Source organism: Vreelandella glaciei (assembly GCF_013415125.1).
Classification (GTDB): Bacteria; Pseudomonadota; Gammaproteobacteria; order Pseudomonadales; family Halomonadaceae; genus Vreelandella; species Vreelandella glaciei.
The window spans coordinates 1-45,501 of sequence record NZ_JACCDE010000037.1; the positions used below are offsets into that span (position 1 = coordinate 1).

38 protein-coding genes and 4 pseudogenes are annotated in these 45,501 nt (G+C 53.2%); 17 read left to right on the forward strand and 25 right to left on the reverse strand.

What is annotated here, in order from left to right:
- Positions 1 to 93 precede the first annotated feature (93 nt).
- Together HZS80_RS19830 and HZS80_RS19835 are read right to left on the reverse strand one after the other, a co-directional pair.
- Positions 94 to 1,005: an aldehyde dehydrogenase family protein gene (locus HZS80_RS19830; protein ID WP_179917075.1), complete on the reverse strand. Its 912-nt coding sequence runs from the start codon at positions 1,003 to 1,005 to the stop codon at positions 94 to 96.
- Entirely contained in the window at positions 1,002 to 2,624 is a 1,623-nt protein-coding gene (locus HZS80_RS19835; protein WP_179917076.1) for a GMC family oxidoreductase, read from the reverse strand. Before HZS80_RS19835 ends, HZS80_RS19830 begins: the two co-directional genes overlap by 4 nt.
- Before the next feature lie 401 nt (positions 2,625 to 3,025).
- On the opposite strand from HZS80_RS19835, the gene HZS80_RS19840 reads away from it, so the two are divergent.
- The 3 genes and pseudogenes from HZS80_RS19840 to HZS80_RS23645 form a co-directional block, all read left to right on the forward strand.
- Complete coding sequence (locus HZS80_RS19840) at positions 3,026 to 3,769, forward strand: GntR family transcriptional regulator (RefSeq protein WP_179917077.1); 744 nt, start codon at positions 3,026 to 3,028, stop codon at positions 3,767 to 3,769.
- Positions 3,766 to 4,899, forward strand: a complete 1,134-nt coding sequence (locus tag HZS80_RS19845; RefSeq protein ID WP_179917078.1) for a mandelate racemase/muconate lactonizing enzyme family protein — start codon at positions 3,766 to 3,768, stop codon at positions 4,897 to 4,899. Before HZS80_RS19840 ends, HZS80_RS19845 begins: the two co-directional genes overlap by 4 nt.
- Positions 4,900 to 5,410: 511 nt before the next feature.
- Positions 5,411 to 5,847: pseudogene (locus HZS80_RS23645) on the forward strand (IS481 family transposase); the annotation flags it as partial.
- Between the two features lie 158 nt (positions 5,848 to 6,005).
- On the opposite strand, the gene argE reads toward HZS80_RS23645, so the two are convergent.
- The 3 genes from argE to HZS80_RS19865 are packed head-to-tail and all read right to left on the reverse strand — an operon-like array spanning position 6,006 to position 8,298.
- Positions 6,006 to 7,157, reverse strand: a complete 1,152-nt coding sequence (gene argE / locus HZS80_RS19855) for an acetylornithine deacetylase (protein WP_179917079.1) — start codon at positions 7,155 to 7,157, stop codon at positions 6,006 to 6,008.
- 38 nt (positions 7,158 to 7,195) lie between these two features.
- Positions 7,196 to 7,864, reverse strand: a complete 669-nt coding sequence (locus tag HZS80_RS19860; RefSeq protein WP_179917080.1) for a DUF1028 domain-containing protein — start codon at positions 7,862 to 7,864, stop codon at positions 7,196 to 7,198.
- Positions 7,861 to 8,298: a RidA family protein gene (locus HZS80_RS19865; protein WP_137094996.1), complete on the reverse strand. Its 438-nt coding sequence runs from the start codon at positions 8,296 to 8,298 to the stop codon at positions 7,861 to 7,863. Before HZS80_RS19865 ends, HZS80_RS19860 begins: the two co-directional genes overlap by 4 nt.
- A 273-nt stretch (positions 8,299 to 8,571) precedes the next feature.
- Between HZS80_RS19865 and HZS80_RS19870 the strand changes: the two genes are divergently transcribed.
- Genes HZS80_RS19870 through HZS80_RS19895 form a run of 6 tightly spaced genes read left to right on the forward strand, consistent with a single transcriptional unit; the run spans position 8,572 to position 13,196 of the window.
- Positions 8,572 to 9,729, forward strand: a complete 1,158-nt coding sequence (locus HZS80_RS19870) for an ABC transporter ATP-binding protein (RefSeq protein WP_179917081.1) — start codon at positions 8,572 to 8,574, stop codon at positions 9,727 to 9,729.
- Entirely contained in the window at positions 9,726 to 10,154 is a 429-nt protein-coding gene (locus HZS80_RS19875) for a GlcG/HbpS family heme-binding protein (RefSeq protein WP_179917082.1), read from the forward strand. Before HZS80_RS19870 ends, HZS80_RS19875 begins: the two co-directional genes overlap by 4 nt.
- Entirely contained in the window at positions 10,151 to 11,152 is a 1,002-nt protein-coding gene (locus tag HZS80_RS19880; RefSeq protein ID WP_218927796.1) for an NAD(P)H-quinone oxidoreductase, read from the forward strand. Before HZS80_RS19875 ends, HZS80_RS19880 begins: the two co-directional genes overlap by 4 nt.
- Positions 11,152 to 11,778, forward strand: a complete 627-nt coding sequence (locus tag HZS80_RS19885; RefSeq protein ID WP_218927797.1) for a glutathione S-transferase family protein — start codon at positions 11,152 to 11,154, stop codon at positions 11,776 to 11,778. The genes HZS80_RS19880 and HZS80_RS19885 overlap by 1 nt, the downstream gene beginning before the upstream one ends.
- 18 nt (positions 11,779 to 11,796) lie before the next feature.
- A complete protein-coding gene (locus HZS80_RS19890) occupies positions 11,797 to 12,261 on the forward strand; it encodes a type II 3-dehydroquinate dehydratase (protein WP_212715316.1) in 465 nt (154 codons plus the stop codon).
- A 2-nt stretch (positions 12,262 to 12,263) separates the two neighbouring features.
- Positions 12,264 to 13,196, forward strand: coding sequence for a 2-hydroxyacid dehydrogenase (locus HZS80_RS19895; protein WP_179917083.1), 933 nt, complete (start codon positions 12,264 to 12,266; stop codon positions 13,194 to 13,196).
- 85 nt (positions 13,197 to 13,281) lie between these two features.
- On the opposite strand, the pseudogene HZS80_RS19900 reads toward HZS80_RS19895, so the two are convergent.
- The 6 genes and pseudogenes from HZS80_RS19900 to HZS80_RS19925 form a co-directional block, all read right to left on the reverse strand.
- Positions 13,282 to 14,556, reverse strand: a pseudogene (locus HZS80_RS19900) (IS701 family transposase).
- A 165-nt stretch (positions 14,557 to 14,721) separates the two neighbouring features.
- Entirely contained in the window at positions 14,722 to 15,537 is an 816-nt protein-coding gene (locus HZS80_RS19905; protein WP_179917084.1) for an ABC transporter permease, read from the reverse strand.
- Positions 15,538 to 16,392 (reverse strand): ABC transporter permease subunit, encoded by an 855-nt coding sequence (locus HZS80_RS19910; RefSeq protein WP_179917085.1) that lies wholly within the window; start codon positions 16,390 to 16,392, stop codon positions 15,538 to 15,540.
- 60 nt (positions 16,393 to 16,452) lie between these two features.
- Positions 16,453 to 17,475, reverse strand: a complete 1,023-nt coding sequence (locus HZS80_RS19915) for an ABC transporter substrate-binding protein (RefSeq protein ID WP_179917086.1) — start codon at positions 17,473 to 17,475, stop codon at positions 16,453 to 16,455.
- A 51-nt stretch (positions 17,476 to 17,526) separates the two neighbouring features.
- Positions 17,527 to 17,715 (reverse strand): flavin reductase family protein, encoded by a 189-nt coding sequence (locus tag HZS80_RS24185; protein WP_350359638.1) that lies wholly within the window; start codon positions 17,713 to 17,715, stop codon positions 17,527 to 17,529.
- A gap of 69 nt (positions 17,716 to 17,784) precedes the next feature.
- Positions 17,785 to 17,934, reverse strand: a complete 150-nt coding sequence (locus HZS80_RS19925) for a 4-hydroxyphenylacetate 3-hydroxylase N-terminal domain-containing protein (RefSeq protein WP_179917088.1) — start codon at positions 17,932 to 17,934, stop codon at positions 17,785 to 17,787.
- Positions 17,935 to 18,288: 354 nt separating this feature from the next.
- Between HZS80_RS19925 and HZS80_RS19930 the strand changes: the two genes are divergently transcribed.
- The gene (locus tag HZS80_RS19930; RefSeq protein ID WP_179917089.1) at positions 18,289 to 19,269 is read left to right on the forward strand and encodes a LysR substrate-binding domain-containing protein; all 981 of its coding nucleotides are present in this window, start codon (positions 18,289 to 18,291) and stop codon (positions 19,267 to 19,269) included.
- Here the strand turns inward: HZS80_RS19930 and HZS80_RS19935 are convergent.
- Positions 19,221 to 20,126, reverse strand: a pseudogene (locus tag HZS80_RS19935) (DDE-type integrase/transposase/recombinase). The gene HZS80_RS19930 and the pseudogene HZS80_RS19935 sit on opposite strands and share 49 nt — an antisense overlap.
- Before the next feature lie 324 nt (positions 20,127 to 20,450).
- Here HZS80_RS19935 and HZS80_RS19940 point away from each other — a divergent pair.
- Complete coding sequence (locus HZS80_RS19940; RefSeq protein ID WP_179917090.1) at positions 20,451 to 21,707, forward strand: flavin-containing monooxygenase; 1,257 nt, start codon at positions 20,451 to 20,453, stop codon at positions 21,705 to 21,707.
- A gap of 12 nt (positions 21,708 to 21,719) precedes the next feature.
- Entirely contained in the window at positions 21,720 to 22,979 is a 1,260-nt protein-coding gene (locus HZS80_RS19945; protein ID WP_340162624.1) for an alpha-hydroxy acid oxidase, read from the forward strand.
- A 642-nt stretch (positions 22,980 to 23,621) separates the two neighbouring features.
- Here HZS80_RS19945 and HZS80_RS19950 read toward each other — a convergent pair.
- The 7 genes and pseudogenes from HZS80_RS19950 to HZS80_RS19980 all read right to left on the reverse strand — a co-directional run bounded on the left by HZS80_RS19950 (position 23,622) and on the right by HZS80_RS19980 (position 31,274).
- Positions 23,622 to 25,001: an MFS transporter gene (locus HZS80_RS19950; RefSeq protein WP_179917091.1), complete on the reverse strand. Its 1,380-nt coding sequence runs from the start codon at positions 24,999 to 25,001 to the stop codon at positions 23,622 to 23,624.
- Positions 25,002 to 25,055: 54 nt separating this feature from the next.
- Positions 25,056 to 25,994: a CDF family Co(II)/Ni(II) efflux transporter DmeF gene (gene dmeF, locus HZS80_RS19955; RefSeq protein ID WP_218927798.1), complete on the reverse strand. Its 939-nt coding sequence runs from the start codon at positions 25,992 to 25,994 to the stop codon at positions 25,056 to 25,058.
- 49 nt (positions 25,995 to 26,043) lie between these two features.
- Positions 26,044 to 27,324: a TRAP transporter large permease gene (locus tag HZS80_RS19960; RefSeq protein ID WP_179917092.1), complete on the reverse strand. Its 1,281-nt coding sequence runs from the start codon at positions 27,322 to 27,324 to the stop codon at positions 26,044 to 26,046.
- Between the two features lie 9 nt (positions 27,325 to 27,333).
- Positions 27,334 to 27,855 carry a TRAP transporter small permease gene (locus HZS80_RS19965; RefSeq protein ID WP_179917093.1) on the reverse strand — a complete coding sequence of 174 codons (522 nt, stop codon included), beginning with the start codon at positions 27,853 to 27,855 and terminating at the stop codon, positions 27,334 to 27,336.
- Positions 27,839 to 28,663, reverse strand: a complete 825-nt coding sequence (locus HZS80_RS19970) for a maleate cis-trans isomerase family protein (protein ID WP_218927799.1) — start codon at positions 28,661 to 28,663, stop codon at positions 27,839 to 27,841. The genes HZS80_RS19965 and HZS80_RS19970 overlap by 17 nt, the downstream gene beginning before the upstream one ends.
- Positions 28,660 to 29,769 (reverse strand): TRAP transporter substrate-binding protein, encoded by a 1,110-nt coding sequence (locus HZS80_RS19975; RefSeq protein ID WP_179917094.1) that lies wholly within the window; start codon positions 29,767 to 29,769, stop codon positions 28,660 to 28,662. The genes HZS80_RS19970 and HZS80_RS19975 overlap by 4 nt, the downstream gene beginning before the upstream one ends.
- A 392-nt stretch (positions 29,770 to 30,161) precedes the next feature.
- Positions 30,162 to 31,274, reverse strand: a pseudogene (locus tag HZS80_RS19980) (IS3 family transposase).
- 155 nt (positions 31,275 to 31,429) lie between these two features.
- On the opposite strand from HZS80_RS19980, the gene HZS80_RS19985 reads away from it, so the two are divergent.
- Positions 31,430 to 33,004, forward strand: a complete 1,575-nt coding sequence (locus HZS80_RS19985) for a transposase (protein ID WP_179917095.1) — start codon at positions 31,430 to 31,432, stop codon at positions 33,002 to 33,004.
- 77 nt (positions 33,005 to 33,081) lie between these two features.
- On the opposite strand, the gene HZS80_RS19990 is transcribed toward HZS80_RS19985, so the two are convergent.
- The 4 genes from HZS80_RS19990 to HZS80_RS20005 all read right to left on the reverse strand — a co-directional run bounded on the left by HZS80_RS19990 (position 33,082) and on the right by HZS80_RS20005 (position 36,554).
- The gene (locus tag HZS80_RS19990; protein ID WP_179917096.1) at positions 33,082 to 33,792 is read right to left on the reverse strand and encodes a site-specific integrase; all 711 of its coding nucleotides are present in this window, start codon (positions 33,790 to 33,792) and stop codon (positions 33,082 to 33,084) included.
- Between the two features lie 299 nt (positions 33,793 to 34,091).
- The gene (locus HZS80_RS19995; RefSeq protein ID WP_179917097.1) at positions 34,092 to 34,400 is read right to left on the reverse strand and encodes a hypothetical protein; all 309 of its coding nucleotides are present in this window, start codon (positions 34,398 to 34,400) and stop codon (positions 34,092 to 34,094) included.
- Positions 34,401 to 34,471: 71 nt separating this feature from the next.
- A complete protein-coding gene (locus tag HZS80_RS20000) occupies positions 34,472 to 35,101 on the reverse strand; it encodes a single-stranded DNA-binding protein (protein ID WP_179917098.1) in 630 nt (209 codons plus the stop codon).
- Positions 35,102 to 35,174: 73 nt separating this feature from the next.
- Positions 35,175 to 36,554: an MFS transporter gene (locus HZS80_RS20005; protein ID WP_179917099.1), complete on the reverse strand. Its 1,380-nt coding sequence runs from the start codon at positions 36,552 to 36,554 to the stop codon at positions 35,175 to 35,177.
- A 203-nt stretch (positions 36,555 to 36,757) separates the two neighbouring features.
- Here HZS80_RS20005 and uvrA point away from each other — a divergent pair, with 203 nt between their 5' ends.
- Both uvrA and HZS80_RS20015 read left to right on the forward strand, forming a co-directional pair.
- Positions 36,758 to 39,604 (forward strand): excinuclease ABC subunit UvrA, encoded by a 2,847-nt coding sequence (gene uvrA / locus HZS80_RS20010; protein ID WP_179917100.1) that lies wholly within the window; start codon positions 36,758 to 36,760, stop codon positions 39,602 to 39,604.
- Positions 39,605 to 39,764: 160 nt separating this feature from the next.
- Positions 39,765 to 40,508 (forward strand): Crp/Fnr family transcriptional regulator, encoded by a 744-nt coding sequence (locus HZS80_RS20015; protein ID WP_035563949.1) that lies wholly within the window; start codon positions 39,765 to 39,767, stop codon positions 40,506 to 40,508.
- Between the two features lie 84 nt (positions 40,509 to 40,592).
- On the opposite strand, the gene HZS80_RS20020 is transcribed toward HZS80_RS20015, so the two are convergent.
- Positions 40,593 to 41,378: a ribonucleoside-diphosphate reductase gene (locus HZS80_RS20020; RefSeq protein ID WP_179917101.1), complete on the reverse strand. Its 786-nt coding sequence runs from the start codon at positions 41,376 to 41,378 to the stop codon at positions 40,593 to 40,595.
- 75 nt (positions 41,379 to 41,453) lie between these two features.
- Complete coding sequence (locus tag HZS80_RS20025; RefSeq protein WP_035563943.1) at positions 41,454 to 43,565, reverse strand: adenosylcobalamin-dependent ribonucleoside-diphosphate reductase; 2,112 nt, start codon at positions 43,563 to 43,565, stop codon at positions 41,454 to 41,456.
- Between the two features lie 215 nt (positions 43,566 to 43,780).
- Here HZS80_RS20025 and HZS80_RS20030 point away from each other — a divergent pair, with 215 nt between their 5' ends.
- Positions 43,781 to 44,401 carry a hypothetical protein gene (locus tag HZS80_RS20030; protein ID WP_179917102.1) on the forward strand — a complete coding sequence of 207 codons (621 nt, stop codon included), beginning with the start codon at positions 43,781 to 43,783 and terminating at the stop codon, positions 44,399 to 44,401.
- Positions 44,402 to 44,624: 223 nt separating this feature from the next.
- The gene (locus HZS80_RS20035; protein ID WP_035563937.1) at positions 44,625 to 45,365 is read left to right on the forward strand and encodes an SDR family NAD(P)-dependent oxidoreductase; all 741 of its coding nucleotides are present in this window, start codon (positions 44,625 to 44,627) and stop codon (positions 45,363 to 45,365) included.
- The last annotated feature ends 136 nt before the right edge of the window (positions 45,366 to 45,501 follow it).

Sequence of the window (45,501 nt, forward strand, 5' to 3'; positions counted from 1 at the left end):
AGGTCAGCTTTTCAGGTACCATTTTGGAAGCGGCTGTTGGTGTTGGTTTTTGGTGTAAGGCCCTGAAACGTTAACACTTTCAGCCGCTTTCTTTTATACCCTGTGAGAAATCCGGGCTAGGCCCTCAATCACCGACTCATGTAGATCTCGTTTTACAATTACCCTGCTCAAGCTAGTACAGCGCTGCCCTCCGGTCTGAAAAGCGGCAGCGAATACCTGGTCCAAACAGCTCTCCAGATCTTGGCTATCGTTGATGATCACGCCATTTTTACCTCCCAATTCCAGCTGTGCAGGAATCAGGCTAGCAGCGGCGGCCTGAGCTACCTTCCTACCAATGGTCACTGAACCAGTAAAGCTCACACCGTCAAAGCGTCCGTCGGCAACCAGTTCACTGGCAAAAGCACCTCTACAGGGCATCACCTGTACCAAGCCAGCGGGAAAGTGCCGTTCAGATATTTCAGTCAGTAAGAAAGCCGCAGCTGGAGTAAACTGCGATGGCTTCACTACCAGTGAGTTACCAAAGGCAATAGCTGGGCATAACTTTCTCAGCGGAGTCATTACAGGGAAATTCCACGGACAAATCGCCAGCAAATTACCGCGAGGGCGTCGCAATATAAGATTTCTCACACGTGGGCGTGCGGCAGCAGTAGATTGAAGTTGCTGCCGAGAAGCTTCACCGGCCATGAACTTACCTTCCGCACATCCCTTGAGAATTTCGTTGCGCGCTTCCGCCAAGGGTTTCCCTTGTTCTAAGGTAATTGCTTCGGCGAGATATTCCACATTAGCTACTACGTCATCAAGGAAAGCTAAAAGCCGATCGCCTCGGGAAACAGCAGGCACATCAGCCCATTCTTTCTGAGCAAGGCTAGCCGAAGTGAGCATCGTATCCACTTCGGCAGCATCTCCTACTTCAGTGTAGGCGCCTACCGATTCAGCGGGACGCGCTGGATTATGCGTTTCGAAAACTTCGCCTATGCCGTGAGGATGTCGATAATCATATTTCATTGAGTATTCTCCTGTATTGATGAGGGGTTGAGTATAAGATCGGCACCTTTCTCCCCGATCATCAGTGAAGGGGCATTGGTATTAGCTGACGTTATTACGGGCATCACCGATGCATCTATCACCCGCAGCCCTTCTACACCGCGTACACGCAGCTGTGGATCGACTACTGCTTTGTCATCGCTGCCCATACGACATGTACCTACGCAGTGAAATACGGTACCTCCCTTGTGGCGCACTGCATTCCAGATAGCTTCATCACTGTCTACCTGGGAACCTGGTTCCATTTCTTCATCCCAGAGTTCATTAAAAGGCGGCTGTTTAGCGATATCACGGAGGATCTTCACCCCTTCTACGATTACCTTGCGATCATGTGGGACAGAAAAGTAATTTGGGTTGATAATTGGCGCGTCATTAGGATCGGCGGAAGCAATCCGAACAGAACCTCGCGAATGCGGATGGCATTGCCATACTGATGCCGTGAAACCTGGATAGTCATGCAGAGGTGTCCCGGGCTTATCCACGGACAGCGGCATTACGTTGAATTGAACATCAGGCCTGCCGTCCTCAGCATAGCGAGTACAGGCGCTGCCACCCACTTGACCAGCACCCACGGTAAGACTGCCTGAGGCTCGAAACAGCCAATCGAATCCCATACTCATGAGTTTGAGCGGATTGCGAATGTCGGTATTGAGCGAAATATTTTTCTTCAGGCGATAAACAACGCGCACTTGGTAATGATCCTGCAAGTTAGCCCCTACCTCGGGTGCTTCTTGGATTTTTTCAATTCCATGTTCGCGAAGGAGTTCTCCTGGCCCTATTCCAGATAATTGAAGCAGCTGTGGAGTTTGGATAGCACCGGCACAAAGTATTACTTCCTGAGTTGCGCGTGCCTGATGTCTTGCCCCCTCCTTCTTCCATTCCACGCCTACAGCTCGTTTGTTATCAAATAATACCCGGCTAGTGGGGGCTTCAGTTAAGATAGTGAGGTTTTCACGCCTCTTAACAGGTGTGAGGAAGGCCTTTGCAGAGCTACATCGCCAACGTCCTTTCAGACTCAATTGATAGTGCCCCACTCCGCGGGTACTGCTGCCGTTCATGTCAGGGTTGAAAGGCAAGCCGTACTCCTCAGCAGCACGAAGCCAAGCACTACAAGCCGGGTTATTAGTTCGAATATCGGATACGTGAAGCTCACCTTTGTCGCCCCGACACTCGCTTTGGCTGCCATTATTGCGTTCTAGCTTGCAGAAATAAGGCAACACCTCCTTGTAAGACCAACCTGCAGCGCCTTGTTCGGCCCAGCTATCAAAATCTTCGTTCTGGCCTCGGATGAAAATCAGCCCGTTTATAGAACTTGATCCACCGATCACTTTGCCCCTGGGCCAGACGATATTGCGTCCTCCGGTTCCCTCGTTGGGACAGGTATCGAATAACCGAGCGACCCGAGTGTCATAAATTGAACGGTAGTAGCCCACTGGAAAGTGCAACCAGATGTTGCGATCCCATCCCCCCGCCTCCAGAAGTAATACACGGTTCTTTCCGTCGGCAGAAAGTCGGTTGGCAACGATACAACCAGCAGAACCGGCGCCTACCACGATGTAATCGTATTCATTATCGGACACCCTTGACATCCTCTATATTGTTTTTGAAATCTTAAAGTCCTATTGTTAGGACTTTATTGAACATTAACTTTTCACATGATAGTCTCTCTGTCAATACTTTCTTGGAAATGGCTGTTTTGGAGGTGTCACTAAGCTCAGGACCAAAAAATGATGAGGTTTGTCCTCTCTGATATTCTGATAACTGATCAAGGGATAGAAGAAGACGCTCATGCCCTAAGAAGACAATAAGCTATGGGAGCCAAGCTGCGGAGTATCGGGATAAGGAGCTGATACTATATGTCAACAATAACATCAACTTAAGGGGAGTACGCAGCTAGAGTAGATATACAGATATCCTATCGCTCCACACGCATGCGGCAGGATTAGCGTTCATACTTTCACCTACGATGGCAAAGAAATTGATGGATCATCATAACGGTAGTAAAGAGGTGCTCTACTCGAGTCCGATTCCACTTTACGTGCAAATAGCGGACATTTTCCGCTATCGAATTGATCGCGGCGTCTGGCCAGAAGGTACTAAGATGCCTCCCATCAGTTTGTTAATGGAAGAATTCTCGGTTTCCCGGATCACGGTGCGTCAGGCGCTGCAACTACTGGCCAAATCAGGTTTGATAGTGATGAAGCGAGGAGTTGGAACACTCGTAACCAAGAGCCCTGAAGAAAGACGTCCAGTTAAGGTGACTACCACTCTAGATGCTTTGGTAGAGGCCTATCGGGACGATACGCCCGTGGTGACTAACATTTCTGACTTGAGTACCCCACTAATACTTAATAAAAATGAGGGAGTAGCAGCAGCTGATTACCATCACTTACGCCGCGTCCATGCAAGAGAGGGCGTTAAATACTGTGTGATTTCTATTTATTTAGAAAAACATTTATTTGAAAAAGCGGAGCAACGTTTCCGCAACGAAATTATCTTACCAGTACTCATGTCCTTGGAGGGCGTAACAGTAGCCCACGCCAAGCAGAGCATTACTATTTCCAAAGCTGACTTGGAGGTAGCTCATCTTCTCGATATCTCTCTTGGCGATCCTATCGCCAATGTACGTCGGGTCTTGGCGGATCCTAACAAAAATATTATCTATGTAGCGGAAGCGGTATACCGCGGCGACTACATTCATTTGGAGATGGATTTAAAACCATGAACAATACTATTTCTATCCGTGATATAGAGGCTTTTGTCTACCGTTGCCCATTGGAAAACCCAGTCGAAACCTCTTTTGGAATTATGAAAGACCGCCCCATGGTCTTAGTGAGAGTAATGGACGAGGAAGGCCGATGCGGCTGGGGAGAAATCTGGTGCAATTTCCCTATAGTTGGTGCCGAGCACCGCGCGAAACTAGTGGAAAGTGTATTTCGACCGTTAATGGCCGGAGCTTCATATAAATCCCCCACGCATGCTTTCTCTGTTCTTGAGGCTAAGACTCAGGTATTAGCCTTGCAATCTGCGGAACCAGGACCGTTCGCACAATGTCTTGCGGGTATTGATTTGGCTCTCTGGGACCTATCTGCGCGACAGGCGGAACTACCACTATGGCGTCATTTAGGTGGCACCTCGGATCGAATTCCCGTTTATGCTAGCGGGCTAAATCCCACCAACCCGGAGCGTCTAGCCACCGAAATGGCTGATAATGGCTATAACCGTTTCAAGCTTAAAATAGGTTTTGGCTTGAGTCGAGACTTGGATAACTTGTCTATCTTGCGCGAGAGTTTGGGTGAAAGTGCAGATCTCATGGTAGATGTGAACCAGGGCTGGACTTTGGAGCAAGCTCGAGAACAGTTACCGCTGATGGAGTCATTAGACCTCAAATGGATTGAAGAACCCCTGCTTTGTACAGCTTCTTGGCTAGAATGGCGTGAGCTCGCTAGTCTCACTGACATTCCGGTAGCAGCTGGAGAAAATTTGATGGGTATTGATCGTTTTCAGGCAGGAATTGATAGTGGTGCATTGTCCATTATTCAACCGGACGCAGCAAAATGGGGTGGTATTAGTCATTGCCTGCCTCTGGCAAAGTTGATCAACTATTCTGGGTTAAAGTATTTCCCGCATTACTTAGGAGGAGGAGTTGGCCTACTGGCCTCTGGACACTTACTTGCGGCTGTAGGTGGGGATGGTGCGTTGGAAGTAGACTCTAATCCTAATCCTCTCCGCAGCGAGCTATGCGATTTTTTAAATAATGTGGATCAAGGGTATACTAGTCTCGGGAACGAGTTCGGGATCGGTAGTATGGAAAAGTTGGAAAGAATAGAGCCTTACTTAGTTAGAAGTTTCTAACCAGCTTCTATAGCGAACAACCGAAGTTTCCCCTCTAAAACAAGGAAGTACGGGAATTATTGCACCACTACAGCATATCAGTGACTAGTTCTACCGGGTCACAAAATATCGTCATCGTTAATGCAAGATCGTCATAACCACATGGGCATTGAGTGGAAATGGAATCACTCCCTCCTATGCTCAAATAATAGGCTAGAAGTATCCGGAGAACACAGGGCAGTCCAGTGGAAGAAGCTTTCTGACGGGGCATTGAGTATCCCAACAATTTCCCTTACGACTCATGCTGCATCGATAACCATTTTGCGTCAGCAGCTGCTGGAAGTTGTCCGACGCATACTGGCTACCGCGGTTGCTATGAACCAATAATCCGGCATTAGGCCCTGAATTCAACTAATAAGTGCAGCGCCTGCAGTTGCTAGTTGTAAGAGGCCGGATGATCAAACGAGCTATAGGAGTTATCCTATGCTGACAGCAAGCGAGCTTCTATAGCAATTCATCCGGGAGCAGGTTCATAGACATCAAGCTAGACAAACAAGCCAACACAACACCGAAGGTTCGTGCCGAGATACAAGCAGCGCCCGCTATCATTAATGATAGTGCGTTGGCCAAGCAGTTCGGCGTGTCCGGCTCGACCATTCGCTGTTGGCGTTACCGTGAAAATATCCATGACTAGCCACGCACTTACCAAAACCTGCTGGTGCTGGCCACGCTCACATCCGAGTAGGAGAACGTACTGGTTGCAGTTCCTTCGGCTCGGCTCAGATGACCTTCTGGTCTTGGCGCGCATGTTTATGAGCCAGCCTGCAGCGCATGTTCAAGCGGCGAGAAGTGCCAAAGCTGATGGAGCTGGCTCGGCGGGATGTCGGCGATGACGAGAAGCCATGGCTCAGTCCTTTCAAGGACTATGATTCGGGGTGCATTCACATCGACATCAAGCACCTGCCCCAACCTGTGCCGCTATCGTCCACATCTCGGACTCCATTACTACGCTCGGAACTATGTATATTCCAGTCACTCCTAGCTACGGCGGCGAGCGACAGAAATCATTCGAAATTAGCCAAGGGCAAGGCTGAAAAATAATCGTGCGCATTTCGCCTCATGGATGCCTACCTTGCCCGAAGATACTCCGCCAAATTCGACATAACCGTATCGCACTCATCTAACTGGGCCGCTTCAATAAATTCATCGGGCTTATGCCCTTGATCCATGCATCCTGGACCGCACACAACAGTAGGGATTCCCGCCTGTTGAAAGAGGCCGCCTTCTGTACCAAAGGAGATTGTTCCGAACTCTTGAAGACCAGTGAGTGTTGCGATTAGTTTCGCCACCTCACTGTGTTTCTCCGTCGCAAGCCCCGGATAGGCGACAAGCGGTTGAAAATGGATATCGCACGCCGCGGATATCTCTCGCATGCGAGGCGTCAGAATGAGAGTGGCATACTCCGCCACCTCTTTAACTACTTGGTATGCATTTTGGCCAGGTAATGTACGCACTTCCCAATCGAAGCTGCACTCCGAAGGTACGATATTAAGTGCCTGCCCGCCTTTTATCACCCCTACTTGAAGGGTCGAGTGGGGCGGTTCGAAGCGAGCATCATGTAAGTCAGGCGCCTTGAGTCGCTCAGCCATTTCGTTGAGCTTTACGACGATATTGGCTGCGTATTCGATGGCGTTGACGCCGTCTGGCGTATAAGCGGAATGGCACGCCAAACCGCGTACCTCGCAACGTACGCCGAGTTTTCCCTTGTGTCCCAGTATCGGCTTAAGCTGAGTCGGTTCACCGATGATACATGCAATGGGCTTAGGTGAGCGGTGCTGCAAGACTTCGATTAGAGAACGCACGCCCAAGCAACCAACCTCTTCATCATAAGAGAGCGCAATATGCACGGGACGGCTAAGTGGCGAAGCGAGAAACGCAGGAACCGCCGAGAGTACGCAGGCGATAAACCCCTTCATGTCCGCAGTCCCCCGACCATAGAGCTTGCTATCACGCTGGGTCAGTTTGAAGGGTGGCACCGTCCATCGTTGGCCCTCGACCGGCACAACATCGGTATGCCCGGAAAGAATGACGCCCCCCTGGTCACGCGGACCGATGGTGGCCCAGAGATTTGCTTTGTGGCCATCGTCGCTGTAGATCAGTTCGCTCTCCACGCCGAGACCGGCCAAGTAGCTTCGTACGAACTCGATCAGTGCAAGGTTGGAGTCGCGACTGACAGTCTCGAACGCGATAAGTCTTTCCAACAGGGCCCGGCTATCCATCTTTTCTTCCTCGCGTTGTTGAGCCCCCCCTTCTGTCATCATTCGCCAGGTACGCCGTAGCTGGGCGCCGCATTCGGATTCTTTGCCCGCATAAGGTAATCTTCCATTTGCCCAGCGTACTGCTCCCAAAGCAAGCGTAACTCATTGATGGGGGCGTCCCGCCAGTCAATGCGCAAGTCGACAATCGGCCAGCCAAACCCAGGACGGGCGACTTTTACCCCGCTGGAATAGACTGGACCGGCCTCGCCCCCCGCAGCCAGCCCGGCCTCCATCGCCTTGATCAGACGCTCTGCAAGTGCCCCCTGTGAAGCTTCAAAGGCCGCCACCATCGCCTGAGGCACGTCGGGCTTCGCCAACAGGTTGCCGGCAGCAATGCAGTGTCCGCCCTTGGCCTTTCCGACTATACCCAATGCTTTGTCTCCATCAAACGCTGCCGTCCGTGCGTAGCGATCTACAATCAGTAATTGCCGCCACTGGGGGTAGGGCTCGTTCAGCAACAGGCGATCCAGTGCCTCCTGCGGCGTGAAGCCCTCTTGCAACAGGCGCAAAGCTTTAATACCTAGAGAGGGGTTGGTGACATTCTGGGTAAGCACCGCACCGCCATCGCCAACGAAAGCGCAACGGCTCGTTACGCAGATGCTCGACGAACTCACGGCACAGCCAGTCTCGCCGGTCTTCTCACAAACGGCTGCGATTGAAAAAGTCATGCGCGCTCCTCCGGAATCACGGCTATGACGTCGATCTCCATCAGCCATTCCGGCTGTGCGAGTCCTGATACCACCAGCCCAGTGGAGATGGGAAATACTCCTTTCAGCCACTTGCCAACCACACGGTAGACCGGCTCGCGGTAGCGAGGATCCGTAATATAGGTAGTGGTTTTCACAATATGCGAGAGTTCGCTGCCCGCTTCCGCAAGCAGCTGCTCGACATTCTTCATGGCCTGTTCAGCTTGAGCCGCCGGGTCACCCAGCCCGACCAAATTGCCTTCGAAGTTGGTGCCGACCTGGCCCCGTACATAAACGGTGTTTTCTGCTCGCACCGCCTGGCATAGATCGTTATCCAACGACTGGTTGGGGTAAGTCTCCTTGGTATTGAACATACGAATGCGTTCGTGCGTTATTTGTTTAGTTTTATCGTTCATATTCAGTCCTGTTCGCTGTCATGCCGTGAGGTTGTTGACGCTATTGCATATCCGTCTGCGAAGAAAATCATATTCTCTTTGTCAGTACTTAGATAAAACCGATGCAGCCTCTTGTCTGCTTACAAATTAAAACCAGAGAAAGAACCTTCTCCTCTTGAGTCTGCTTCCGCTTTTTCAAAGCCCAACTTCGAGAAGCATTAACTGCTTCATGAACCCAAGCGGGTATGCTGGGCTAATCTTTTTTTTGCCTGAGAGAACTCCAGAGGGAAGTGTATGACTGAAACCATAAAAGAAGAGGCCTCCTTGGAGGTGCAGCTCCCCCCCGCCAAACCCAAGATTGCAGTGCAGATCGATGGCGTCAGGAAACAGTTCGGTGACGCTACGGCTCTGCATGAAGTGTCACTGAAGGTTTATCAGGGCGAGTTCTTGACGCTGCTGGGACCTTCGGGCTGCGGAAAGACGACGCTCTTGAATTTGATGGCAGGTTTCGTAGAGGCCGACAATGGCGAAATCTTCATCGACGGTCTGCTTGTGACGGATACGCCTCCCTATCAACGCGATATCGGCATCGTATTCCAGAACTATGCTCTGTTTCCGCACATGAACGTAGCCGACAACATTGGTTATGGCTTACGCATGCGTCGTATACCTAAGGAGGAAATCCAAGAAAGAGTGAAGCAGATTCTCAAGCTGGTAAAGCTCGAAGCCTTCAGTCAGCGGCGCCCACGTGAGCTTTCCGGAGGGCAGCAGCAGCGTGTTGCTCTGGCGCGTGCACTGGTCATCCGCCCCAAAGTCCTTCTTCTGGACGAGCCCTTCTCGGCTCTCGACAAGAATCTACGCCTCGACATGCAGCAAGAGCTCAAGGAAATTCAGCGCAAGCTCGGCGTAACGACAGTATTCGTTACCCATGACCAAGGCGAGGCACTCGCCATGTCCGACCGAGTCGTGGTCATGTCGGCCGGGCATGTTCGTCAAGTCTCCCCACCCAGCGATATCTATCGCAATCCGCATGACCCGTTCGTGGCTTCCTTCGTCGGTGACGTCAATGTGCTTCCTGCGCGTTATACCAGCCATGACGGCAATATAGGGCACTTCGAATTGGGCAGTGCGCAGTTACGCCTGGGCATTGATCGTGTCCAGGCGTCCGTAGGCGAAGCCGTGGATATCTATATCCGCCCCGAAAATATTCACCTCGTGCCGTTACAGCCCAGCGCCTTGTTAACCGGCACCGTCGTCGGCCATGTTTTCCAAGGGGATCATGCCGACATGTTCGTAGACATACCCGACCTAGGCATCCCAAAGCCGATCACCGTGAGGGCGCTAGGCTTGCAAGCGATCGACGACTGGCCAACCGGCGCCGGAGTCGGCATCAACTTCATGGAGAAAGACGCGTCTGCCTTCACCAGAGCCACTAAAGAGGCCAATACATGAGCGAGTCCACGTTGGCTAAGCACAGCCTGAGCAATCGAGGTGTATTGCGTGTGTTTCAAGCCGACATGAACGTAGCGGAGTCCTTAAGCGTCGCACAAAATATCGCCATAACCGATGACGGTGGCAACCTTCTTACCTTTGTTCGTATGGAAGGCACCAAACTGCTGTCCAAGGAAACCGCAATATCCAAGGCCATGAGCACGACGTCCATCCGCAAATCCATGGCACAGCTCAACCCAACGTTGGAGCTCGAGCTAATCATTGCCGCTGGGGGACGCTTGATAAACATTGAGGGTGGTCAGGCGCTCATTGTAGCGAATTATTGCGTAGGCGGCACCGGTGTCGACTCGAGTACTGGACAACAGGGCATAGTGATCGCAAATGCCGAGGCCGCCGCTCTCATTTCCGAGGAGCCGGAACTATGAAAACTATGAGCGCCATCATCGCCGAGCGGGCAGGTCCGCCGGATGTCTTGCAGATCGTCGACCGTCCTATTCCCATCCCTAAAGCAGGTGAAATTCTCATAAAGGTCGCTGCAGCAGGGGTCAATCGCCCCGACCTGATGCAGCGCAGCGGCATGCCGCTGCCACCCGGAGCCCCCGACGTCTATGGGCTCGAAGCAGCTGGCGTCGTGGAAGCCGTGGGGGAAGATGTTACGGCATTCCAGCCGGGAGACCGCGTCATGGCGCTGCTCAACGGTGGCGGTTATGCCACTCACTGCTTGGCGCTCGCCGATCACTGCCTGCCCGTGCCACCTTGCCTTACTCTGGTTCAAGCCGCCGCACTGCCTGAGGCGCTGTTCACCATCTGGCACAACCTCTATGAACGTGGACGCCTTGCGCCAGGCGAAACGCTGCTGATCCATGGTGGAGCCAGCGGCCTAGGCACCTTGGCAGTGGCCTTGGCTACCGCTACCGGAGCCCGCGTCGTGGCTACTGCAGGCAGCGTCGAGAAAGTTAAAGCGTTACAAACGCTAGGTGCCGCGCTCGCCATACACTACCGCGAAGAGGACTTCGTTGCGGTTATCCGCGACCAGTGGGGCGAAAATGCTATCGATGTAGTTCTGGATACGGTAGGCGGAGATTATATTGCGCGGAATCTTGAAGTCATGGCACCCGATGGCCGTCATGTCAGCCTCTCTTTCTTCCAAGGCGCGGAGGTGACTCTAGACTTGCCCTCCCTGATGCGAAAAGGACTAACCATGACCTCCTCTACCTTGCGGCCCAAGAGCAGTCAGGAGAAGAGTCGTCTGGCCGCGTGTGTCGCTAAGTATTTGCTGCCACTCATTGCCAACGGACGCGTGCTGCCTACTCTGCATGCACAGTTTGATTTGCGCGATGCTGCCGAGGCCCACCGCACGCTTGAGGAGAACCGCAACATCGGTAAAGTCCTGTTGACCACCACCTTCACGGAGGAAACCTGATGAACGCTCAACCCGTGCTACAACTCTATTACGCCCCGACCTCGCCTTACATCCGCAAGGTTATGGCGGTAGCGCATGTGACCGGGCTAGTGAGTCGCATCGAGTGCTTGGAAAGCGCCGCACATCCCGTTCAGCGCGATGCACGCATCGCTACGTTCAACCCCCTAGGTAAGATCCCCGCCGCACGGACGGCAGCCGGCGAGCCCTTGTACGACAGCCGCGTGATCTGTGAATATCTTGACTCCTTGGGCCAAGGCAAGCTGTTCCCCACCGGCGAGCGGCGCTGGGCCAGCCTGACGCGCCAAGCCCTTGGCGACGGCATGCTGGACGCCGCCATGCTGGCTCGCTACGAAGGTCTCGTCCGCCACCCCAAGTTGCAGTCAGAAGCTTGGTATAAGGCCCAGCTAGAAAAAATCCATGCTGCGCTGGACGAGATCGAACGACAGGCAGACATATTAGAGGCTCTACCCTTGGAGATCGGCACCCTGACTTTGGGTTGCGCCCTCGGTTATCTCGATTTCCGTTTCCCGGAGCTCGACTGGCGTCGCGACCATCCGCAGGCCGAACGCTGGTTTGCCAAATTCGATCACCAGCCGGCCATGGCCGCAACCCGACCACACGTGTAACGACTCAACGAGCCCAACATGCCTACTTCAGATATAACCCCGCGAGTAATGTTTCTCAATGGTCCCAATGCCAACCTTTATGGTCTAGATCGTAACGGGACCTATGGTACGCAGAGCTTTGACAGTATTCGTCAGAGCTGCCAAACCCGCGCCGAATCACTCGGCATGCAGTTGGATTTACGCCAGAGCAACCATGAAGGTGTGCTGGTCGACTGGATACAGGAAGCACGCCTGAGCTATGACGCGATAATCATCAATGCTGCCGGGCTAAGCTACCGCTCTATCCCTCTCCTCGACGCCCTGCTGGCCTTCGAAGGGCCGATCGTCGAAGTCCATATGAGCAATATCTGGAAACGCGAACCGTTTCGACAGCATTCGATGATTTCTCAAGCCGCGACCGGCGTGATAGCGGGCTTAGGGGTCGTCGGCTATCTCCAAGCACTTGAGGCAGTACCTCAATTATTGGCCACGAAGGAGGCGTGACGATGCGGGATATCTTAGTTTTCTATAGCGATTTTGATAATTACAGCCAATGGAAGCAGCTGCTACAACGGGAACTTCCCGACCTCGATGTAAGGCGTGCCGAAGATATCGAGGACCCTTCCCAAGTGCGCTATGCTCTAGTTTGGAAACCTCCTATTCGCTTTTTCCATCGCTGGCCCAACCTTGAGCTAGTAATCAACTTAGGGGCCGGTGTCGACGCGCTGGTATCACGAGACGATCTGCCTGACGTGGCCGTGACCCGGCTGTCCGACCCCAACATGGCGCGTATGATGGCTGGCTACGTACTTTTCGCCGTGTTGCGTTACGCCCGTGAAATCCCTTTTTTCGAACGCATGCAGCGTGAAGCTCAATGGTGCTATCGCCATCCTCGCAGTCCCGAAACCTTACGTATCGGGGTGATGGGGCTGGGCGAGCTCGGCAAGCGTGCAGCAGAGGAGCTGGCCCGACAAGGCTTTAGTGTCGCGGGCTGGTCGCGTAGCCCCAAGCGACTGGAAGGAATCGAGTGCTATCACGGCCTAGACTCATTGAGCGCTTTTCTGACCGACTGCGAGATACTGGTTGTGATGCTGCCATCAACGCCCGACACCCGAGGTCTCCTGGATGCGGAGCGGTTGGCCGCACTGCCCCGTGGCGCAAGCCTGATTAACGTTTCGCGAGGCGATATCATCGATGAGACCGCCCTCATCGAACAGCTACAATCAGGCCACTTGGGGGCGGCTACACTGGATGTGTTCGCAAAAGAACCCCTTGAGGTCAGCAGCCCCTTGTGGGGAATGCAGCAGGTCTTGATTACGCCGCACTTGGCTTCAGTGGCTTTGCCCGACTCGGCTGCCGCCCAGATTGCCGAGAATATTCGACGCCTGCGTCAAGGCAAACCACCTCATCACCGTGTCGATCTTCAGCGCGGTTATTAGCTCTACTGTGTAATTAACGTCGTGATCTACTACACAGCGCCATCATGATGGCCTGATATAGCCCCAGCGTAGGGTAGCGCTGGAGTTACCCACGTGGCGTTGTGCGCGTTGCATGGCCCCGCGGCCAGTAACCTTCGGGTACAGTAACTGCTTGGCATAGCCTGATTTTTTGATCCCCGCAGCGTAGGCGTTCCATGAACAGAAAGCCGTAAGCGACCGTACAAAGGGTGGCACGGTGGTGCCCCCGCCAGTTGCGCCCTTCGTAGTGATTCAGCCCCAACTCCTGCTTGAGTGCCTGATAATCCCGCTCGATCCGCCAGCGTCCTTTCGCGATGGCTACCAGGGTGGCCAGTGACGTATCTTCCGGCAGATTACTTAAACAGTACTTCGCCGGAGCATCGTCACCTTGAGGGCATTCGATCACCAACCACGCCGGTTCGCGCTTCTGCTTGCCTCGCGCCACACGCACCTGGACAGCGGCAAATCCAGAGACCAACGGCTTGTTGGTACCTTCCCGCCAAGTAACGTTCTGATAGTCATTGGTATCCAGCGGCTCGACCAATGCCTGTGCCGAAACCGGGTGATGATCTGTGGCCTCTTCCACTGTGTCGGTGGTCGCCCCTTGCCGGACCACTGCGGGGGCAGAGGCTCGCTGCCGAGCACTGATACTCTCGGGCACGTCAACGCAATAATCCAGCCCCCTATTCCTCAAACTGTTCTCGCCGGGGAGGGCACCTTGTCATACTCCGCATCTGCTCTGCCCCACGATACTGGGCGTGATACTGGCATCCAGCGTCTCGCGCACCTGCTGGAGAGCGAACTACGGTTTAGTGGCAAAGTCGATCTCTTCCGGAATGCCAACGCGGCGGCAGCGCGCGGGATCGTCTGTCCAAGATGTCGGCAGATGGAGTCGCCATGTGACCGGAAAACTGGCCTGCTCGATGACTACTGATAAGTAACGGCGATCTGAAAATTGTCTTGTTTTCTATTCTCGCCACAGTATTAGTGACAAACGCCCACCGAGTCCCGTCATTTCTTGCGAATACCGGTGTCGCCGATAATTCAGAACGGGGTCTTTCGAGGGCCAGAAGGTAGGGGAGCACGCTGCGCTACGCCAGTGAGCATCTCGCGATCAGACCACCCGGCACGGGCACCAGGTGATGCAGCGACTGATGGCGGGCTTGAACGTTATTCGGATCGACACTGGCAGCAATGGGTTCGATACTCTTATGTTACAGCGGCAGCATCAAGCCGCGACCTTAATCCTGAAACCCTGCACCCGATCAGCATGTTTTAGTCGAGGTGACAGTTCGTCAAGACAGGTCTCGAAACGGTCGTGAAGTGCGTCGTTTGCCGTAATGCGAAATCAATATACAGATGACAAAATACGAATTGGTAACATGTCTATTTATGACACAGTAGTACTAACCTTGACTGCGTTTCTCCACAGCGGCTGGCTCCGATCACCGTTGGAAAAACTAATAACCCCACCGACCGTCTCGGCCGGTGGGATTCGTGTGCGACGTCACTTCTTCTCTACATTCAGGATCCCGCCCAGGCCCATAAAGCGATTGGCAACGATCATCAGCGTAGCCGTAATCACGATATAAATGACCGAAACAGCCGCTAAGGTCGGATCTGCATACTCACGTACATAGTTGTACATGGCCACCGGCAACGTCTGAGTAGACTGCGAGGTAACGAACAGCGAAGCGGTGAACTCATTGAACGACAGGATGGCCGCGAACAACCAGCCGCCGGCCAGACCGGGCAAGAGCTGAGGTAGCGTGATTGACGTCACGACCCGTAATGGGGTTGCACCCAGGCTCGCGGCCACCAGTTCGGTACGCAGGTCCAGGTTATGCAGCGACACATAAACGCTTCTGAGCACGAAGGGAAGCACCAACAGCACATGGCAGAACACGACCACTGCATAGCCTCGCGTAAGGTTAAATTGCGAAACCAGCATCAACAGCCCCAAGCCAACCATGAAATGCGGAATGAACAACGGAGATAGCAGCAAGCCTTCGAGAAACTGCTTACCCTGGAAATTGTAGCGCTTGATTATTATGGCCAGGGTCGTCCCGATTAACGTGGCCAACGTGGACGCCCACAGTGTTACAATCAAGCCATTCCATAGGCCCTGTTGAAAGTCACGATACGCTATAGCGTTTTGAAACCACTTCAATGAGTAGCCGCGTGGAGGAAAAGCGAGCACCGACGATGCATTGAACGAGGCGATTGTGACCACTATTGCGGGTAACATGACAAAGAGCAGAATCATCACGATACCAATCTGGCCGCAGCGTAACAGCAGTTGATCCGAGCGTGAGCGTTTCATTCAATTGACTCCTAACCGTTCTACGGCGTTAGTTACTCGCTTGGCTAGCCATAAGACGATAACGGTAAGCACTAGACCGGCTATGCTCAGGCTGGCCGCGAATGGAAAATTGAGAGAGGAAAAGCCCAACTGATACACCAGCGTCGAAATGGTATTCACTTGGCCGCCGCCGATCAACTGAGGCGTAGCAAACGCACTGAACGTCCAAGCGAAGGAGGTCATGGTGCCGGCGACAATGCCTGGCATCGATAGTGGCAGAGTGACGGTCAGGAAAGCGCGTACCGGGCCGGCACCCAAACTAATCGCCGCGCGTTCGTAGCTACGATCTATATGGGACAAGCCTGCAGCAAGCATGAGCACCATTATCGGCAAGGTCACGTGAACCAAGGCTATAACCACTCCAAGCTGGGTAAACATCAACCTTAAAGGACGCTCGATCAAGCCTACCCCCATCAACAAGCTGTTAATAAAACCAGTGCTTCCGAGGACAATGATCCATGAGTAGGTTCTCACCACCTCACCGAGAAATAATGGTGTTATCGAAATGATAAGTATCGTCGATCGACACCATGATTTACGCGCTCTTATCATTGCATATGCAAGCGGATACCCGATGATAAGGGTAAATATCGCCGTATACAGGCTAAGCAATACCGTTTCCAGAAATGCACTGGCATAAAGAGGCCTAAGCAGTGATATAAAGTTGTCGAAAGTGAACCCTCCTACTTCCAGCGACCCGGGAATATAACTTCTAACGCTGTACTGAAGGATAGCCAGCATAGCGACAATCAAGCCAAACGCGGTCAGTGTAGAGGGGAGTAGGAACCAATAAAAAAATCTGGGCTTTTTCTGCATGATGAGAGACCCATAAGAATTAGCGAAGCATCATCAGATGCTTCGCTGGAAAGGTTAAAATCAGTTCATAATATTTTCAGTAAACCACTGACGCCACTCACCCATTTTCTGGGCACGCAAGCGGGGGTCGACGTCGATCGTCTGCGCCCATTGCTCTGGGGTGGACAGCATGGCGGGGGAGTCAGCCAGATCATCAGAGATTTCGGCGTTATCCACCGTAGGGCTACCGTGCTTGACCTCGGCGATTCTGGCCTGGACCTCAGGAGACAGCGCAATATTGATAAACTGATGAGCCAGCTCCTGATTGCTCGACCCCTTGGTAACGCCTACCGTATCAACACCAAGCACCATCCCTTCTTTAGGCTGGGCCAACTCGATGGGTATGCCCTCGCTCATCATGTGGTGCGCATTCATGGTAAGCATGAGCTGTACCGGAGTCTCGCCGGTAGAGATCAGCTGCTGACTGTTAGCGTCATTAGTGTAAAAAGCCCTCAGGTTGGGTTTCAAACTTTCCAGCTTCTCCTGCCCATCCTCCCAATTCTCCGCATCGGAACCCGACAGTAACGCTGAGACAGCAATGATGTGGCTGGGGTCGAAATCAGGCAGGGCGATACTATCCTCAAGCTGGGGGTCCCATAAGTCTTCCCAGCTATCGAAAGCGATACCCTCCGGAATGAGATCGGGCCGATAGGCGATGGTGTAACCGTATCCCCATACACCCAAGTGGCTGGGGCTGATACGCGCCTGATCAACCAGATGCTCCGCGTTGGGAATTTTGGACATGTCCAGCTCTTCGAACAGCCCGTCATTAACGTACATCCAACCTACATGGGAGGTGGTGAAGGTAACATCGCTCTCGGCAGAACCCGCCAGTTTCGCTTTGTTCAGGCGATCTATGGTCCCCCCGGTGTTGTAGACAACCTCGACACCGGTCTCCTCCGTAAACTGCTGGGCAATCGCCTCGTCTATCAGATCACGGAAACTTCCACCCCACGTATCGACTACGAGCGTCTCCTGAGCCGAGACTGTAGCTGTGTAAAAACCCAGAGCGACTACGGTGGTTAAAAGGTTCTTCTTGAACATTTTCATCTCCAGATGTGGTTTATTGCTTTTTTCGTCGGGAGGCGAGGCTCCCTAGACGGTGATCAATGCTTCTGTACAATGAAGGGCACGGTCGAAGTAAATCAGCGGCGACTTTGCATTACTAACCAGCGCGACCACTTCACCCAAGCAGAATGCGGTGTGCACCGAATCCTTGTAATCGACCAACCGGCAGTCGAAGCTGCAGGTAGCATCCTTGAATATCGGCGCAGAGTTCTGCATCGGGGGCCGGTAGAAAATAAAATTCACCTGATCGCCGTTGCGATAGGTAATGACATCCGTGTGGCCGAGCTAGTGAGCCGTGTCAAAAATGCATGAGTTGAAGTCGATGATCGGCTTGAAAGCTGGATGTGTCGCCACGTTCTTGACCCGCTTTCCATCTATCCTGATATCTCGACCGTCTTTGATGCCTTCTCGATAGTGCTCAACCGTACGAATCATTCCGCAATCCTTGTTGTATAGGACTGCTTTCATTCTGGATGACGGATGCGCGCCAAGTAAAAATGCTTTTGCCTTTTTAGTAGCTCAGGATTCCTGAGGCATGAGCGATCGGCCATTGCACCGGAAAAGCCCGACACCTAAAACGAAATAACGTAATCTCTAAGGCACCGAGATGTATGTGCACATGAGTGTCTAGGCATAGGATAATGTCATATACGCAAAGCGCGTCAGGAACCATGTACTTCCTTACGGTCTAAAAGAAGGCGAACCTTTGTTTTCATAACGCGTCATGCCAAGCTTCACAAATGGGATAGAATGTTGGACGATGGGAAGTAAAGGCAAAGGAGCATGGCCATGCTAAGTCGCATTACACAGCGTCAACTTGAGTACTTTATAGCTTGTGGAGAGGCTGGCAGTATCGTAAAGGCATCCGAACAGATTCATGTTTCTTCTCCCTCCATCTCCGCTGCTATTTCTCATATCGAGTCAGAACTCGGCATACAACTGTTAATTCGCCATCATGCGCAAGGCATATCGTTGACAGTTATCGGCCAGAGAGTACTTCAAGAAGCCAAGTTGATCGTCGAACAAACAAGGAACTTGTACTCACTAGCCTCGGACTCGCTAAATACTATCCGAGGGCCGCTGCGTATAGGCTGCTTTGACTCCTTGGCTCCTATGATCTCGGCAGAATTGGTTTATGGTTTTGCGAGGGCCTTCCCTGGCGTAAAAATAACTCAGATCGAAGGTGACCACGAAGAATTACTAGAAGGCTTACGCCGTTCTCAACTAGACATCGCACTTACTTATGACCTTAACGACGTTGAAGATGTAGATTTTCTACCTTTAGCAGACCTGCCTCCCCATATCATCGTTGGGGAACAGCATCCTTTCGCTGAATTGTCAGCCGTTTCCATCTCAGATACCGAAGATTTTCCAATGGTGTTACTCGACCTCCCTTATAGCAGGGAGTACTTCATCAGTTTATTCATGAACGAGAGCGTTCGCCCCAATATTATGATGCGCTCAAGTCAGCTTGAGGTCGTCCGTTCAATGGTCGCAAATGGCCTAGGCTACTCCATTGCCAACGTTCGTCCCAAAGTCAACCGCTCTCAGGATGGTAAAAGAATTGTACGCGTGCGTTTAGCGGGCGATCATCGCCCTATGCGTTTGGGTTATGCCATGCTCAAGGAAGTCAACCAACCCCGAGTAGTTGAAGCGTTTGCCCACCGATGCCGTACCTTCATATCAAATCAGTATATTCCAGGCATGTCTGCACCTAGCTTCTACGATCCGCATATCATTGACACTGTAAAATTGTCGGATCCCGCGTGATTGGTTAACCGTTTGGTAAATAACTCAGTTCGTTTAGCCTGTCGCTCCTTCATCGCTGCAATCGGTGGTTGATGGTACAGCGGCTCATGCGAGATATGGTGATTTTCAGCCAACAATAGCGTTTGACTTGTTCCAAGTCCTCGCCTGACACATATAGCGCTGAGTGGTCAACACGCCGCTGATACGGCCGTTGAAGCATTCCAGCATGCCGTTCGTCTGTGGCCGACCCGGCTTGATCAGGCGCTGCCTGATGCCATGAGCTTGGCATTCCTGGTCGAAGAGGTGGCCGCCGCTTGGCTTGCGCTCACCGGCTCGGGTGAAGCGATCCGTGAAGGACTTGCCGTTGTCGGTCAGCACTGCCTGGATATTGAAGGAAGTCTTCTCTTCCACTCGCTTCATGAGCGCTCGCGTGTCCTTCGCGGACTAGCTGCTCCTGATTTTCAGATACAGCCAGCGCGTCGCTCGAATGAGGGCCATGTACAAGTAGCGTTTTTTTGCTGCTCTCCGGGTATTTGGGACAGGTGCTTTCGATGTGCCCGAATCCTGACACGTAGTCCTTGAAGGGCTTGTGCCCGGGGGAATCTTGTAACCGCTGGCATCCTGTCGGGCCAGCTCGCCAAACGTTGGCACCTCACGTCGCTTGAGCATGCGGTGCGGGTCGGAGCGTGACAAGCGACGATTCAAGAACTCGCGTGCCACGATCAGCAGATCATCAAGGTAACGCCAATGCGAATAGTCAAGTTGGATACGCCATACTGACGGACCAGTTCACTATCACTGATGCTGGCGGGCGCTGCCTGAATCTCGGCACGGACCTTCGATGTCGTGGTCGCCTGCTTATGCAATTTGATGTCCATAAATCTGCTCCTTGAAATACTGTAGAAGCTCCTCGGCTGCCAGCAGAGGATAACTCCTATAGCTCATTTGATTATCCTGAACTCTGCAGTAACCGAATAAACCAAGTTGGCAGCAACTTGCGTTAAAACAGGTTCGTCCTAAAACCCGGTATGTTTTTTCCTAAGCATTGGGTTCGAAAAGCGTGGTTTCCAAGCGATCGATGTTTGCTCAGACTTTATCCTGTCGATGAACGGTTTCTCTCGGGCTCCTGACTTCTTCGACACACAGTCGATGACCAAGCGCCAGCAAATTAAATCAGGGGCTATCACCTTTAGGATATTCAAATGTCAGTCGAAAAAATTAACACCTTAGTTATTGGTGCAGGTCAGGCGGGAATCGCCATGAGCGAGCATCTCTCACTCATGAAAGTGCCGCACCTTGTGCTGGAGCGAAATCGGATAGCAGAGCGCTGGCGTTCCGAACGCTGGGATTCACTAGTAGCTAATGGACCAGCCTGGCACGACCGTTTTCCGACACTAAAATTTGAAGGTGTCTCTCCAGAAGCCTTCCCCTCCAAAGAGCGCATAGTCGATTACTTCGAAGAGTACGTCAAAATGCTCGGCGCCCCCGTGCGCACCGGCGTTAATGTCATCAAGGTAGAGCACAACGAGGGCCGCCCGGGGTTCACCGTTACCACTTCTGAAGGCATCATCGAAGCCGACAATGTGGTCGCCGCCACGGGGCCGTTCCAACGCCCATCCTATCCGAATATCGTTCCAGAAGGCAGCAACATTCATCAGCTACACTCATCCGCCTATAAAAATCCCAGCCAACTGCCGAAAGGTGCGGTGCTGGTGGTCGGTGCCGGAGCCTCGGGCACACAGATTGCTGAAGAACTGCGCCAAGCAGGCAAAAAAGTCTACCTTTCTGTGGGCGAACATTACCGTCCGCCTCGCTCTTATCGCGGTCGCGATTACGTCTGGTGGCTGGGTGCCCTGGGCCTGTGGGACGAAGTAAAAATCAAACCTAAAAAACAGCATGTGGCCTTCGCCGTCAGCGGTTATGAAGGTGGCCGCACCGTAGATTTCCGTCGTCTGGCGCACATGGGGATCAATCTAGTCGGCATCACCAAAAGCTGGAAGGAAGGCGTGATCGAGTTTGAAGAGGGACTCGCCGAAAACATCGCTCAGGGTGACCAGGCCTATTTTGACGTGCTGCGTGATGCCGATGGATACATCGAGCGTAACGGCCTCCCCTTCCCGAAAGAACAGGAAGCCTGGGAACTGCTGCCGGACCCGGACTGCATCAAGCAGCCGACCCTCAGCCTGAATGCGGAAGAAGCCGGTATAACCACCGTGCTCTGGGCTACCGGCTTTAAATTCGATTTCAGCTGGCTGCAGGTCAACGCCTTCGATGAAAATGGCGAGCCGTTCCATAAACGCGGTATCAGTGCAGAAAGCGGAATCTACTTCCTCGGTCTGCCCAACCTCGTTAACCGCGCCTCATCGTTCATCTACGGTGTATGGCACGATGCGAAATATATCGCCGACCATATTGTTATACAGAATAGCTACATGTCATATGAAAAACCTGAGGCCTGATTACTGAGCCAAGTGAAAACCGGTCCGATCACAAAAGCTGCTGTATTAACAACGATCAGCAGCTTATTGCGGTTATTTCCATCATTCGCAACATATTGCAAAGTTTATATGGCTGAAATCACATGCATTGAAGATTTACATCGTCTGGCCCGCAAGCGGGTGCCGCGCATCTTTTACGATTATGTTGATGGAGGCTCCTGGACCGAATCAACCTATAGGGCCAACGAGGCTGATTTTCAGAAAATAAAGTTTCGCCAGCGTGTCGCCTGCGATATCACCAAGCGCAGTACGACCACAACGATGCTGGGGCAGCGTGTCGCCATGCCTGTAGCAATTGCCCCCACCGGGCTTACAGGTATGCAACACGCCGATGGCGAAATTCTGGCGGCCCGCGCAGCAAAGTGTTTTGGTATACCTTTCACTCTGTCTACCATGAGCATCTGCTCCATTGAAGCGGTCGCCTCAGCGACACAAAGTCACCCATTCTGGTTCCAGGTGTACGTCACCAAGGATCGCAGCTTCACTGCCGATCTGATTGAACGCGCCCGCGAGGCTCGCTGCTCCGCACTGGTCGTAACCATGGACTTGCAGGTGTTTGGCCAACGGCACAAGGACAAAAAGAACGGCCTGTCTGTACCACCGAAGCCCACGCTAAGAAACATCATCGACATCGCCTTCAAACCGGGCTGGTGCCTGCAAATGCTGGGTACCCAAAACCGCCAGTTTGGTAACATCCTCGGCCATGCCAAAGGTGTAGACAATATCGCCTCGCTGGTGGAATGGACCGAAGAGCAGTTCGATCCCACACTCTCCTGGCAGGATGTGACATGGATTAAGAAACGCTGGGGTGGCAAGCTGATCGTCAAGGGAATCATGGATCCGGAAGATGCACGCCTTGCCATCGCGGCCGGTGCCGACGCAATCGTCGTATCCAACCACGGCGGTCGACAGTTGGATGGCGCGCCGTCCTCTCTCTCCGCACTACCGGCGATTATCGATGCAGTGGGAGACCAGGTGGAAGTACACATGGACGGCGGCATACGCTCAGGTCAGGATGTTCTCAAAGCGATCGCCTTGGGCGCAAAAGGCACCTATATCGGCAGAGCCATGCTTTACGGACTAGGCGCACAAGGGGAAAAAGGCGTGAGCAAAGTGCTGGAGATCATCAGAAACGAACTGGACCTTTCTATGGCTTTCTGCGGCAGAACGGATATCAACGCCGTTAATCGGGAGATACTTCTGTGTCAGAATACTGATAAGTATCTAAACTAAAATTTTGCGTTATGCTTATAGACTTACCCCGTTGAATCAGGACGATGAGCCGGTGCTGGTAGACAGGGTCCGCGGGAGTATGACTGGGTCAGTGAATCCGGGTCTTTTTGAGGGATGGCAGCGTGGGTTGCTGGTCCGTCGTTCCCTGGCACCGGACAGGAAGAAATGACAGCGTATTTCACCTTCGCGCCCTGCGGTACGTCGATCGACGACCTCGCCCTGGCGGCTGGGTCCCAGTGGAATATCGAGCGCTGTTTCCAGTAAAGGCAAATCGCAACTGGGGCTGGATCAATATAAGGTGCACATCTGGCGAGGCTGGTATCGCCATAACACACTGGTGATGGCGGCCTATGTCCTGCTGGCCACGTTGCGCCGACACCAGCTGTAAAAGACCTATTGCTGAGCCTGGGTGGGCAAGGCCGGTCGTTCTCTCCCTGGCCGAAATGCGGCGATGGCTATGCCCCCCGTTGCCAAGCGACGAAGACGACTGGAAGATGCGTTGCACTGGTCCCGCTGGTGAAGGTTTCACCAACGTGTCACCCAGTACTATCACTGGGTAAGGCGCTAGCGGATAAGGGGCAGCAGCATCACCTTATCTCTCGATGATTATTTACAACTGAAGAATTAACAACAAGTTAAAAGTCAACGGGCCTTTGGCCAAGCCGCATGATGATTGTCGATTATGAAAACGTGCCGATGACGAATAGGGGCGTGCCGGTGAGAGTGGTGATGAGGTTCAGGTCCCTCCCACCCCTCGTGCCGATGTTGATGATGCTCGTCGTGGACGTGCAGGTGCTCATGGATGGTGGCCTCATGATCGTGCGTGAGGGTCTTCCCATCCTCAGCTGGCCATAGCAGCATTCCAAATAGACCCGCTACGGCCGCCAGAATAGCCATAAGCATGAAGGTGGCGGGCAAGCCGAACGTAGCGCCCACCCATCCCGCCATAGGGTAGGTGATCAGCCAGCCACAATGAGACAATGCGAAGTGCCCGGCATACAGGGCCGTGCGATCCCCGGGATGAGCAGAACGTGCCAGAAGGCGACCCGAAGGAGTCAATATGAGCGAGGCGCCTGCACCCAATATGGCCCAGATAACCAGGCCGGTGCCTATGCCGGACATCCAGAGGGCTAAGACCAGGCCGACAACCAATGTAACGGCACCTGCCATCATGGATTGCCGGTCGGTAAAATAAGTCAGTAACGAAGGCAAGCCTAGAGCAACGCACATTGAACCGACACCATAGGCGCCAAAAAATAGCGCCACAAGAGGATCGCCTCCCGCAAGCTTTTCCTGAACCAAGACCACCGTATTGACCAAGACCATCGCTCCTGCTGCCGAAACGGCAAAACTGAACGCCAGTAGTCCGCGCAAGCGGGGGGTTGCAAAATAGATACGGAAGCCCTTGGTGAACCGTGACAGGCCCTCTTCCCGAACGTAGGCTTTATCTTGAGAGACCGGCAAGGTTATGGACATTATTAATACTGCCGAGGCGATAAAACCTAATACTGTTCCGAGAAACAGCCAGTGGAAGGAGATGAACATCAAGAAAAGTGCAGATAGCGCAGGACTCACTAGCGATTCAAGATCATATGCCAAACGCGACAGTGACAGCGCATTCGTATAGCTCTTTTCATCTTTTAAAATATCGGGAATCATCGCCTGGAAAGTGGGCGTGAACGCAGCGGAAAAGCTCTGAAACAAGAATACCAGCACATAGACCTGCCAGATCTCCGAAACGAACGGAAGCAGTCCGACCATGCCGGCACGGCATAGATCCAGCGTAACCAGCATGGTTCGACGCGGAAAGTTGGCGGCAAACGCGCCCACCAAAGGAGAAACACCTACATAGGCTACCATCTTGATGGCGAAGGCAGTTCCCAGTACGATCCCTGCGTTGTCTTGGGCAAGGTCATAAGCGAGTAACGCCAGCGCGATGGTTGCCAGCCCGGTTCCAAGCAGAGAAAAAACCTGAGCCCCGAATAGGTGGCGAAATCGGCGATCATACAAGATACCCAACATAGTAATAGCCTTATAGAAATATAGGAAAGCACAGCCTGCTATAGCTTGACTGCTCTACAGCCGATGGACCTCTATGGTGGCGTGAACGATGCCCAAGTGCTTGGGAATGCGAGCGCGATACTCATCGGGAGTAAGCGGCGCGGATGAAATGATCGAAATGGCGGCACCATGAATTTCCGGCCCTATTGCCCAGACATGGAGATCGGCGAGCCGATCCATCTCATTTCTCGCGATAGCTTCCCGGAGAGTGCCAAGGACCGGTTCGCCAGCGCTACGGTCAAGTAGTATGCTGGAAGTGGCTCGCAGCAACCCGACGGACCAGCGAGCAATCATTACTGCACCGATGATGCCTACCAGCGGATCGACCCAATGCTGACCGGTATACTTGGCCACCAAGAGTGAGACGATCGCCAATACCGAGGTCAGGGTATCCGCGAGAACATGGAGGTAAGCCGAATTCAGTGCATGGTCCCGTCCGGTGTGTGCTGATTGGGAATGGTCATACTGGTGCGTATGGGAGTGGCCGTGACCATGCCCCCCCAAAATGACCGCGCAAACGACATTGACGATAAGCCCAACACCCGCAACCAGCACCGCCATGTCAAAGTCGATGGGGCGCGGCTGGGCAATCCTAGAGACACTCTCTACAGCTATGACGCCAGCGAATGACGCCAGAAGTACGGCTCCCGCAAAGCCCGCGAGAGCATCTACCTTGCCGGTACCAAAGGTAAAGGCACTATCTCCTGCATGCCGGCGAGAGTAGGCGTAGGCGAACGCACTAATGCCTAGCGCGATGGCGTGCGACCCCATATGCAGGCCGTCGGCAAGGAGTGCCATCGAGCCAAACAGATACCCCGCCACGATTTCGATCGCCATCGCTGCCAGCGTTATCATGGTAACCAAAATGGTACGCCGTTCACCCGGGCGAGGCTGATCGAGTCCGAACACATGGCTATGAGTGAATGGTTCCAACTGCGCGTTTTGTATACTCATTTTTTCCTCAGTACTCGAGAATGGCCATACCTCAGGCAAAGCATCAAGACTATTGCATTAATCGCGGCAGCGTAGTGGACAGTGCCGGCACGTAGACCAATAGCAACAAAAAACCGAACAGTGTTATTAGGAAAACGGTATTGGCACGAATGACGCTCGTTACCTCCTCGTCACCAATTTTTGCCGCCACCAAAAGCGCCAGCGCTACAGGCGGCGTTATCTGTCCGATGACCACGGTAACCACGATCAGAACGCCAAAGTGAAGTAGGTCCACATCCATCATCATCAGCGAAGGCAGTAGCAGGGGCATGATCATGGGAATAAGGGGATCAAGAATCATGCCCGCTATTAATGCCAGCAAGAGCAGCACCAGAATCTTCATGGTTACCGACTCAAAGGGAAGCAGAGTATCCAGACCGGCGGCAAGTGCACCGGGAACCCCTGCCTGTGACAATGCCCATCCGAACGCAGTCGAAAGACCAACGACCAGCAGGATCTCACCGGTGAGGATCGCTGAATCTATAGTCACCCGATATAGCTTCGCCCAGCTAAGGGTGCGGTAAACCAGCATGGAAAGCACCAATGCGTAGGCGACCGCAAAAGCTCCCGCTTCCGAGGGAGTAAAAAGCCCGAATACAAGTCCCCCCAGAATGAGAGCGGGGAGCCCGAGAGGCAGGATGGCCCGCATGCCGGTACGAGCGACTTCTCGCCAGGCAAAACCTGCCATGGGCTGCCAGCCATTACGACGAGCAAGCAGGGATATGATCAGCATCAGCACTAGTCCCATCAACAAGCCTGGCAATACCCCAGCAAGAAATAGGGCACCCAGTGAGACCCCCGTCACCGCTGAATAAAGTATCATGGGGGAACTTGGAGGAATCAGTATGCCTATACCCGATGAGGTGGCGGTAAGTGCCGCAGCGAAAGGCCCCGGATAGTTGTTCTCCTTTAGCTTAGGGATTAGGACCGACCCGGTACCCGCAAGATCAGCCACGGAGGTCCCGATCATACCACCGAACATAACGCTGGCAGCCACATTGACATGAGCTAGACCACCTCGCATCCACCCGACCAGCGCCCCGGCAAAGTCGAACAGCCGGTCCGCTATTCCACTCGCATTCATGATGCCGCCTGCCAATATGAATAGAGGCATAGTGATCAAGATATAATCGCTGATACCTGCAAGAGTCTGTTGTGGCAACGCAAGCGACCAACCTTCACTCATGGTCAAATAAAAGAGCACGGACGCCGTAAGGGATACGATGATGGGAAGGCCGACTAATACCAATACACACAGTATTAAAATTGTAATGGCTGCAAGCGTTAGCATAAGATATCCTCAGTGGCGAATACGGAGCAGAAGCGAAACGACCATTCCGACCGCGCCGAGCAGCAACCCGCTAAATATGACACTCTTGGGTAGTCGTAACATGGGCGTCAGGTCACTGCCGAACAGGCCCATGTATTGCCATACGTACCACCCCAGAACCCCCATGGTGAGTGCACCGAAAATAGCACAGGAACGAGATACGATTCGCGCCACGACTCCCGGCAGGCGGCTCGTCAGTATATCGCAGGAGATAAGCGCACCCCGCAGAGAGGCTAAAACGATGCCGACGGCGGTCACCCAGACCAATAACATCGGTACGACCTCATCCGTCCAGGGCAGAGGCCGACCAAATGCATAGCGGCTAAATGCATTGGCGAAGACAAGTATTGCGATGCCTCCCATGAAGGCCACTGCACAACCTTCAATAATGTGGACCAGCGCGGCTCCCAGCCGGAACCGACGTAGCCCAGCGACGAGGCCTCTTGGCACCTCATCGGACAGATGAATCTTTTGCTCAGATGTTTCCAACATTTTGATCTCCTCCAGCGAGGCGCCGGTCGAATAAACGACCATACCCTGCACGCGCGCCGTAGATACCCTGGAGCTCCAAGCAGTGCCAGAATGATGCCTGGTTGGCCGATATTATTGGCTTGCCCAGCTCAGCCTCGAGGGCCTCGATTACCCCGACGGTACGGAAGTTGGTACAACTGATGAAAATGGCACTGGCGTCAGGATGGTCTACGGATTTAACGAAATCGAATACTTCATCTAAAGGCACTTCAGCGAGAGCATGGTCATCATCGATACCAAGATTGGCGTGACGAAGCACGGCATGATTGTTCTCTTCGAGGAAGTTGATGGCCCGATCATGTACTTCATCCACGTAGGGCGTCGCTAACGCGATCTTGGTTGCACCAACCTCCGCCAATGCCGCCAAGGTAGCGGTAGACGCGGTAGTCACGAGCGGCCCGGGTGCCCACTGCTTGAGATTTTCAATCAAGCCACGATCATAAGCAGTACCATGCAAGAACGAGGCGCTGGTGCCGCCGAAACACAATACATCAATCGGCGCTGACCCGAGCAGGTGAGCCGCCTGCTCGATCTCCGGCGAGCGCATCATGGCATCGATGCCCTTAAAGGTAACTTTAGGTAAACGAATCCTTGTCGTATGTATGGAGACGCCCTGTGCCGCCATCGCCCACATCTCGGACTCCATTACCACGCTCGAAGCCATGTATATAAGCCCGATACGCGCATTATCGCCGCTGCCGTCGTAACGAAACTGGGGGAGGGGGCCGCCTTCGGCCGCCCCCATTATTGCTTGTTCATTCGCGCTCATTTCTGCTCCAGTAATGTTTGTGCCTGCGACCAGAAATCGCCTGATAACCTCTTTGCAATTTCGTCCCGAATCGGCACGGACGCTGATATGAAGCTGTCGAGATCGGGCTGGTTTACGCTGACCCCGGCCTCGGTAAAATCATCGACAAGTGTCGCATCACTTTCATCTGAAAGTTGACGTGTTGCCTCAGCGCCTTCCTGTGCCGCCTGGGCCATTTTCTCCTGCAGTTCCGCAGACAACGAATCATATGCCGATGCATTCATGGCGAGAGTGATGGGCGTATAGACGTGATTGGTAAGTGAGACGTAATCCTGCACTTCGTAGAGTGAAAACTCCTCCAGTACGGATAGAGGGTTCTCCTGGCCATCAAGCACACCTTGACGTAAGGCCACGTAGACCTCTCCCAGTGCCATGGGCGTCGGGGCGGCGCCGAGCATCTCGAAAGCAAGCAAGCGTGTTTCACTCCCAGGGGTGCGCAACTTCAGTCCGTCGAGATCTTTTGGAGTGCGGATCGGGTGCCGGTTGTTACTGATAACGCGAAAACCCAACTCTCCGTATGCAAGAACCTCTAGGTTAGCCTTGTCGCGCAGGGAGGCGGAGAGCAGATCGCCCAGCTCACCGTCGAGCGTCGCACGGGCAGACTCCTTGTCGGCAAATAGGAAGGGCATGTCGAAGAGAGCAAAATTGTTATCGAGCTCGACTACGTCCGACCCCAGCGGAACCACCTGTACCTCGCCTGCTCGGATCAGCTGCATCAATGCCGCCTCATCGCCAAGCGCCCCACCTTCGAAAAACTCAAGTTCGATACTATCCTCAGCACTTTCCTGAAGGGCATCGCGAAAGGTGGCAAGCATGACGTTCAGCGGGTCACCGGGTGTCGTCTCGACTGCTAGGCGGAGCGTAGTCTGGTCCGTCTGGGCCAAGGCTACATGCATCGGTGCCACCAGGCCCAACGCCAAAACACACGAGTATAATTTCCGTTTCAACATGATTTTTCCTCGTTTGTCGTTAAAGTTGCGCACTACAGCATTATCATCGTTGAACTTCTCAGCATGTTTCGTCAAAAAACTGCATAAGAAGAATTTTAATGTCGTATCATGGTGCATTTTTTTGCACCAATTTTTATCAGCTCTCTATATTGGTAGCAAAAAATTGCACAACAATGTTTCGAGCCATAATTAAAGTCTAATGCTACCGTCATTTTATGAATTATAAATAAGTCACACTCATTCTCTTATCGAGCTTGATTGTATGGAGCACCGGCTCAGAAAGTAAAAAAGGAAATTCTGCTCTACTGCTTCAGAAACTCTGAGGCTAGTGTGGCAAAGCAGGACTTCGGCAAATCCGAAGAAAAAGCACGTAAAACAAAAGCTATATTGTTCCCTTGAAACTTAAGAAAAAAGCAGTGAGTAAAATTATTAAATATAAGTGTTCTTATATATAGGAGTAAATTCAAAAAATAATGATTTTCAAAAGGGGCAGCGACGTCACCCCATCTTCAGTAGCAGCCGGGTTTAGAGTCAGAAGTAACTTTAGCGTGTTTTACCACCAGTTGCTCGGCATAGGCTGAAGGTGTCAGCCCACCAAGACTCTTCTTCGGTCTTTCTTCGTTGTACTCCCGCCTTAATGACAACCTGGGCGTGATGAAGACTGGTGAACCAATGCTCATTCAGACATTCATCTCGAAAGCGCCCATTGAACGATTCGATGTAGGTGTTTTGGTTGGGTTTTCCAGGTTCGATTAAAAACAGTGCAACGCCCCGTAGATGAGCCCATGACAGCATGGCGCGCCCACAGAATTCCTTGCCATTATCCGTGCAAATGGCGCTAGGTAGGCCACGTTGTAAAGCCAGATGATCCAGAATACGTGTTAAAAACAGCTCACCAAAGGCGCGCTCCGGCACGATGGCCACCGCCTAATGAGTCGCATCGTCAACAACGGTCAGGGTCTTGATGACCCGTCCTTCAGCCGTACGATCAAACACAAAATCCATTGACCAGACCTGATTGGCGGCACCAGGACGACCAAGGGGCTTTCGCTCAGACGTGGGAACCTTCTTGCGCTTGCGGCGTTTAACCTGCAACCGAGCCGCCGCGTAGAGGCGTTCGACGCGCTTATGATTGACCTGTTCACCGGCTTGACGCAGTTTCAAGTAGATCATGCCCGCCACATAGCGACGATACCGATGCGCGAGCGCCAGGATGCGTTCGCGCAAGCCCTGGTTGCGGTCCGGCATTCGCTGATAGCGTAACGCACTGGCACTCATACGGATGACACGGAGCGCTCGGCGCTCACTCAGGCCACGTGACACCATAAAGCGCACCACGTCTCGGCGTGCAGGGGCACTCACCACCTTTTTCTCAGCGCCTCGCGAGTGACCTCCATCTCCAGTAGCGACTCAGCGAGCAGCTTTTTCAAGCGTCCATTTTTGGCTCCGAGTTCTTTGAGTCGCTTGGCATCGGGCACGCTCATGCCGCCAAACTTGCTGCGCCATAGATAGTAACTGGCTTCTGAGAAACCGTGCCGACGGCATAGCTCCTTGATAGGCAGTCCCGCTTCGGCTTCGCCCAGGAAGCCAATGATCTCTTCTTCGCTGAAACGCTTCTTCATGTCCAATCTCCTTACCCATAGGATCGGACTCTAAAGTGTAGCGCTACTCAATCTGGGGGTGAAGTCGGGTGTTAGAGAGGCGTTGAGCCTGTAGAAAAACTCCGCTGACGGCTAAGTTTTGGTAGGATCGAGGAAACAGACGAGGAGTGGTCAGCATGCCGCGCTTCAAGGCTTATAACTACGATCAGAACGCCATGGTGGTGATCAACTACCAGGATCAGCTCCAGCCAGGCACCTTTGAACACGCGGTGCACTACCTGATCGAGCACAAGCTCGACTTATCCGTTTTCCATCCCAAGTACCGCAACGATGCGACCGGTCGGCTGGCCTATGATCCGGCTATCCTGCTTAAGATTATCCTGTTTGCTTACTCAAAAGGCATCACCTCCAGTCGAGAGATGCAATGGTGTTGCGAGACCAACATCATTTTCAAAGCCCTTTCCTGCGATACCGTGCCTCATTTCACCACACTGGCAAGCTTCGTTAGTCGCCATGCTGATGAGATCGAAGCGCTATTCGAACAAGTGCTGCTGGTATGCCACGAACAAGGCTTGCTGGGTAACGAACTCTTTGCGATTGATGGCTGCAAGATGTCCTCCGATGCCTCCAAAGAGTGGTCTGGCACGTTCAAAGAATTGGATGAGAAACGTGAGAAACTGAGAGGCCTGATCCGGCATCACCTACTGAAGCACTACGCGCGTGACGAGGCCGAGACGGAAGCCGATCTGGATAGGGATATCCGACGGGCCAAGACGATTCTCTCGCTAGATGCCGCCATGAACAAAGTGGATCGTTTCCTAAAGACGCACAGCCCAAGGATGGGCCGGGGGAAGCGAATCAAGGAAGTGAAGAGCAATCTCACCGATAACGAAAGTGCCAAAATGACCACCAGTAAAGGCACGATTCAGGGTTATAACGGTGTGGCCACAGTGGATAAGAAACATCAGATCATCATTGACGCTCAGGCCTTTGGCGAAGGCCAAGAACATCACACCCTGAGGCCAGTTCTGGAGCAGGTTGAAGCGCGTTTTAAGAAGCTGGGCATCGCTGAGAATATCTACCGGAAAGGCACCCTCATTACTGCCGATACTGGCTTCGCGAATGAAGCCAATATGAAGTATCTACACGAACAGGAGATCAACGGCTACATCCCCGATAATCAGTTCCGCAGCCGAGATCCGAAATTCGCCGACCAGAAAAACAAATATGGCAAGCGCCACCAGAATTTACCAGATAAAGGCTGGCGAGAGACGACGCCCGCCAGCGCTTTCCAGTTTGATCCGGTAGAGCTAACGTGTATCTGCCCAACCGGCGAAAAACTGTCCTATCGCGGGCAACGAGAAACGGACACTGGCAAAATCCGGGTGCACTTCGAAGGGCGTTTACTGCAATGTCGGCATTGCCCAAAGAAATACCGATGCATGCAGAATCCGGCCTCGGCAGACCATCGCAACGGTGCCGGTCGACAGGTATCTTTTATCATCGAGAACAATCGGCTGCCCAATTACACTGATTGGATGAAGCACCGAGTGGATAGCCCCAAGGGCAAGCAGATTTACAGCCATCGCATGTCGGTAGTAGAGCCGGTGTTCGGCAATATTGGCACGACGAAAAGACTGAACCGGTTTAGTCTACGGGGTAAGAAAAAGGTGCAGGGCCAGTGGCAGCTTTACTGCCTGGTGCACAATATTGAGAAGTTAGCGAATTATGGCCACATGGCCGCGTCATGAAGGGCTTAGAGCGGGGTAAGTTGCTTTTTAAGAGCAAAAGGTCGTCTTCAACAAGCTTTAGCTGGGCGCTCAAGTGGCTAAATACCGATATTAAGATTACTCAGCCAGATGACTGGCTGAGTAAGTAAATTAGGACGAGAGGGGGTAGAGATGGCTCGAAATCGGGTTTTTCTACAGCCTCGTTGATTGAAGTTATGCCGGAACCCATGGCGAGTAATATGTTTGTCGACTTGAATGCCTTCAGTCTCGATATACGCAGCAAGATTTGTATCCTTTGCTATTTTTAAAACCAGCTTACTAAACTGACTCAAACTCATTGGGGTGCCTCGGGATAGCCCCTTATTTGAGATAAACAAAAATCCGTGTTTTTGTTGCTCTGCTAATAACCGGCGCTCATTAATAACGTAGTTGTATAGCGCTTGCGACAATTCATAAGAGATTGGAATACCGCGCTCCTGTGTCTTAGCATTTTGCTCAATTAAACGCCACTTATCCTCAGGGTCGTCATGTCGACGAACAACAGAAACAAGCTGCTCAGAAAAACGAATATCCTGAACTTTTAACTGAAGGACTTCCCCTGAACGCATTCCTGTTTCGAATAGCACTTGAAACATTAAGTAATTTCTATGGCGTACCAAAGATGTGAATGGATTGTCAGAGCATTCCGGTTCTGCCAAGCGCATGACCTCAATAAATACTTCAGGCGGTGACGCTTTTTTGTCTGGATCAAATTGTGAGGTTTTAGAGCCTTGACGTCTTGGTCCCTGCTTAAGCAGTACCTCCTTCATGTTATCCGCTGAGTCAAGATAGCAAGCAAAATTTGCTCGTTTTCGAAGTGAAGTTTCAACTACAAAGCACAAAAACTCTATTGTAATCCTTAGACGATAACTCTGCTGCTTAACGCTTACAGTAGGGTCAGGGAGTACTCTGGTAGGTTGTGATGCTTGTAGCTCTATGACGTTGCCACGATTTTTTTGTTAGGCTTCGTCTAGCTGCAACAGTCTTTAGTTTGCAATGACGTGCCAGCGATTGCACCTCCGCAATATCTAAGAACAGAGGGCGCTGTATTTTACTTCTCTCCCCATTCTCAGCTGCTTCCGCAATCTTCAAAATTTTTTTCAAAAAACGGTAGTGGCTGTGCGCTATCCCAGATTTTAAAATGAGCAAGCGCATTGACAGCACTGCGCATCGTTTCTTGCGTCGATAACCGATAGAAAGTAGTCAGATATAAGGTTGTCCAAAAGTCAGGAACACCATTCTCATTTAAAAGTAATGAGAATCGCTCACCATTCTGAAAAATTAAACTTCCTCTCTTCAGCTTCATACCCACCCACCATAAATCAATTTTTTCTGATTGTATGAAGGTGGCAATAATAAAACCAGTTTTTTTTTTCAAAATAAATATAAAAACCCTGATATATCAGGGCTTTATAGCATCATATATACAATACTTTAATATTGAGAAAGTTAAAACGGTATCTCATCGTCAAAGTCGTCGAAATTACCCGGGTCAGGCGCACCGTAGCTGCTGTTCTGCTGGTTGGGCGGTGGTGCTTGGTTGCCCTGCTGGGGCGCTGGCTGTGCGGGGCGAGGCTGCTGTGGGCTCTGCCCGTCTGGGTAGTTTCCGCCCTGAGGTGCGCCACCCTGCTGTGGATAACCGCCACCTTGGCTATTGGGGGCCGGCGCGTTTTGGGGCGCATTCTGAGGAGCGTTCTGGGGATAGCTGTTTTGTCCAGCGCCAGCGCCTTGGAAATCACCGCTGCGACCATCAAGCATCTGCATATCGTTGGCGACAATCTCTGTCGAATAGCGATCCTGACCGTTCTGATCTTGCCATTTGCGGGTTTGCAGACGCCCTTCAATATAGACTTTGGAGCCTTTTTTCAGGTACTGCTGGGCAATTTCGGCGGTTTTATTGAACATCACCACGCGGTGCCATTCGGTACGCTCCTGGCGCTGACCGCTCTGGCGATCCATCCAGGTATCGGTGGTCGCCAGGTTCAAGTTAGCCACGGCGGTACCGCTGGGAGTGAAACGCACCTCTGGATCCTGCCCGAGGTTGCCAATCAAAATGACCTTGTTAATGCCGCGAGCCATAAGGCGCTCCTTTAATAGCTGTCATGTAGAGTTTATTGCCAACCGCCGTCACGCTTTTATCGGCCGGGCTGGATTAAGATTTGGGTGGCGCCATCAGCCGAGTTAACGCTGCCTGGTCAAGCTGCTGACGATTCACCTTTAAATAGACCAAACGCTCTTCCGGCACCACCATGACGTCTTCTACGCCGACCACATCGGCTAAATGTTCCATCAACAGGTCGAGCGCGTCTGCCTGGGTTTCGTGCAGCGCCACCACTTCGCTGGAGAGCGGTGGTGGTGAAGGCATCCGCCACATGGCGATCCACCAGCATAGCGCAAGCCCAGCACAGCCAATAAAGACCGCGTTGAGGCCGCCATAATGCGCCAGTAAACCGCCTAGTGTACCGCCTAAAAAAGCACCTAAAAATTGACTAGTGGAATACACGCCCATGGCAGTCCCTTTCGCGCCCGCCGGGGCCAGCTTACTGAGCATGGAAGGTAGCGTCGCTTCCAGCAAGTTAAAGCCCGTGAAGAACACAAACAGCCAGACAAATAGCCAATAACCTGGCGATAATGGCAACCCTAACCCCGCTAAGCTAACCACAATAGCGCCGATCGCCCCCAGGCACATCAAACGCATGCGCTGTTGCTTCTCGGCCACCATAATCAGCGGCACCATCGCCACAAACGATAACGCCATAATGCCAAGATACGCCAGCCCGTGATACTCAATCGCCACGCCAGCATTTAGCAAGCGAAACGGTACCGCCACAAATATCGCCATCAGCACTAGATGCAGAGCAAAAATCGATAAATCCAGCCGCCATAGATCGGGGCGGGTGATCACGCTTTTAAACTGCTGGCGATCCATGCCTACATCACGGTGACGCCGCCGCCGTGGCGCGGCAGGCACCCAGCGCCATAACACCAGCAGCCCCACCAGCGTCAGTAGCGCGGTAAACCAGAACACGCCAGCCAGCCCCGCCCAGGCGGCAAGCCATGGCCCCAACACCATGGCGATGGCAAACGACACCCCAATCGAAAGCCCAATGGTGGCCATCGCGGCGGTGCGAATTTCTTCACGGGTTTGATCCGCCAGCAGCGCCATAATCGCCGCGGCCACGGCGCCGCCGCCCTGCAACGCTCGCCCGGCGATTACACCGGCAATGCTATCGGAGAGCGCCGCGACCACACTGCCGAGTGCAAAAATGACCAGCCCCATAGCGATAACTCGCTTGCGGCCAATGCGATCAGAGAGTAAGCCAAACGGGATTTGCAGCGTCGCCTGGGTCAACCCATAGATGCCCAGTGCGACGCCCACCAACAGAGGCGTCGCCCCCGCCAGCGTATCAGCGTAGAGCGCCAGCACGGGCAGCACCATAAATAGGCCCAGCATGCGCGATGCATAGAGCCCGGCCAAACCGCTGATCGCGCGACGTTCAGAGGCCAGCAACAGTGCGGAAACCTTGCGCATAATGCCCTTGTGTGTGATGAAAAATAACTATCTGGTGGATAAGCATGTGGTGAGTAACGTAACGACTTGCGATAAACCCCTATTCTAGCGGTTTGGGCGGTCGCTGGAAACGTCGCGAGTTGACGCAGGTTATTAAAGCGGTTTTGCCGGGAGGGGTCAGACAAACGTATAATCACGCTTTTGCCGCGCGATTCGAGGTGTTGATGGACAGCATTCTGGTCAGGGGTGCCCGCACCCACAACCTCAAGCAGATCGATGTGGAACTGCCCCGTAACAAGCTGATTGTGATTACCGGCCTCTCCGGCTCGGGTAAATCGTCTTTAGCCTTCGACACCCTTTACGCCGAGGGGCAGCGCCGCTACGTGGAATCGCTCTCCACTTATGCGCGCCAGTTCCTGTCGATGATGGAAAAGCCCGATGTAGATCACATCGAAGGGCTGTCACCTGCGATCTCTATTGAGCAGAAGTCCACCTCCCACAACCCACGCTCGACCGTGGGCACCATCACCGAAATTTACGACTATCTGCGCCTGCTGTTCGCCCGCGCAGGCACGCCCCGCTGCCCCGAGCACGGCGAAGACCTTGAAGCCCAGACGATCTCGCAGATGGTCGATCAGGTCATGAATCTCGCCGAAGGCACCAAGCTGATGCTGTTGGCGCCGGTGGTCAAAGGCCGCAAAGGCGAGCACCTACAGTTATTAGCAGAACTGCGTGCCCAGGGTTTCGTACGCGCACTGATCGACGGCCAGGTGCTGGAGCTGGACGACATCGCACCGCTGGATAAACGCAAAAAACACGACATCAGCGTGGTGGTTGACCGCTTCAAGGTACGCGATGATCTCGCCCAGCGCCTAGCAGAGTCGTTCGAAACGGCGCTGAACCTCGCCGACGGCACCGCCATGATTCACTTTATGGACGGTGAGCGCGACGATATTGCTTTTTCGTCACGCTTTGCCTGCCCGGTATGTGGCTACTCGCTGGCAGAACTTGAGCCACGCATGTTCTCGTTCAACAACCCGGCGGGCGCCTGCCCCACCTGCGATGGGCTGGGCGTTCAGCAGTACTTCGACCCGGACAAGCTGATCAGCCACCCAGAGCTTTCGCTTGCCGAAGGCGTCATCAAAGGCTGGGATCGACGCAATATTTACTACTTTACCCAGCTCCAGGCGCTGGCCAAGCACTATCGCTTTGAGCTGGAAACGCCCTGGCAAGAGCTTGCCCGCCATGAACGAGAGGTTATCTTAAACGGCAGCGGCGACGAACAGATTCCGTTTGTCTACGTGGGCGACCGCGGCCGAAAAGTGACCCGCGAACACGCCTTTGAGGGCGTGCTGCCTAATATGCAGCGCCGCTATCGGGAAACCGAATCCAACATGGTGCGCGATGACCTGGTCAAATACATCGCGGTGCAGCCTTGCGCCACTTGTAATGGCTCGCGACTGCGCAAAGAGTCGCGCCATGTTTATGTGGATGACCACAACATCGCCGATATCGTCCGCTTCCCGATTGGCGAGGCGTGGCGCTACTTTGCCGATCTAACACTACCCGGCCGTAAAGGCGAAATTGCTGACAAAATCGTTCATGAAATTCACGCCCGACTAGAGTTTCTGGTCAACGTGGGGCTGGATTACCTCAACCTGGAGCGCAGCGCCGACACGCTTTCTGGCGGCGAGGCCCAGCGTATTCGCCTGGCCAGCCAGATAGGCGCAGGCCTGGTTGGGGTCATGTACATTCTTGATGAGCCGTCGATTGGCTTGCACCAGCGCGATAATGACCGGCTGTTGAAAACCCTTGAGCGACTGCGCGACTTGGGCAATACCGTGATTGTGGTAGAGCACGATGAAGATGCTATTCGTGCCGCCGACCACGTGCTGGATATCGGCCCCGGTGCAGGCGTCCACGGTGGTGAAATCGTCGCCCAGGGCACGCCCCAGGACATAATGGATAATGCCAACTCGCTGACCGGCCAGTATCTTTCCGGCACACGGGAAATCGCCGTACCGCCCTACCGCATTCCCGGCAATCCAGAAAAGCAATTAGTGCTACGCGGCGCCACCGGCAATAACCTGCAGGACGTGACGCTAACGTTGCCGCTGGGGCTGTTTATCGCCATTACCGGCGTTTCGGGCTCGGGTAAATCGACGTTGATCAACGGCACCTTGATGCCGATTGCGGCTCGCGAGCTAAACCGCGCGACCACGCTGACCGCCGCACCTTATGAAAAAATCGAAGGGCTCGATCAGCTCGATAAAGTGATCGATATTGATCAGAGTCCCATTGGGCGAACGCCGCGCTCCAACCCGGCTACCTATACCGGTATTTTTACGCCGATTCGCGAGCTGTTTGCGGGCACCCAAGAAGCGCGTTCGCGGGGCTACAAGCCCGGCCGTTTCAGCTTTAACGTCAAGGGCGGGCGCTGCGAGGCGTGCCAGGGGGAAGGCATGATCAAGGTGGAGATGCACTTTCTGCCCGATATCTACGTGCCCTGCGACGTCTGTAAGGGCAAGCGCTATAACCGTGAAACGCTGGATATTCACTACAAAGGCAAAACGATCCACGAAGTGCTGACCATGACCGTGGAAGACGCGCTGGAATTCTTCAGCCCGGTGCCCGCTATTGCCCGTCGCTTGCAAACCTTGCTCGATGTAGGACTCTCTTATATCCGCCTGGGGCAGAGCGCTACCACCCTGTCGGGCGGCGAAGCGCAGCGGGTGAAACTCGCCCGTGAGTTAGCCAAGCGCGATACCGGCAAAACGCTGTATATTCTCGATGAGCCAACCACCGGCCTGCATTTTGAAGATATTCGTCAATTGCTGACGGTGCTGCATCGCCTGCGTGATCATGGCAATACTATCGTAGTGATTGAGCACAATCTGGATGTGATCAAAACGGCCGATTGGATTGTCGATCTCGGCCCCGAAGGGGGCTCAGGTGGCGGGCAGATTATCGCTGAAGGCACACCGGAGCAGCTCGTAAAACAGAAAGTCTCGCATACCGGGCATTTCTTAGCACCACTGCTAGCGCGTGGTAAACGAGCAACCAAGCGCTAACCTTTAGGTCTTTTTTCGAAGGTGGGGCGCGCACGCGCCCCTAACTAAAGGAGCCCGCTACCTCACGCATTGAACAACGCAGTACGCAGCCCTATTGTGTATTGTGACGAGCAGCTAATAGTTAGTTATATTAAGTAAACCTCTCTTAGAGGGATAGGCCATGAACGAAGAAAAAAGCTGTATTATCAAGCACTTCAGTCACTATTGCTCGTTGACGAAGGAGGAGAAAACATTGCTCCTCTCGCTTGAAGAGAGTCCAAGCAATATAAAATCCGGCACGATCCTATGGGAAATGGGCGATGCGGCCAATGAGTTCTGCACGCTCAAGAGCGGCTGGGCCTTCTCCTATCGCCACTTAGAAAATGGTGATCGGCAAATTCTGGAAGTGTTTTTACCGGGTGACATTATTGGTCTGCGCGAGTTTGCGTTCTCCGAGCGCCTTGAGAATGTGCGCATGATTGATGACGGTGTGGTTTGTCACTTCCCGCACAAACGTATGCTGGATATTTTCCGCCAGTCGCTTCCCCTTACATCAGTAATGTTTGCTATTGGTAGTCGCCAACAGGCGCTGATGACAGAGCGGCTGGTCACCTTGGCAAGACGCAGTGCCCGCCAGAAAATGGCGCATTTTCTCTACGAGATGTATTTGCGGCTACGCCAAACTAATCCCGATATTAGCAATCAGTTTCGCCTGCCTCTCTCTCAAGAACAGTTGGCCGATGTACTTGGTCTTAGCCCCGTTCACGTGAGCCGAACGTTTACCGCACTTAGTGAAAGCGAGTTGGTATTCCGTGATCGTCACCACCTCACCATTCCAGACTTGGCGGCGTTATGCGCCGAAGGCCAATTTGATGACTGCTATCTCACCGACAACGTCCGCCCCCTATTAGGTGATACTGCATAAATTAGGCGATCAGCACAAAAAAACCGCGTGCTATAAAGCACGCGGTAGTGTTGTTACGCCGTCAGTCGCTGAGGCGACAGCACATTAACCGCATTTGGACCAGCCACACCCCGCATAGCAGGTTGGGCAACCATCCATCATGATGAGCTCGCCGCGGCACTCAGGGCAGCTACCCACTATGGCCGGGGCGCTGCCTTCAGGCTTTTTTCCCTCAGTAGCCTTTTCACCGATCGGCTCTACCGCACCCGCTTCAACGGGCGCATCGCCCGCCTCCTCATCCGGCTGCCAAGCATGGCCATGGGTCATGCGGTGGGCATAGCGCTCAACCAGCTGTTCAGCCGGGACTTGATTGCCATCCCGATCCAGGAAACCGCGACGATAAAGAATCTGCTGTATCGACCAAGCAATCGCAGCGACCTCTGAATCGTGAAACATCGGCTTTTTCCAGCGGTTCATACCGCAGCGCACCAGGCCTTTATCCCAAGCTACTTTGCGTAGATCCGCCACCGCCTGGGTGACGTAACCACCGCGGGCTGCCAGCGAGAGGCTGCGCATGGTGGCGGTGATCCACTGGTGCTCACTGGAGAGCTGGCCCGACGGGAAAAAGAACTCTACCGGGCGCTCAATCACCACGCGTTTACCGCCAATCACGCCTTCCACCGGCATAAACGACACCAGCAGATAGACTTTCTTGCGACCTTCCGCGCCCACGTACGAAATCTTCTCTGATACGGCTTCTAGAGTGCCTTCCGGGCGTGACGGAATCCGCACCGTCAGCGGGCTTTCATCCTGTAGCTCAGGAACGGGCGCGGCCTGCTCCTGCTGCTTGATCCGGTAACCAACGATTTTTGAGGTAATTTCTACAGCCATGGTGTTCTCCACTTAGCAAAGGTAATCGGGCGGTTCTTTACATGGACGCTGCTAGCAAGGGCGCAGCCCCCGCCGCTACCATTTGCCGTAGGTGCCCTCTTTTAAGCCATCAAATAGGTTGGCAGCGTTATGTTCTTCGCCGTCGTAAACCACCTTTTCATCCCCGGTCAGTTCGAGGGTTTCGCCATTTTCCAGCTCAAATACGTAAGTCGTGTTTTTAAGATCATCCTCACGCACCAGCACGCCCTGGAAGGCTTCTGGGTTAAAACGGAAGGTTGTGCAGCCTTTTAAGCGGCTTTCATAGGCCTGCAAATAGAGGTTTTGGAACTGCTCAAACGGGAACTCAGTAGGCACATTAACCGTTTTCGAGATCGCTGAATCCACCCAGTGCTGGGCGGCGGCCTGAACGGCGACGTGCTGCTCGGGTGAGATCGCATCGGCGGTCACAAAGTAGTCAGGCAGGTCGCTATCCACAGCGTCGTCGGCGATAAAGTGACGGTAGGCGGCGAGCTCAAAGGAGACGACTTCGACCTGCTCTTTGGTCTTCTTACCCGATTGGATAATATTGCGGAAATAGCGGTGCGAGAAGGAAGGCTCGATACCGTTGGAGGCGTTGTTACCCATCGACAGGCTGATCGTGCCGGTCGGCGCGATCGAACTGTGGTGAGTAAAGCGTGCGCCATACTCGGCCAGCTGTGCGACCAGTTCGGGCTCAAGCTCGGCCACTTGGGCCATGTACTGGCTGTAACGGGCATGCAGAATACGACCCGGCACTTGATCGCCCACTTCATAGCCATCTTTGGCCAGTTGTGGGCGCTCACGCAACATTTTGGGGGTAATGGTGTGCTCCTGCTCAAGCACTGGCGCCATGCCTTTCTCTTTAGAGAGCTCCAGTGCCTGCTTCCAGCCCTCAATCGCCAGGTGGCGGCTCACCTCATCGGTGAACACCAGTGACTGCTTCGAGCCATAAGGGATTTTGAGCATAGTAAGCGTCGACCCCAGGCCCAAAAAGCCCATGCCGTGGCGGCGCTTGGCTTCGATTTCACGCTGCTGCTGGGGCAGCGGAAGGCCAGCAATTTCCACCACGTTGTCGAGCATGCGGGTAAAGATGGCGACGACCTTGCGGTAACGCTCCCAGTCAAAGCGCGGTTCTGCGCCGAAGGGATCGATCACGAACTTGGTCAGGTTGACAGAACCCAGCAGGCAGGCACCCTCTGGCGGCAGCGGCTGCTCGCCACAGGGGTTGGTGGCGCGAATATCCTCGCAGAACCAGTTATTGTTCATGCGGTTGACTTGGTCGATCAGGATGAAACCTGGCTCGGCGTAGTCATAGGTGGAGGACATGATGGTGTCCCATAATTCGCGCGCTTTGATCACTTCCACAATACGGCAGGCGACACGGCCTTCGGCATCCACCGTGTAGCCCTCTTCCACTACCGGCCAGTCACGATAGAGCAGGTCTTCCGCTTTAACGTCCTCTTTCTCACCGGGATGCAACGGGAAAGCGAGCGGCCAATCGGTATTGTTTTTGACCGCTTCCATAAACTCATCAGTGATCAGCAACGACAGATTAAACTGACGCAAGCGCCCTGCTTCGCGTTTCGCCTGGATAAATTCGCGCACATCCGGGTGGCCTACATCGAAGGTACCCATCTGGGCGCCACGGCGGCCACCGGCAGAAGCCACGGTGAAACACATCTTGTCGTAGATATCCATAAACGCCAGCGGACCATTGGTGCCTGCGCCAGCACCAAACACAAACGCGCCTTTGTAGCGCAGTGTCGAGAAGTCGTAGCCGATACCCGCCCCTGACTTTAGCGTCATGCCCGCATCCACGACGGAATCGAGAATATCGCGCATGGAGTCGCGAATAGTGCGTGAAACGGTGCAGTTGATCAGGCTTACCGCGGGCTTGTAAGCCTCTGCGCCCGCATTAGAAAGGATGCGACCGGCAGGGATAGCACCATGTTCCAGCGCCCAGCGGAATTTCGGCAACCACTCTTCTGCCTTGTCTCCTTCCACCGCTGCAAGGGCGCGTGCAACACGCTCAAATGTAGCACCGACATCTTGGTCGACGGGCTGGCTATGACGATCCTTGAGGCGGTACTTGGCATCCCAGATCTCCCGCGAGGGGGCCTGCATCGGGACGTCATTAGAGGTCTTGATAGCCTTAGCAGCGGTGCTCATGTCGCAAAACTCCTTCACAACGGGGTGAATATAGCGCTCAAATGGGCGATTATACGTGGCATCGGAGTGAAGTATAGACTTGACTTTCCACCATATGAGGCACTTTTTTAACTATTCTCTACCATATATAGAAAAATCAGCGCGTTACTCTTTTGACAATATCAAACACGCTATAGACTGTTTTTTCCGGTTACTCGTCTAGGGATTTTGGTTACATGGCTCACATCATCACGGCGACGGTCGCCCTGCGTTTCCACTCGTCAACGCTAATCGCTATGTTAGCCCCTATGTTCGTTATGGCGGCAATGGTCATCTCATTGATGGTCGCAACATCCATGGCTAGCGCAGCAACATTTAATACCGACGACGTGGCCACCCACGAACACTGGCAGTCGATGACACTGTCATTGGGGGGTGAACGACACTACCGGGCGATAGAAACTCACAGCTATTCTGATGCCACCCTAAGCCTGAACGCCACCGCAGGCGTTTGTGATTTACCCTGGCTGGAGATGCGCGTGACGCTTGAGCAGCAGCAAGGTGAGAGCCGTGCGGTGAACTTAGTACCCGCCAGGCTACGCATTGATGAGCAGCCCGTGATTGATACCATGGCGGAATTTATTACCGAACGCGGCGACGACGGTTTTTATGCCCACTTTTACTTAAGCGACTTGGCGGCGCTGATGGACGACATGCGCCAGGGCGAGCAGTTGTTTCTCGGTTTTGACCAGGAACAGCGCGAGCCTTGGTATATGACCTTTAGCCTGCAAGGCGCCGACGCGGCAATTAACCGGATGCTGGCTGAATGTAAAGGCGCCGAATATACTACGCACTAATATTCTCTATCTGGCAGCACATCATCTTTCAGTAACGGGGTAAATATATGTCTTAAGAGGTAAAGAGAAACCCGCAGCCCCAAAATATTGAGCATTGCAAATCAAGCCTAGGGAAGAAACTCAGGAAAAAAAGGAGTCCTCGGCTAATAATCTAATCTCTCGACAAGTTTTCTAGATAACGCTTCAATGAAAGCCTTTACTTGCATGATAGCAATGGCCTCTTATGTTCAACTTACTGCCTCATCATTATACAGCGCTGGTTGTCGGCGCATCGGGAGGAATAGGCGCTGCCATCATTAAGCAGTTACTCTCTTCCTCTCAGGTCGGCCACATTATCGCGGTAAGCCGCCAACAACCACGAATAGTCGATCCCCGCCTTACTTACCTAATGCTTGATGTTTCCCAAGAACAGGGTAGGTATGCGCTTAAGAAAGAGCTGGCTGCCCAGCCTATCCACTTCTTTTTCAATGCCATCGGCATTCTTCATAATAAAGCGCAACAGCTGCTGCCTGAAAAGCGCCTAGATCAGCTTAGTGTTGAAAATTTGACACAGACAATGAACATCAATGCATTTACGCCGATATTACTTCTAGCGGCACTACAAGACTCTTTCAAAGGTGTACACCCTTCAGTGATCGCCAGCCTTTCGGCGCGAGTTGGCTCTATCGAGGACAATCGGCTAGGCGGCTGGTACAGCTATCGTGCCAGCAAAGCAGCCCATAACATGCTGCTTAAGACGGCATCAATAGAGCTCAAACGGCTTAACAAACAATGCACCGTTTTATGCCTGCACCCTGGCACCACCGATACAGCGCTCTCTAAACCTTTTCAAGCAAGGGTGCCTAACGAGAAGCTCTTCACGTCTGCATTTGTAGCAGAGAAGTTGCTAGCAGTCATCGCCCAGCGAACGCCTGATGATAGCGGTACCTTTTGGGACTGGAGTGGCCAACCTATTGAGTGGTAAGGGTGAGGTGTTTTTCTTCCAGGCAACAAAAAACCCAGCCGGGTGGCTGGGTTTTCTGCGGTATAGGTGCCTGACGATGACCTACTCTCGCATGGGGAGACCCCACACTACCATCGGCGCTAAGCGGTTTCACTGC

Bases quoted from the DNA above. Each gene is read 5' to 3' on its own strand.
- HZS80_RS24185 (WP_350359638.1), bottom strand. From the start codon at position 17,715: ATGCAGAACTCTGCGCCGATATTCAAGGATGCTACCTGCAGCTTCGAC.
- HZS80_RS19895 (WP_179917083.1), top strand. From the start codon at position 12,264: ATGCGGGATATCTTAGTTTTCTATAGCGATTTTGATAATTACAGCCAA.
- HZS80_RS20015 (WP_035563949.1), top strand. From the start codon at position 39,765: ATGAACGAAGAAAAAAGCTGTATTATCAAGCACTTCAGTCACTATTGC.
- uvrA (WP_179917100.1), top strand. From the start codon at position 36,758: ATGGACAGCATTCTGGTCAGGGGTGCCCGCACCCACAACCTCAAGCAG.
- HZS80_RS20035 (WP_035563937.1), top strand. From the start codon at position 44,625: ATGTTCAACTTACTGCCTCATCATTATACAGCGCTGGTTGTCGGCGCA.
- HZS80_RS20030 (WP_179917102.1), top strand. From the start codon at position 43,781: ATGGCTCACATCATCACGGCGACGGTCGCCCTGCGTTTCCACTCGTCA.
- HZS80_RS20005 (WP_179917099.1), bottom strand. From the start codon at position 36,554: ATGCGCAAGGTTTCCGCACTGTTGCTGGCCTCTGAACGTCGCGCGATC.
- dmeF (WP_218927798.1), bottom strand. From the start codon at position 25,994: ATGAGTATACAAAACGCGCAGTTGGAACCATTCACTCATAGCCATGTG.
- HZS80_RS20020 (WP_179917101.1), bottom strand. From the start codon at position 41,378: ATGGCTGTAGAAATTACCTCAAAAATCGTTGGTTACCGGATCAAGCAG.
- HZS80_RS19970 (WP_218927799.1), bottom strand. From the start codon at position 28,663: ATGAGCGCGAATGAACAAGCAATAATGGGGGCGGCCGAAGGCGGCCCC.
- HZS80_RS19975 (WP_179917094.1), bottom strand. From the start codon at position 29,769: ATGCACCATGATACGACATTAAAATTCTTCTTATGCAGTTTTTTGACG.
- HZS80_RS19875 (WP_179917082.1), top strand. From the start codon at position 9,726: ATGAGCGAGTCCACGTTGGCTAAGCACAGCCTGAGCAATCGAGGTGTA.
- HZS80_RS20025 (WP_035563943.1), bottom strand. From the start codon at position 43,565: ATGAGCACCGCTGCTAAGGCTATCAAGACCTCTAATGACGTCCCGATG.
- HZS80_RS20000 (WP_179917098.1), bottom strand. From the start codon at position 35,101: ATGGCTCGCGGCATTAACAAGGTCATTTTGATTGGCAACCTCGGGCAG.
- HZS80_RS19865 (WP_137094996.1), bottom strand. From the start codon at position 8,298: ATGAACGATAAAACTAAACAAATAACGCACGAACGCATTCGTATGTTC.
- HZS80_RS19925 (WP_179917088.1), bottom strand. From the start codon at position 17,934: ATGATTCGTACGGTTGAGCACTATCGAGAAGGCATCAAAGACGGTCGA.
- argE (WP_179917079.1), bottom strand. From the start codon at position 7,157: ATGGATAGCCGGGCCCTGTTGGAAAGACTTATCGCGTTCGAGACTGTC.
- HZS80_RS19870 (WP_179917081.1), top strand. From the start codon at position 8,572: ATGACTGAAACCATAAAAGAAGAGGCCTCCTTGGAGGTGCAGCTCCCC.
- HZS80_RS19915 (WP_179917086.1), bottom strand. From the start codon at position 17,475: ATGTTCAAGAAGAACCTTTTAACCACCGTAGTCGCTCTGGGTTTTTAC.
- HZS80_RS19830 (WP_179917075.1), bottom strand. From the start codon at position 1,005: ATGAAATATGATTATCGACATCCTCACGGCATAGGCGAAGTTTTCGAA.
- HZS80_RS19940 (WP_179917090.1), top strand. From the start codon at position 20,451: ATGTCAGTCGAAAAAATTAACACCTTAGTTATTGGTGCAGGTCAGGCG.
- HZS80_RS19985 (WP_179917095.1), top strand. From the start codon at position 31,430: ATGCCGCGCTTCAAGGCTTATAACTACGATCAGAACGCCATGGTGGTG.
- HZS80_RS19930 (WP_179917089.1), top strand. From the start codon at position 18,289: ATGCTAAGTCGCATTACACAGCGTCAACTTGAGTACTTTATAGCTTGT.
- HZS80_RS19840 (WP_179917077.1), top strand. From the start codon at position 3,026: ATGGATCATCATAACGGTAGTAAAGAGGTGCTCTACTCGAGTCCGATT.
- HZS80_RS19890 (WP_212715316.1), top strand. From the start codon at position 11,797: ATGCCTACTTCAGATATAACCCCGCGAGTAATGTTTCTCAATGGTCCC.
- HZS80_RS19860 (WP_179917080.1), bottom strand. From the start codon at position 7,864: ATGACTTTTTCAATCGCAGCCGTTTGTGAGAAGACCGGCGAGACTGGC.
- HZS80_RS19960 (WP_179917092.1), bottom strand. From the start codon at position 27,324: ATGCTAACGCTTGCAGCCATTACAATTTTAATACTGTGTGTATTGGTA.
- HZS80_RS19885 (WP_218927797.1), top strand. From the start codon at position 11,152: ATGAACGCTCAACCCGTGCTACAACTCTATTACGCCCCGACCTCGCCT.
- HZS80_RS19880 (WP_218927796.1), top strand. From the start codon at position 10,151: ATGAAAACTATGAGCGCCATCATCGCCGAGCGGGCAGGTCCGCCGGAT.
- HZS80_RS19910 (WP_179917085.1), bottom strand. From the start codon at position 16,392: ATGCAGAAAAAGCCCAGATTTTTTTATTGGTTCCTACTCCCCTCTACA.
- HZS80_RS19965 (WP_179917093.1), bottom strand. From the start codon at position 27,855: ATGTTGGAAACATCTGAGCAAAAGATTCATCTGTCCGATGAGGTGCCA.
- HZS80_RS19905 (WP_179917084.1), bottom strand. From the start codon at position 15,537: ATGAAACGCTCACGCTCGGATCAACTGCTGTTACGCTGCGGCCAGATT.
- HZS80_RS19845 (WP_179917078.1), top strand. From the start codon at position 3,766: ATGAACAATACTATTTCTATCCGTGATATAGAGGCTTTTGTCTACCGT.
- HZS80_RS19950 (WP_179917091.1), bottom strand. From the start codon at position 25,001: ATGTTGGGTATCTTGTATGATCGCCGATTTCGCCACCTATTCGGGGCT.
- HZS80_RS19990 (WP_179917096.1), bottom strand. From the start codon at position 33,792: ATGAAGGAGGTACTGCTTAAGCAGGGACCAAGACGTCAAGGCTCTAAA.